This is a genomic window from Brachybacterium sp. YJGR34 (assembly GCF_003347015.1).
In the GTDB taxonomy this organism is placed as follows: domain Bacteria; phylum Actinomycetota; class Actinomycetes; order Actinomycetales; family Dermabacteraceae; genus Brachybacterium.
On sequence record NZ_PNFB01000011.1, the window covers coordinates 1 to 57526 of the forward strand.

General features: G+C 72.9%; 46 protein-coding genes, 1 tRNA gene and 1 pseudogene (1 of these 48 cut by a window edge). 31 read left to right on the plus strand and 17 right to left on the minus strand.

The annotated features are described in order from the left end of the window. From CXH06_RS10750 to CXH06_RS10760, 3 genes and pseudogenes are all read left to right on the plus strand, one after another. Positions 1 to 3156, plus strand: a pseudogene (locus tag CXH06_RS10750) (DUF11 domain-containing protein); the annotation flags it as partial. A gap of 476 nt (positions 3157 to 3632) precedes the next feature. Next, positions 3633 to 5084 carry a trigger factor gene (gene tig, locus CXH06_RS10755; protein ID WP_114855191.1) on the plus strand — a complete coding sequence of 484 codons (1452 nt, stop codon included), beginning with the start codon at positions 3633 to 3635 and terminating at the stop codon, positions 5082 to 5084. Between the two features lie 129 nt (positions 5085 to 5213). After that, entirely contained in the window at positions 5214 to 5846 is a 633-nt protein-coding gene (locus CXH06_RS10760; protein WP_114855192.1) for a dihydrofolate reductase family protein, read from the plus strand. A 165-nt stretch (positions 5847 to 6011) separates the two neighbouring features. Here the strand turns inward: CXH06_RS10760 and CXH06_RS10765 are convergent, their stop codons facing one another. Then, positions 6012 to 6836, minus strand: a complete 825-nt coding sequence (locus CXH06_RS10765) for a C40 family peptidase (protein ID WP_114855193.1) — start codon at positions 6834 to 6836, stop codon at positions 6012 to 6014. Between the two features lie 426 nt (positions 6837 to 7262). On the opposite strand from CXH06_RS10765, the gene CXH06_RS10770 reads away from it, so the two are divergent. The 8 genes from CXH06_RS10770 (at position 7263) to nrfD (ending at position 16911) form a co-directional block, all read left to right on the plus strand. After that, on the plus strand, positions 7263 to 7838 hold the full coding sequence (locus CXH06_RS10770; protein ID WP_114855287.1) for an ATP-dependent Clp protease proteolytic subunit: 576 nt from the start codon (positions 7263 to 7265) through the stop codon (positions 7836 to 7838). Between the two features lie 76 nt (positions 7839 to 7914). Beyond that, entirely contained in the window at positions 7915 to 8598 is a 684-nt protein-coding gene (locus CXH06_RS10775; protein ID WP_157975705.1) for an ATP-dependent Clp protease proteolytic subunit, read from the plus strand. A 248-nt stretch (positions 8599 to 8846) separates the two neighbouring features. Beyond that, positions 8847 to 10196 carry an ATP-dependent Clp protease ATP-binding subunit ClpX gene (gene clpX / locus CXH06_RS10780; RefSeq protein ID WP_114855195.1) on the plus strand — a complete coding sequence of 450 codons (1350 nt, stop codon included), beginning with the start codon at positions 8847 to 8849 and terminating at the stop codon, positions 10194 to 10196. After that, positions 10193 to 10522 carry a chorismate mutase gene (locus CXH06_RS10785; RefSeq protein ID WP_114855196.1) on the plus strand — a complete coding sequence of 110 codons (330 nt, stop codon included), beginning with the start codon at positions 10193 to 10195 and terminating at the stop codon, positions 10520 to 10522. Before clpX ends, CXH06_RS10785 begins: the two co-directional genes overlap by 4 nt. A 135-nt stretch (positions 10523 to 10657) precedes the next feature. Beyond that, positions 10658 to 11431: a WXG100 family type VII secretion target gene (locus CXH06_RS10790; protein ID WP_114855197.1), complete on the plus strand. Its 774-nt coding sequence runs from the start codon at positions 10658 to 10660 to the stop codon at positions 11429 to 11431. 76 nt (positions 11432 to 11507) lie between these two features. Next, positions 11508 to 14804: a formate dehydrogenase-N subunit alpha gene (gene fdnG / locus CXH06_RS10800; RefSeq protein ID WP_232820308.1), complete on the plus strand. Its 3297-nt coding sequence runs from the start codon at positions 11508 to 11510 to the stop codon at positions 14802 to 14804. Next, the gene (locus CXH06_RS10805; protein ID WP_114855200.1) at positions 14801 to 15802 is read left to right on the plus strand and encodes a 4Fe-4S dicluster domain-containing protein; all 1002 of its coding nucleotides are present in this window, start codon (positions 14801 to 14803) and stop codon (positions 15800 to 15802) included. The genes fdnG and CXH06_RS10805 overlap by 4 nt, the downstream gene beginning before the upstream one ends. Further along, a complete protein-coding gene (gene nrfD, locus CXH06_RS10810; protein ID WP_114855201.1) occupies positions 15799 to 16911 on the plus strand; it encodes an NrfD/PsrC family molybdoenzyme membrane anchor subunit in 1113 nt (370 codons plus the stop codon). Before CXH06_RS10805 ends, nrfD begins: the two co-directional genes overlap by 4 nt. 12 nt (positions 16912 to 16923) lie before the next feature. Here the strand turns inward: nrfD and selD are convergent, their stop codons facing one another. Then, positions 16924 to 17925, minus strand: a complete 1002-nt coding sequence (gene selD / locus CXH06_RS10815) for a selenide, water dikinase SelD (protein WP_114855202.1) — start codon at positions 17923 to 17925, stop codon at positions 16924 to 16926. 97 nt (positions 17926 to 18022) lie between these two features. Here selD and CXH06_RS10820 point away from each other — a divergent pair. From CXH06_RS10820 to CXH06_RS10835, 4 genes are all read left to right on the plus strand, one after another. Then, a tRNA-Sec gene (locus tag CXH06_RS10820) sits at positions 18023 to 18117 on the plus strand. A 24-nt stretch (positions 18118 to 18141) separates the two neighbouring features. Continuing rightward, on the plus strand, positions 18142 to 19467 hold the full coding sequence (gene selA, locus CXH06_RS10825; protein WP_114855203.1) for an L-seryl-tRNA(Sec) selenium transferase: 1326 nt from the start codon (positions 18142 to 18144) through the stop codon (positions 19465 to 19467). Next, on the plus strand, positions 19464 to 21254 hold the full coding sequence (locus tag CXH06_RS10830) for a SelB C-terminal domain-containing protein (RefSeq protein WP_114855204.1): 1791 nt from the start codon (positions 19464 to 19466) through the stop codon (positions 21252 to 21254). The genes selA and CXH06_RS10830 overlap by 4 nt, the downstream gene beginning before the upstream one ends. A 120-nt stretch (positions 21255 to 21374) precedes the next feature. Next, the gene (locus tag CXH06_RS10835) at positions 21375 to 22658 is read left to right on the plus strand and encodes a hypothetical protein (protein ID WP_114855205.1); all 1284 of its coding nucleotides are present in this window, start codon (positions 21375 to 21377) and stop codon (positions 22656 to 22658) included. Between the two features lie 75 nt (positions 22659 to 22733). Here the strand turns inward: CXH06_RS10835 and CXH06_RS10840 are convergent, their stop codons facing one another. Then, positions 22734 to 23216 carry a hypothetical protein gene (locus CXH06_RS10840; protein ID WP_157975701.1) on the minus strand — a complete coding sequence of 161 codons (483 nt, stop codon included), beginning with the start codon at positions 23214 to 23216 and terminating at the stop codon, positions 22734 to 22736. A gap of 9 nt (positions 23217 to 23225) precedes the next feature. Beyond that, complete coding sequence (gene valS / locus CXH06_RS10845; protein ID WP_114855207.1) at positions 23226 to 25898, minus strand: valine--tRNA ligase; 2673 nt, start codon at positions 25896 to 25898, stop codon at positions 23226 to 23228. Positions 25899 to 25992: 94 nt separating this feature from the next. On the opposite strand from valS, the gene CXH06_RS10850 reads away from it, so the two are divergent. Further along, on the plus strand, positions 25993 to 26757 hold the full coding sequence (locus CXH06_RS10850) for a metallophosphoesterase (protein WP_114855208.1): 765 nt from the start codon (positions 25993 to 25995) through the stop codon (positions 26755 to 26757). Positions 26758 to 26760: 3 nt separating this feature from the next. On the opposite strand, the gene CXH06_RS10855 is transcribed toward CXH06_RS10850, so the two are convergent. The 5 genes from CXH06_RS10855 to CXH06_RS10875 all read right to left on the minus strand — a co-directional run bounded on the left by CXH06_RS10855 (position 26761) and on the right by CXH06_RS10875 (position 32171). Continuing rightward, on the minus strand, positions 26761 to 27858 hold the full coding sequence (locus CXH06_RS10855) for a lipoate--protein ligase family protein (RefSeq protein ID WP_114855209.1): 1098 nt from the start codon (positions 27856 to 27858) through the stop codon (positions 26761 to 26763). 71 nt (positions 27859 to 27929) lie between these two features. Next, positions 27930 to 29288: a hypothetical protein gene (locus tag CXH06_RS10860; protein WP_114855210.1), complete on the minus strand. Its 1359-nt coding sequence runs from the start codon at positions 29286 to 29288 to the stop codon at positions 27930 to 27932. A 216-nt stretch (positions 29289 to 29504) separates the two neighbouring features. Then, positions 29505 to 30530, minus strand: coding sequence for an ATP-binding cassette domain-containing protein (locus tag CXH06_RS10865; RefSeq protein ID WP_114855211.1), 1026 nt, complete (start codon positions 30528 to 30530; stop codon positions 29505 to 29507). Beyond that, a complete protein-coding gene (locus tag CXH06_RS10870) occupies positions 30527 to 31312 on the minus strand; it encodes an ABC-2 family transporter protein (protein WP_114855288.1) in 786 nt (261 codons plus the stop codon). The genes CXH06_RS10865 and CXH06_RS10870 overlap by 4 nt, the downstream gene beginning before the upstream one ends. 64 nt (positions 31313 to 31376) lie before the next feature. Then, entirely contained in the window at positions 31377 to 32171 is a 795-nt protein-coding gene (locus CXH06_RS10875; protein WP_114855212.1) for an ABC-2 family transporter protein, read from the minus strand. 97 nt (positions 32172 to 32268) lie between these two features. Here CXH06_RS10875 and CXH06_RS10880 point away from each other — a divergent pair, with 97 nt between their 5' ends. The 5 genes from CXH06_RS10880 (at position 32269) to CXH06_RS10900 (ending at position 36647) form a co-directional block, all read left to right on the plus strand. Continuing rightward, complete coding sequence (locus CXH06_RS10880; protein WP_114855213.1) at positions 32269 to 32655, plus strand: helix-turn-helix transcriptional regulator; 387 nt, start codon at positions 32269 to 32271, stop codon at positions 32653 to 32655. Next, positions 32652 to 33572 carry a cation diffusion facilitator family transporter gene (locus CXH06_RS10885; protein WP_114855214.1) on the plus strand — a complete coding sequence of 307 codons (921 nt, stop codon included), beginning with the start codon at positions 32652 to 32654 and terminating at the stop codon, positions 33570 to 33572. Before CXH06_RS10880 ends, CXH06_RS10885 begins: the two co-directional genes overlap by 4 nt. A gap of 31 nt (positions 33573 to 33603) precedes the next feature. Beyond that, complete coding sequence (locus tag CXH06_RS10890) at positions 33604 to 34404, plus strand: SDR family oxidoreductase (RefSeq protein WP_114855215.1); 801 nt, start codon at positions 33604 to 33606, stop codon at positions 34402 to 34404. Then, entirely contained in the window at positions 34404 to 36260 is a 1857-nt protein-coding gene (locus CXH06_RS10895; RefSeq protein ID WP_232820310.1) for an ABC transporter ATP-binding protein, read from the plus strand. Before CXH06_RS10890 ends, CXH06_RS10895 begins: the two co-directional genes overlap by 1 nt. A gap of 162 nt (positions 36261 to 36422) precedes the next feature. Further along, entirely contained in the window at positions 36423 to 36647 is a 225-nt protein-coding gene (locus CXH06_RS10900) for a hypothetical protein (RefSeq protein WP_114855290.1), read from the plus strand. A 10-nt stretch (positions 36648 to 36657) separates the two neighbouring features. On the opposite strand, the gene CXH06_RS10905 is transcribed toward CXH06_RS10900, so the two are convergent. Together CXH06_RS10905 and CXH06_RS10910 are read right to left on the minus strand one after the other, a co-directional pair. After that, positions 36658 to 36930 carry a 2Fe-2S iron-sulfur cluster binding domain-containing protein gene (locus CXH06_RS10905; protein ID WP_114855216.1) on the minus strand — a complete coding sequence of 91 codons (273 nt, stop codon included), beginning with the start codon at positions 36928 to 36930 and terminating at the stop codon, positions 36658 to 36660. 276 nt (positions 36931 to 37206) lie between these two features. Beyond that, entirely contained in the window at positions 37207 to 37416 is a 210-nt protein-coding gene (locus CXH06_RS10910; RefSeq protein ID WP_114855217.1) for a hypothetical protein, read from the minus strand. 442 nt (positions 37417 to 37858) lie between these two features. On the opposite strand from CXH06_RS10910, the gene ileS reads away from it, so the two are divergent. Continuing rightward, a complete protein-coding gene (gene ileS, locus CXH06_RS10915) occupies positions 37859 to 41155 on the plus strand; it encodes an isoleucine--tRNA ligase (protein WP_114855218.1) in 3297 nt (1098 codons plus the stop codon). Between the two features lie 174 nt (positions 41156 to 41329). Here the strand turns inward: ileS and CXH06_RS10920 are convergent, their stop codons facing one another. Together CXH06_RS10920 and CXH06_RS10925 are read right to left on the minus strand one after the other, a co-directional pair. Beyond that, positions 41330 to 42904, minus strand: coding sequence for a hypothetical protein (locus CXH06_RS10920; RefSeq protein ID WP_114855291.1), 1575 nt, complete (start codon positions 42902 to 42904; stop codon positions 41330 to 41332). Beyond that, on the minus strand, positions 42901 to 43671 hold the full coding sequence (locus tag CXH06_RS10925) for a hypothetical protein (protein ID WP_114855219.1): 771 nt from the start codon (positions 43669 to 43671) through the stop codon (positions 42901 to 42903). The genes CXH06_RS10920 and CXH06_RS10925 overlap by 4 nt, the downstream gene beginning before the upstream one ends. Positions 43672 to 43897: 226 nt before the next feature. Here CXH06_RS10925 and CXH06_RS10930 point away from each other — a divergent pair, with 226 nt between their 5' ends. The 5 genes from CXH06_RS10930 (at position 43898) to ftsY (ending at position 48006) form a co-directional block, all read left to right on the plus strand. Continuing rightward, positions 43898 to 45247 carry a folylpolyglutamate synthase/dihydrofolate synthase family protein gene (locus tag CXH06_RS10930; RefSeq protein ID WP_157975702.1) on the plus strand — a complete coding sequence of 450 codons (1350 nt, stop codon included), beginning with the start codon at positions 43898 to 43900 and terminating at the stop codon, positions 45245 to 45247. Positions 45248 to 45249: 2 nt separating this feature from the next. Beyond that, on the plus strand, positions 45250 to 45669 hold the full coding sequence (locus tag CXH06_RS10935) for a DUF4233 domain-containing protein (RefSeq protein ID WP_114855221.1): 420 nt from the start codon (positions 45250 to 45252) through the stop codon (positions 45667 to 45669). Between the two features lie 56 nt (positions 45670 to 45725). Beyond that, positions 45726 to 46151: a nucleoside-diphosphate kinase gene (gene ndk / locus CXH06_RS10940; protein WP_114855222.1), complete on the plus strand. Its 426-nt coding sequence runs from the start codon at positions 45726 to 45728 to the stop codon at positions 46149 to 46151. Between the two features lie 97 nt (positions 46152 to 46248). Then, positions 46249 to 46410 (plus strand): hypothetical protein, encoded by a 162-nt coding sequence (locus CXH06_RS18340; RefSeq protein WP_157975703.1) that lies wholly within the window; start codon positions 46249 to 46251, stop codon positions 46408 to 46410. Between the two features lie 99 nt (positions 46411 to 46509). After that, positions 46510 to 48006 carry a signal recognition particle-docking protein FtsY gene (ftsY, locus tag CXH06_RS10945; RefSeq protein WP_114855223.1) on the plus strand — a complete coding sequence of 499 codons (1497 nt, stop codon included), beginning with the start codon at positions 46510 to 46512 and terminating at the stop codon, positions 48004 to 48006. 59 nt (positions 48007 to 48065) lie between these two features. Here ftsY and CXH06_RS10950 read toward each other — a convergent pair whose 3' ends face one another. Continuing rightward, positions 48066 to 49433 (minus strand): acetamidase/formamidase family protein, encoded by a 1368-nt coding sequence (locus CXH06_RS10950; RefSeq protein ID WP_114855224.1) that lies wholly within the window; start codon positions 49431 to 49433, stop codon positions 48066 to 48068. Positions 49434 to 49726: 293 nt separating this feature from the next. Here CXH06_RS10950 and CXH06_RS10955 point away from each other — a divergent pair, with 293 nt between their 5' ends. The 4 genes from CXH06_RS10955 (at position 49727) to ffh (ending at position 55475) form a co-directional block, all read left to right on the plus strand. Beyond that, the gene (locus CXH06_RS10955; protein WP_114855225.1) at positions 49727 to 51100 is read left to right on the plus strand and encodes an ammonium transporter; all 1374 of its coding nucleotides are present in this window, start codon (positions 49727 to 49729) and stop codon (positions 51098 to 51100) included. Continuing rightward, on the plus strand, positions 51097 to 51435 hold the full coding sequence (locus tag CXH06_RS10960) for a P-II family nitrogen regulator (protein WP_114855226.1): 339 nt from the start codon (positions 51097 to 51099) through the stop codon (positions 51433 to 51435). Before CXH06_RS10955 ends, CXH06_RS10960 begins: the two co-directional genes overlap by 4 nt. Beyond that, on the plus strand, positions 51425 to 53779 hold the full coding sequence (locus CXH06_RS10965) for an HD domain-containing protein (protein ID WP_114855227.1): 2355 nt from the start codon (positions 51425 to 51427) through the stop codon (positions 53777 to 53779). Before CXH06_RS10960 ends, CXH06_RS10965 begins: the two co-directional genes overlap by 11 nt. 106 nt (positions 53780 to 53885) lie before the next feature. Then, entirely contained in the window at positions 53886 to 55475 is a 1590-nt protein-coding gene (ffh, locus tag CXH06_RS10970) for a signal recognition particle protein (protein WP_114855228.1), read from the plus strand. Positions 55476 to 55541: 66 nt separating this feature from the next. Here ffh and CXH06_RS10975 read toward each other — a convergent pair whose 3' ends face one another. The 3 genes in view from CXH06_RS10975 to CXH06_RS10985 are tightly spaced (each overlapping or abutting the next) and all read right to left on the minus strand, a layout consistent with a single transcriptional unit that may run on beyond the window. Beyond that, the gene (locus CXH06_RS10975) at positions 55542 to 56285 is read right to left on the minus strand and encodes a hypothetical protein (protein ID WP_114855229.1); all 744 of its coding nucleotides are present in this window, start codon (positions 56283 to 56285) and stop codon (positions 55542 to 55544) included. Next, positions 56282 to 57223 carry an ABC transporter ATP-binding protein gene (locus tag CXH06_RS10980; RefSeq protein ID WP_114855230.1) on the minus strand — a complete coding sequence of 314 codons (942 nt, stop codon included), beginning with the start codon at positions 57221 to 57223 and terminating at the stop codon, positions 56282 to 56284. Before CXH06_RS10980 ends, CXH06_RS10975 begins: the two co-directional genes overlap by 4 nt. After that, positions 57220 to 57526: the 3' portion of a GntR family transcriptional regulator gene (locus CXH06_RS10985; RefSeq protein ID WP_114855231.1), read on the minus strand. The gene runs 92 nt beyond the window's last position; 307 of the gene's 399 nt are visible here — the last part of the coding sequence; its start codon lies beyond the right edge, outside the window — the gene reads right to left on this strand; the stop codon is at positions 57220 to 57222. The genes CXH06_RS10980 and CXH06_RS10985 overlap by 4 nt, the downstream gene beginning before the upstream one ends.

Sequence of the window (57526 nt, forward strand, 5' to 3'; positions counted from 1 at the left end):
CCGACCACCGGTGACGGCGACATGCTGAACGTGGTCGTCGGGCCGGAGGAGTCCAACTGCACCGACCCGGGCAGCACGGACCCCGACTGCATCGAGCCCGACCCGATCCGCGAGCTCGCGATCGCGAAGACCTCGGACGCCGAGGGCGAGGTGCAGCCCGGCGACACCGTGAACTACACGGTCAGCGTGGAGAACACCGGCACCGTCGCCTACACGGCGGAGGAGCCCGCGACCTTCACGGACGACATGTCCGGCGTGCTGGACGACGCGGTCTACGACGAGGACGGCGCCGCCGACATCGGCGAGGTCTCCTACGCGGAGCCGGAGCTGTCCTGGTCCGGTGCGCTCGCGCCGGGCGAGGTCGCCACGGTCACCTACTCGGTGACGGTGAACGATCCGGTCACCGGTGACGGCCTGCTCGACAACGCGGTGATGGGCCCGGACGAGTCCAACTGCGATGACGGCACCGAGGAGGACTGCCACGTCCCGGATCCGATCCAGGCCCTCGCGATCGCGAAGACCTCGGACGCGGACGGTGAGGTGCTGCCCGGAGACGTCGTCACCTACGAGGTGACGGTGACCAACACCGGAGCTGTCGCGTACACGGCGGCGGACCCGGCGACCTTCGCGGACGACATGTCCGGCGTGCTGGACGACGCGACCTACAACGACGACGCGTCGGCCACCATCGGCGAGGCGTCCTACGCCCGCGAGCTCCTCTCCTGGGAGGGTCCGCTCGAGCCCGGCGAGTCGGCGGTCATCACCTACTCGGTGACGGTCAACGATCCGGTCTCCGGCGACGGTCTGCTCGACAACGCCGTGGTCGGTCCCCAGGAGTCGAACTGCGATGACGGCACCGAGGAGGACTGCCACGTCCCGGACCCGGTCCGGGCCCTGGACATCGAGAAGTCCTCGGACGGCGAGCAGGGCGCGGACCCGGGTGACGTGGTCACCTACTCCGTGACCGTGACGAACACCGGCCAGGTGGCCTACACCGAGGAGGCCCCGGCGAGCATCACCGACGACCTCTCGCAGGTCCTCGACGACGCCGCCTACAACGGGGACGCCGCTGCGGATTCAGGCAGCGTCTCCTACGAGGAGCCGAACCTCTCGTGGAGCGGTGCACTGGAGCCCGGTCAGTCCGCGGTCATCACCTACTCGGTGACGGTCAACGATCCGACCACCGGTGACGGCGACATGCTGAACGTGGTCGTCGGGCCGGAGGAGTCCAACTGCACCGACCCGGGCAGCACGGACCCCGACTGCATCGAGCCCGACCCGATCCGCGAGCTCGCGATCGCGAAGACCTCGGAGCACGAGGGTGAGGTCAACCCCGGAGACACGGTGACCTACACGGTCACGGTGGAGAACACCGGCGGCGTCGCCTACACGGACGAGGAGCCGGCCACGTTCACGGACTCCCTGAGCGGGGTCCTGGACGATGCGACCTTCAACGAGGACGCGGCGGCCAGCACCGGCGAGGTCTCCTACAGCGAGCCGACCCTCTCCTGGTCCGGGGCGCTCGAGCCCGGTGAGTCCGCCACCGTCACCTACACGGTGACGGTGAACGACCCGCTGAGCGGTGACGGCACGCTGACCAACGCGGTCGTCGGCCCCGGCGAGTCCACCTGTGACGAGGGGACCGAGGAGGACTGCTCCACCGTCGACCCGATCCAGGCTCTGGACATCGAGAAGACCTCCGAGCAGGCAGCCGTGGTGCCGGGCGAATCGGTGGCCTACGAGGTGACCGTGACCAACACCGGGCAGGTCGCCTACACCGACGAGGCCCCGGCCGCGATCACCGATGACCTCACCGAGGTCCTCGACGATGCGACCTTCAACGAGGACGCGGCGGCCAGCACCGGCGAGGTCTCCTACAGCGAGCCGAACCTCTCCTGGTCCGGAGCGCTCGAGCCCGGCGAGTCCGCGACCATCACCTACTCGGTGACGGTCAACGACCCGATGACCGGAGACGAGAACCTCCGCAACGTCGTCGTCGGACCCGAGGAGTCCAACTGCACCGATCCGGCCTCCACCGACGAGGACTGCATCGAGCAGGACCTGGTGCGCTCCCTGGAGATCGCCAAGACCTCCGACGCGGACCAGGCCGTGGACGCCGGTGACGCGATCACGTACACCGTGACCGTGCAGAACAACGGGACCGACGACTACACGGCCGAGGCTCCGGCGGCGATCACGGACGTCATGGACGGCGTGCTCGACGACGCGACCTACAACGAGGACGTCACGGCCTCCACGGGCGAGGCGACCTTCGCGGACGGCGAGATCGCGTGGAGCGGCCCGCTGGCCGCCGGCGAGACGGCGACCATCACCTACTCGGTGACGGTCAACGACCCGATGACCGGTGACGGTCAGGTGGACAACGTGGTCTTCGGACCCGAGGAGTCCAACTGTGCTGCTCCGGCCGACGGGGACGACGTCGCGGCCGGCGATCTGCCCGCCGACTGCCAGGTCGACGTCCTGGTCCGTTCCTACGAGGTGTCCAAGGTCGTCGATACGACCGAGGCCGCCCCGGGCGACGAGGTGAGCTACACGGTGAGCGTCGACTCCGTCGGCACCGCGCCGTACACCGAGGAGCACCCGGCGGGCTTCACCGATGACCTCACCGAGGTCCTCGATGACGCGAGCTTCGACGGGGAGGCCACGGCCTCGTCCGGATCCACCTCGTACGAGGAGCCCACCCTCACCTGGTCCGGCCCCCTCGCGGTGGACGGCACGGTGACCGTGGACTACACGGTGACGGTGAACGATCCGATCTCCGGCGACGGATCGCTCACCAACGTGGTGTCGCCGGCGGAGGACTCGGCCGGGCACTGCACCACGGCCGAGGACTGCACGACGAACACGATCGTGACGCCCCCGGAGGACCCGACGCCGCCGCCGAACCCGTCGCCGACGCCGGACCCGTCGCCGACGCCGGACCCGTCGCCCTCGCCGGACCCGGAGCCGAGCGAGGACCCGGAGCCGAGTGAAGGCCCGGAGCCGAGCGACGACTCGTCCCCGACCCCCGAGCCCGAGTCGGACGAGGATCTGGCCCGGACCGGCACCGATGTGCTCCGCTGGGCGCTCCCCACGGCACTGCTGCTGATGCTGGGAGGCGGAACCCTCCTGGGGGTGCGGCACCGGAAGGAGTGAGCACCGGGCATTGAGGATCGGCGCCGTCCACGGCGGTGCAGGAACACCACCTGCATCCCGAGGGCGGCGCCGATCTCCGTCTGCTGGCTCTGCGTCGGCCGGATCCTGCGGCGGCCCCGGCGGTCCCGGACCCGACCACGCAGCGCGGCCCGCCCGCGGGGGGAGCCGGAATGTGACCTGTCACGGCGCCGCCGGGAGCACGCAGGCGGGCAGGGTGCCCAGTGCTAGGCTGTTTGCTTAGCCACGGAGTGGCGGGGGCCCCGTGGGCCAGCACGACTCGAGATGTCCGTCCCACCGACGTGACATGCCGTCGGGCCGACGATCGCATCGCGCGCAGCGGTGCGGCCGCCCGGACATGCCGGTGAGGGACGTCCGCCCCGCCGCCCCCGTCCCGCCTCGGGGACGCTTCTGTGCGCGAGCTCCGAGGCAGCACGTGACCTGACCATAGACCGACCATCCACAGGGAGACCTGACCAGTGAAGACCGAGTCCGAGAAGCTCAGCCCCACCCGGGTGAAGCTCACCGTCGAGGTGCCTTTCGACGAGCTCCAGCCCGCCGTCGAGGCGGCCACGAAGAAGATCGCCGATCAGGTGCAGATCCCCGGCTTCCGCAAGGGCAAGGTCCCCTCCAAGCTCGTCGAGCAGCGCTTCGGTCGCCCTGCGATCATGCAGGAGGCCGTGAACGACGCCCTGCCGGACTTCTACCAGCAGGCCGCGGCCGAGGTGGAGCTCAAGCCCGTCGGTCGTCCCGAGGTCGAGGTGACCGAGGTCCCCGGCCTGGACGGCTCCGAGGACGGCGCGCTGCACTTCACCGTCGAGCAGGACGTCCGCCCCGAGATCGACCTGCCCGACTTCTCGACCGTCGAGGTCGAGATCGAGGAGCCGAGCGTCGACGAGGACGCCGTCGAGGTGCGTCTGACCGAGCTGCGTGAGCGCTTCGGCACCCTCGTGGGCGTCGACCGGCCCGCCGCGGACGGCGACTTCGTCTCGCTCGACATGGTGGCGACCATCGACGACGAGGAGATCGAGACCGTCGAGGGCGTGTCCTACCAGATCGGCGAGGGCAACATGCTCGAGGGCCTGGACGAGGCGCTCATCGGCCTCTCCGCCGAGGAGACCACCACCTTCGTCTCGAAGCTCGCCGGCGGCGACCGCGCGGGCGAGGAGGCGCAGGTCAAGGTCGTCGCGCAGTCCGTCAAGGTGCGCGAGCTGCCCGAGGCCGACGACGAGTTCGCGGAGATGGCGTCGGAGTTCGACACCATCGAGGAGCTCAAGGAGGATCTGCGCGCGCAGGCCGCGGCCGATGCCGAGGGCAACCGCGTGGCGCTGGCCCGCAACGCCCTGCTCGAGAAGCTCCTGGAGGAGCTCGAGATCCCGGTGCCCGACCAGCTGGTGGAGGACGAGATCGCCTCCCACCTGGAGAACGAGGGCAAGGAGGCCGGCGACCCGCACGGCGAGGAGATCCGCGAGGACACTGCCAAGGCCGTCCGCGCCCAGTTCCTGCTCGACGAGCTCAACGCCACCCGTGAGGTGAACGTCGACCAGAACGACCTCATGGCGTACATGAGCCAGCTCTCGGCCCAGTACGGCGTGGAGCAGAACCAGCTGCTGCAGATGCTCGCCCAGTCGGGCCAGCTCGAGCAGATCTTCAGCGAGGTCCAGCGCTCCAAGGCGCTCGACGTGGTCCTCGCCGACATCACGGTCAAGAACGCCGCGGGCGAGGTCCTCGACCTCGGCCTCGCGGTCGAGGAGTCCGAGTCGGACGAGTCGGAGGAGGCCGAGGAGGCCGAGGAGGCCGCCCCCGCCGCGGAGACCGAGGAGGCGCCCGCCGCCGAGGAGGCCCCCGCGAAGAAGGCTCCGGCGAAGAAGGCCGCTGCCAAGAAGGCTCCGGCGAAGAAGGCCGCCGACGAGGCGTCCGAGACCGAGTGATCCTCCGCCTCTGCTGAGGGGCGTGGCACGACGGGCCGTCACCCACCGGGTGGCGGCCCGTCGTCGTCGGTGGAAGACTGGGAGCTCCCGCGGCGCCGAAGTCGGGGCCGCTCGAGCGAGAGGCGAACGATGTCCGGCAGCACCGCACCCGCCCCCGTCAGCAAGGTCACCTGGGGCTTCACGGCGTCCCTGGACGGCTTCATCACGGGCCCCGACCACGACATGGCCTGGATCGAGGCCGCCCCGCCGATGGACGAGGCCGTCACGACCCGTCTCGCCGAGGCCGTCGGCGTCATCATCTCCGGGCGTCGCGGCTACGACGCCGCCCGGGCCCAGGCCGAGGAGCGCGATCTCACCGCGGAGGCCTACGGGGGGGCATGGTCCGGCACCGAGATCATCCTGACCCACCGGCCGGAGGAGCTCGCCGACGACCCGAGCGTCCTCGCCCTCGACGTGGACGTCGTCGAGGCGGTGCGGAGGGCGCAGGAGCTCGCCGTCGACGGTAGGGACGTGCAGATCATCAGCGCGGACATCGCCCGCCAGGCCCTGGAGCACGACCTCATCGACGAGCTGCAGGTCTTCTCCGCCCCGGTCTTCCTCGGCGACGGGACGCGCATCTTCGACGTCCCCGGTGGGCGCCTGGTCGAGTGGGAGCTCCTCGGCCCGATCTCCGGAGCGGAAGCCGCCTTCGGGAGGATCTACCGGCCCCGGCGCCCTTCGACCCGCCCCACGGGAGCCGGGTCGGATTCTGCCCCGCGCTGAGGCGGGCGTGCTCCGACCCGGGTGTCGATGTGGAGAGCTGGGTCGGGTTCTGCCCCGTTGTGAGGGCCCTCTTCCGGCCCGGCCGCGCCAGAACGACTCCGACGATGCACGACGGCCCGGCTCCCGCGAGGGGAGCCGGGCCGTGGAATGCTCGGGAGCCGAGGATCAGCGGTAGGTCACGAAGCCGATCGGGTTGCCCCAGATGCTGCGCTCGACGACGCGCTGCTTGGAGCCGGAGGCGTCGATGATCTGACCGTTGCCGGCGTAGATCGCGACGTGGCCGTTCCAGGCCACGATGTCGCCCGGCTGCGCCTCGGACTGGGAGATCCAGCGACCGCCGTTGGCGATCTGGCTCGAGGTGCGGGGGATGTCGATGCCCGCGGCCTCGTAGGCGTAGTTCACCAGGCCGGAGCAGTCCATGCCGCCGAGCGAGGCGCCGCCCCAGCTGTAGGGGGTGCCGAGCGCGGAGCGCGCGGCGTCCACGATCGAGCTGCTGCTCGAGGAGGAGCTGCTGGCGGGCGCGGACGAGCCGCCGGTGGAGACGCCGGCGCTGCCGTTCAGCGAGCCGCGGGTCTCGGGGCCGACGACGCCATCGACCTGGAGGCCGTTGGAGGACTGGTAGCTCTTGACCGCGGCGTGGGTGCGCGGGCCGAAGACGCCGTCGACGGCCAGGCTCGCACCGTGGTCGTTGAGCGCGGACTGCAGGTCCGAGACGGCGCCGCTGCGGGAGCCCCAGCGGAGCTTCTCGGAGGAGTCGAGCACGGCGGCCGGCGCGGTGGTGGTCGGCGCGGCCGGCGCGGTCTGCGTGGAGGGCGCGGCCGGAGCGGCGGGGGTGGTGGGAGCGGCCTGGGCGGCGCCGCCCACGAAGGCGGAGCCGAGCACGACGCCGCCGAGCACGGCGGCACCGCCGAGCCCGCGGGCAGCAGTGGTGGCGTGGCGGGTCGGGAGCTGGGCGCGGCCGGGAGTGCGGTGCGAGTTGTGCAGAGCCATGGTGTGGGGTTCGTTCCTTCCGATCCCGGCGGGGCCGGGGGTGTACAGCGGGGCGTCGTGGGCCTCGGAGCACGAGGCGATGGAGCCACCGTAGGAGGGCGGCGGGCCTCGCCCGCAGGGGCTTGGCAGAGCTCGACCGTCGACTTGGCACGGTTTTTACGGAGTTCTGGGGGGACGTGACCCGCTCTCGCCCCGACTTGACGATCGAACGTGACGGCGGTCACACGACCTGCGGCGGCACGCTCCAGCCCGGGCAGTGCGCCTGCGGCGAACAGGGACGTGCGGCCCCCGCCGGGCGCCTAGAGTCGACTCATCGACGAATCCTGCTATCAAGGAGAACCAGTGACGTCCACGACGCCCGCTTCGCCCGCGACCTCGCAGAGCACGCAGACCGTCCCGCCCCGCGGTGCGGCCGGGGACACCCCCATGGGACTGGACGACAACGTCTACCAGCGCCTGCTGCGCGAGCGCATCGTCTGGCTCGGATCCGAGGTCCGCGACGACAACGCCAATGCGATCTGCGCGAAGATCCTGCTGCTCGCCGCAGAGGATCCCGAGAAGGACATCTACCTCTACATCAACAGCCCCGGCGGTTCGATCACCGCGGGCATGGCCATCTACGACACCATGCAGTTCGTGCAGCCGGACGTGGTCACCGTGGGCATGGGCATGGCGGCCTCGATGGGGCAGTTCCTGCTGTCCTCGGGCGCCAAGGGCAAGCGGTACGCGACGCCCCACACGCGGGTGCTCATGCATCAGCCGCTCGGCGGCCTCGGCGGCACCGCGACCGACATCCGCATCCAGGCCGACCTCATCCTCTCGATGAAGCGTCAGCTGGCGGAGCTGATCGCCGAGCAGACCGACAAGACGGTCGAGCAGATCACCGCGGACTCCGACCGCGACCACTGGTTCACGGCGGAGGAGGCCCTGGAGTACGGCTTCATCGACAAGATCGTCACCGGCTCGGGTGACGTCACGGGCGGCGGCGGCACCGACGACTGACCGCCCCCTCCGGCACCCCTCGACACCTCTGACGCAAGGAGACCCCGTGACCTTCGATCCCCGCACCCTCGGCGCGATGCCGTCCCTCGCCGCCGGCCCGGTCGGCACCGCCGGCTACGGCCAGGCAGCCCCGATGCCCACCTCGCGCTACGTGCTCCCGCAGTACGAGGAGCGCACCGCCTACGGCATGAAGCGCCAGGACCCGTACACCAAGCTGTTCGAGGACCGCATCATCTTCCTCGGCGTGCAGGTGGACGACGCCTCGGCCGACGACGTCATGGCGCAGCTGCTGGTCCTGGAGTCCCAGGACCCGGACCGCGACATCACGCTGTACATCAACAGCCCCGGCGGCTCGTTCACCGCGCTGACCGCCATCTACGACACGATGCAGTACATCAAGCCGGACATCACCACGGTGTGCCTGGGCCAGGCGGCCTCCGCGGCCGCGGTGCTGCTGGCGGCGGGCTCCCCGGGCAAGCGCCTCGCGCTCCCGAACGCCCGCATCCTCATCCACCAGCCCGCGATGGGCGGTCAGGGCGGCGGCCAGGCCTCCGACCTCGAGATCCAGGCGAACGAGATCATGCGCATGCGCGAGTGGCTCGAGGAGACCCTGGCCTTCCACTCCGGTCGCACCACGGAGCAGGTCAGCACCGACATCGAGCGCGACAAGATCCTCACCGCCCAGGCGGCGCTCGAGTACGGCCTGGTCGACCAGGTCCTGGCCTCCCGCAAGGAGCCCCGCGGCCAGATCTCCGGCTGAGGGCGGTCCGCGGGCGCCCGGCTCCTCGAGGTGCCGCCCGCCCGCGGCCTCGGGCGTCCCTCGGCCCCCGGCGCGCCATCCGGCGCCCGCGGGGGCCGAGCGTCGTCCCCGGCGCGCTCGCCCGGCGCGCCGCCTCCCGTGTCCTCGGAGGTGGGCACGGTACCGTGGTGGGGGTCCGCCGATCCCGGGCCGTGATCCGGCAGGACACGATGAACGCATTCCGGACGGTCTGAGGAAAGGACGGGGACATGGCGCGCACGAGCGATGGGGCCGACGTGTTCAAGTGCTCCTTCTGCGGCAAGTCGCAGAAGCAGGTCGAGCGCCTGATCTCCGGTCCCGGGGTGTACATCTGCGAAGAGTGCATCGAGCTGTGCAACGAGATCATCGCCGAGGAGATCCAGGCCGCGCAGCCCGCGGCGGAGGAGTCGGCGCCGCTGCCCACCCCGCGCGAGATCTACGACTTCCTCGAGGAGTACGTCGTCGGTCAGGACCCGGCCAAGCGCGCCCTCTCGGTGGCCGTCTACAACCACTACAAGCGAGTGCGGGCGCAGGACGCCGAGCAGACCGTGTCCTCCGCCCGGAGCGCCGCGGCGAGCCTCGCCGAGGAGGCGGACGCCCCGCCGTCGGACGAGATCGAGGTCGCCAAGTCCAACGTGATGCTGGTGGGCCCCACCGGCTGCGGCAAGACCTATCTGGCCCAGACCCTCGCCCGCATGCTCGACGTCCCCTTCGCGATGGCGGACGCGACCGCGCTCACCGAGGCCGGCTATGTCGGCGAGGACGTCGAGAACATCCTGCTCAAGCTGCTGCAGGCCGCGGACTACGACGTCAAGAAGGCCGAGCGCGGCATCATCTACATCGACGAGGTGGACAAGATCGGCCGGAAGGCCGAGAACCCCTCGATCACCCGTGACGTCTCCGGAGAGGGCGTGCAGCAGGCGCTGCTGAAGATCCTCGAGGGGACGGTCGCGGCCGTGCCCCCGCAGGGCGGGCGCAAGCACCCCCATCAGGAGTTCATCCAGATCGACACCACGAACGTGCTGTTCATCGTGGCGGGGGCCTTCGCCGGCATCGAGGACATCATCGGCTCGCGGATCGGCAAGCGGGGCATCGGCTTCGGCGCCGAGCTGCACACGCCGCTCGAGCAGGAGCAGCTGTACGGCCAGCTGCTGCCGGAGGATCTGCTGAAGTTCGGCCTGATCCCCGAGTTCATCGGCCGCCTGCCGGTGATCACGAGCGTGTCGAACCTGGACCGCGATGCCCTCATCACGATCCTCACCGAGCCCCGCAACGCCCTGGTCAAGCAGTTCCAGAAGATGTTCGCCCTCGACGGGGTGGAGATCGACTTCGAGCGCAGCGCGCTCGAGGCCATCGCGGACAAGGCGATCGAGCGGGAGACCGGAGCACGCGGACTGCGGGCCATCCTCGAGGAGTCGCTGCAGCCGGTCATGTTCGAGGTGCCCTCCCGCGACGACATCACCAAGGTGATCATCACCGAGGGCGTCGTCACCGAGGGGCGGGCCCCGTTGATGCTCACGGGCAAGGACGTCGATCAGGGCGGCACGGGGGAGCAGGACCACCAGGAGCGCAGCGCATGAGCGCGACCACCGGCGCGGATGACGTCGCGCGGGCCCGTGAGCTGCTGCTCGAGGAACGGCGCAGCATCGACAACATCGACGCGGCCCTGGTGCACCTGCTCGCCGAGAGGTTCTCCCACACCCAGCGCGTGGGGGTCCTGAAGGCGGAGCACGGCCTGCCGCCCGCCGATCCGGCGCGCGAGCAGGAGCAGATCGGGCGCCTGCGCGAGCTCGCGGACCGGGCCGGTCTGGACCCGACCTTCGCCGAGGCCTTCATGCGCTTCATCGTCACCGAGGTGATCCGCCACCACGAGCGCATCCGCGGTGCGGGGGCCGACGAGGCGTAGCGCCGTCGGTGACGACCTGCCCCGGGCGGGTTGGGGCGCGGCTCGATGCCCCGCGATGGGGAGTGCTCCCCATCGACGTGGACCGCCCCGCGCCGTAGGTTCGTCCCCGAGAACAGGACGACGGGGGAGAGCACGATGAGCGGATTCTGGGGCGCCGACACCGAGGGGGTGCGCCGGGAGTCCTCGGCCTGCGGTGCGGCGGCGGGGGAGATCGAGGCCCTGCTCGCCGCCTGTGCGACGGTGGTCGCGGGCGTGGACTGGGTGGGTCCCGACGCCGAGGCCTTCCGCGAGCGATGGGGCGGGGGCGTGCGTCCTCGCATCGAGCGCGCCATCGCCGAGCTGCACACCCGCGCCGACGAGCTCGAGCGCCACGCCGAGGAGCAGGACGAGGTCTCCGCCGGCGGAGAGGCAGGAGGCCTCGGCCAGGGCCTCCGCTCCCTGCCTGGGCTCCCGGGTGTCCCGTCGCTGCCGAGCCTCCCGGGCATCCCCTCGCTGCCGGGGCTCCCCGGGCTCCCCGGCCTGCCCAGCATCCCGAGCCTGCCCGCGCTGCCGGGCCTGCCCGACGGCCCGCTGCTCCCGGCGCCGAGCTTCCCGGAGCCGCCCGCCATCCCGAGCCTGCCCGAGATCCTCGGGCCCCTCCGGCCCACGTTCCCGGACCACCCGCTCATCAGCTGCTTCCCGCCGCTCCGGACGCTGCCGGCATACTTCCCGCCCTCCATCGGTGACAGCTGGCCGCTGCCGGATCCGGTCCCGATGCCGGTGCCCGAGGTGTCGCCGCTGCCGGAGCTGGCCCCGATGCCCCTGCCGGAGCCCTGGCCGCTGCCGCAGCCGCTCCCGGCACCTCTGCCGCTGCCGGAGAGCTTCCCCTTCCCGCAGCCGATGCCTCGCCCGGGCGTCATCGCCCTCTGAGCGCACGTCGTGCGGAGCGCGCGCGGGATGCGCGTTCTCCCCTCCGCGGCCGGTGGGCGCTGATAGCATCGCCGCCATGGCTCGCAGAACGTTCCTGGACTGGCCGGTGATCCGGCAGCTCCGCGGGGCGGACCCGACGGGCCGCGGCACCGCGGTCACGTCGGAGAGGACACGGCGGACCGCGCCGCGCACCGCCGCCGCCGACGGAGTGACGGACAGCGTCTGCCCGTACTGCGCCGTCGGCTGCGCCCAGCGCGTGGCCCACCAGGACGGTCGCGTGATCCAGATCGAGGGCAGCCCGGACTCCCCGATCTCCCGCGGACGCCTGTGTCCCAAGGGCGCGGCGAGCGAGCAGCTGGTGAGCTTCTCCCGGCGCGAGACCACGGTGCGGTACCGCCGAGCCCACGGGACGGAGTGGGAGGACCTCGACCTCGACACCGCGATGGACATGATCGCCGATCGCTTCATCGCCGCGCGGCGCCGTTCCTGGCAGGACGAGGACGAGCACGGGCGCCCCCTCAAGCGCACGATGGGCATCGCGAGCCTCGGCGGCGCGACCATCGACAACGAGGAGAACTATCTGATCAAGAAGTTCTTCACCGCCGCGGGCGCCATCCAGATCGAGAACCAGGCCCGCATATGACACTCCGCCACGGTTCCCGGTCTGGGAGCCTCGTTCGGACGCGGCGGCGCCACGCAGCCGGTGCAGGACTTCGCCAACGCTGATCTCATCGTCATCGAGGGATCCAACATGGCCGAGGCGCATCCCGTCGCCTTCCAGTGGGTCATCGAGGCGAAGAAGCGCGGGGCGCGCGTGCTCCACATCGACCCGCGCTTCACGCGCACCTCCGCCAATGCTGATCGGCACATCCCGATCCGCGCCGGCACGGACATCGTGCTGCTGGGCGGCGTGATCCGCCACCTGCTCGAGAACGAGCTGTACTTCGCCGAGTACGTGCGCGCCTACACCAACGCCTCGACGCTGATCTCCGAGGAGTACGGCGATCCGGAGGACCTGGACGGCCTGTTCTCGGGCTACGACCCCGCCACGTCCACCTACGACACCGCGCACTGGGCCTACGCCGGGGACACGGAGCAGGTGGCCCGGGGCCTGCCCGAGCGGGACGAGACCCTGCAGCATCCCCGCTGCGTGCTCCAGATCCTGAGGCGCCACTACGCCCGGTACACCCCGGAGATGGTCCAGAACACCTGCGGCATCTCCCCGGAGGACTTCGAGCACCTGGCCACCGCCCTGGTGGAGAACTCGGGCCGGGAACGGACCGCGGTCTTCGCCTACGCGCTGGGCTGGACCCAGCACCAGGGCGGCGCGCAGATGATCCGCACGGCGGCCGTGCTGCAGCTGCTGCTGGGGAACATGGGCCGGCCCGGCGGCGGCGTGATGGCGCTGCGGGGACACGCCACCATCCAGGGCTCCACCGACATCCCGACCCTCTTCCACATCCTCCCCGGCTACCTGCCGATGCCGACGGTCGGCGAGGACGACTTCGCCGCGTACACCCGGAAGATCGGCATGAAGGAGCAGAAGGGCTTCTGGGCGGATGCCGACGTCTACGCGATCAACCTGCTCAAGGCCTGGTGGGGCGAGCACGCGACGGCCGAGAACGACTGGGGCTACCACCACCTGCCCAAGCTGACCGGGGCCCACGGCACCTATCAGACAGTCATGCGGATGCTCGAGGACGGTGTCGACGGGTACTTCCTGTTCGGCCAGAACCCGGCGGTCGGCTCGGCCAACGGGCGCCTGCAGCGCCTGGGGATGGCGCACCTGCGCTGGATGGTGGTGCGCGACTTCTCCCTCATCGAGTCCGCGACCTTCTGGAAGGACAGCCCGGAGATCGAGTCCGGCGAGCTGCGCACCGAGGACATCGGCACCGAGGTGTTCTTCCTGCCCGCGGCGAACCACACCGAGAAGGCCGGCTCCTTCACCCAGACCCAGCGTCTGGTGCAGTGGCGGGACCAGGCCGTCCGGCCACCGGGCGAGGCGAGGAGCGATCTCGAGTTCATGGTCGACCTGGGCACCCGCATCCGCGAGAAGCTCCGCGACTCCACCGACCCGCGAGACCGCGCGATCCTGGACCTGACCTGGGACTACCCCCGGGACGCCCACGGGGAGCCGGACGCGGAGGCCGTGCTCGCAGAGATCAACGGCCGCCATCTGACCGGGGAGCGCGCCGGCGAGCCGCTCGCGAGCTTCGGCGAGATGGCGGACGACGGGTCGACCATGGGCGGCTGCTGGATCTACGCCGGGGTCTTCGCGGACGGCGTGAACCAGGCCCGTCGGCGCACCCCCGGCGCCGAGCAGGAGGAGATCGCCCCCGCCTGGGGCTGGGCCTGGCCCGCGAACCGCCGGGTGCTGTACAACCGGGCGTCGGCCGATCCGGCGGGCAGGCCGTGGAGCGAGCGGAAGAAGCTCGTGTGGTGGGACGAGGAGGCCGGGTGCTGGACCGGCCACGACGTCCCCGACTTCCCGCTCACCAAGCGTCCCGACGATCCGGGCGATCCCGCGCAGGGCGGCGCCGCGGCGCTGGCCGGCACCGACGCCTTCACCATGCAGGCCGATGGTCGCGGCTGGCTGTTCGCGCCCACCGGCCTGGTCGACGGCCCGCTGCCGACCCACTACGAGTCCCCGGAGTCGACCGTCCCCAACCCGCTGTACACCCAGCAGTCCAATCCCACGCGCGTCACCTTCCGCAGCGAGGACAACCTCAGCTCCCCGGGGGCCTCGGCACCCGGCGGTGCGGTCTACCCCTACATCTTCACCACCTACCGGATCACGGAGCATCACACCGCCGGCGGCATGAGCCGCTCCCTGCCCTACCTCGCGGAGCTCCAGCCGGAGATGTACTGCGAGGTCTCCCCGCAGCTCGCCGAGGAGGTGGGCCTGGAGCCCTACGGCTGGGCGACGCTCATCTCCGCCCGCAGCGCCATCGAGGCGAAGGTGCTGGTCACCGAGAGGATGACGCCGCTGACGATCGGGGAGCGCACCATCCACCAGATCGGGCTGCCCTTCCACTGGGGCCGTGGGGGAACGGCGATGATCCAGGGGGACGGCGCGAACGACCTGATCGGCATGAACCTCGATGCGAACACGCAGATCCAGAACAGCAAGATCAACTCCTGCACGATCATCCCGGGGCGCCGTCCGCAGGGCGCGGAGCGCGGGGAGCTGGTCCGGGAGTACCGTCGACGCGCCGGGCTGGTCGATCTGGAGCACCTGGAGGTCGACGGCGCCGCGGGCGCTCCCGGCGCCGGCCCGGACCAGACCGGCGCCGTGCACACCGTGCGCGGCCCCGAGGAGGCCGCCGCCGTGCCCACCGAGGAGTCCACGACGAAGGAGATGAGGAACCGATGAGCCTGCTCGCCGGACCCGACGGCCCCGCCGCGAGCTCCGGATGGAGCGCGGAGGGCCCGCGCAAGGGCTTCTTCACCGACACCTCGATCTGCATCGGCTGCAAGGCCTGCGAGGTGGCGTGCAAGGAGTGGAACCACAACCCGGTCGACGGGCCGATGGAGATCCTCGGCTCCAGCTACGACAACACCGGCGAGCTCGGCGCGAACACCTGGCGCCACGTCGCCTTCGTCGAGCAGGGCCGGGAGCGCATCGAGGAGGCCCGGGAGTCGGGCCGGCGCCTGGTGAGCCTGGGCATGCCGGGGATCGGCCCGAAGCCCTCGGGCCCGCGCGGCGCCGTGCCCGCGGGAGACCTCTCGAGCACGGACCGCACCCCGCCGGACACCCCCGAGTTCCGCTGGCTGATGTCCTCCGACGTCTGCAAGCACTGCACCAACGCCGGCTGCCTGGACGTCTGCCCGACCGGGGCGATCTTCCGCTCCGAGTTCGGCTCCGTGGTGGTCCAGGAGGACGTCTGCAACGGCTGCGGCACCTGCGTGAGCGCCTGCCCCTTCGGCGTCATCCAGCGTCGCGACGACGGCACCGTCTCACCGCATGACGAGCGGGAGGCGCCCGACGAGCGCCGCGGCACGGCGAGCAAGTGCACGCTGTGCTACGACCGCCTGGTCGACGGCGAGCAGCCCGCCTGCTCCGCGACCTGCCCCACCCAGTCGATCACCTTCGGCGAGACCGAGGAGCTCGTCGAGGACGCCCGGGAGCGCGTCGCGGACCTCCACCGGCGCGGGATGACCGAGGCCAGGCTGTACGGCGCGAACCCGCGCGACGGCGTGGGCGGCACCGGATCGGTGTTCCTGCTGCTGGACGAGCCGGAGGTCTACGGTCTGCCCCCGGACCCGCAGGTCCCCACGAAAGCCCTGCCGCAGCTCTACCTGCGCACCGGTCTCGCCGCCGCCGGGATGGCGGCGGTGGCCGCGCTCTCCTTCCTGGGAGCGCGCCGATGAGCCTGTCGGCCTTCGACGCCGCCCGCCCGCCGGAGGGGCCCCGGCGACGGGGCGGCCGCCGGCGGGGCCGCCGGACCCTGGGCGAGGTCGGCATGGGGGACGGCTCGCGCGAGGGGGCCGTCGTCGAGGACGTCGAGATCGCCCCCGGCGACGACCACGGCTCCTACTATGGCCGGCCCGTCGTCAAGGCGCCGCCGTGGGAGGAGCCGATCGCGATCTACCTGTTCCTGGGCGGCCTCGCGGGCGGGTCCGGGCTGCTGGCCTTCGGCGCCCGGTGCACCGGCCGCGAGGTCCTGCGCCGCAGCAGCCGCCTCACCGCGCTCGGCGCCGCCGGACTGGGCACCATCGCGCTGATCGAGGATCTGGGCCGGCCCGAGCGCTTCGCGAACATGATGCGGGTGGTGAAGGTCAGCTCCCCGATGAGCCTGGGCACCTACGTCCTGGCCTCGTTCTCCACCGTCTCCGGCGTGCTGGCCGTGCTCGAGGTCGACGAGATGACCGGGCGCAGGATCCCGCTCGGGCCGCTGCGGGCGCTGCTGCGGCTGCTCGAGGGCCCCTCGGCGCTGGTCCAGGTGGTCACCGCCCCGCTGCTCGCCTCCTACACCGGCGCCCTGCTGGGCAACACCGTGGTGCCGACCTGGGAGGCCGGCCGCGCCCATCTGCCCGCCCTGTTCGCCTCCTCGGCGAGCCTGGCGTCCGGGGGTGCGGCGATGCTGACCAGCCCGGTGGCCGAGGCCGGGCCCGCCCGGGCGCTCGCGGTCGCCGGGGTGGCCGGGGAGGTGGCGAGCATGCACCGGATGAAGCACGCGATGCACCCGCTCGAGGCCGAGCCGCTGGAGATCGGCCGGGCGGGCACCCTGCTGCGATGGTCGGAACGGCTGGCGATCGCCGGCGGCGTCGGCGCTCTCCTCGGCGGCCGGAACCGGGTGATCGCCGCCGCGAGCGGGGCGGCGCTGCTCGCCTCCTCCGCCCTCACCCGCTTCGGGGTGCTCTACGCGGGGCTGGAGTCCGTGAAGGACCCGCGTCGCGTCGTCGTGCCGCAGAAGGCCCGGCTGGCCGCACGACGGGCCGCCGGCACCACCGACGACGCGATCACCACCGCCGACTGACGGCTCCGCGCGTCAGCGCACCGCGATGCCCGCACCCTCCACGATCTCACCGATCACGGGATGGCCGGGCACCTCGCCGACCACGAGCAGACCTCCCGAGGTCTGGGCATCGGCCAGGAACAGGAGGTCCTCCTCGGTGATGGTGCCCGCGGCACGCACCTGGTCCCGGACCCAGTCGAGGTTGCGCCGGGTGCCGCCGGAGACGTACCCGGCCCGCAGCGCGTCGAGAGCGCCGTCGACCGCCGGCACCGCGGCCCGGTCGAGCACCGCCCCCACCCCGGAGGCGCGCACCATCTTGTGCAGGTGCCCCAGCAGGCCGAAGCCGGTCACATCGGTCGCCGCCCGGGCACCGGCCGCCAGCGCCGCCCGGGCGGCCTCCCGATTCAGGGCGGTCATGGTCTCCACCGCCGCCGCGGAGACCTCCCCGGTGGCCTTCAGCCGATTGTTCAGGAACCCGACCCCGATCGGCTTGGTGAGGGTGAGCGGGAGGCCGGGCCGCGCCGCGTCGTTGCGCAGCAGGGCGTCCGGATCCGCGGTGCCGGTGACGGCCATGCCGTACTTCGGCTCGGGATCGTCCACGGAGTGCCCGCCCAGGACGGGGACCCCGGCCTCCTCCGCGACCGCGAGCCCGCCGGCGAGCACCTCGCGCAGGAGGTCGTAGGGAAGGGTCTCGCGCGGCCATCCCACGAGGTTGATGGCCACCACCGGCTCGCCGCCCATCGCGTAGATGTCCGAGAGCGCGTTCGCGGCGGCGATCCGCCCCCAGTCGAAGGGATCGTCGACCACGGGGGTGAAGAAATCGGCGGTCGAGAGCACGGCGGTGTCCCAGCCGATGCGCACCGCGGCGGCGTCGTCGCCGTCCTCCAGGCCCACCAGCACCCGGCCGTCCTGCTGGCCGGAGAGCGAGGCGACCACCTCCTCGAGCTCGCCCGGCGGGATCTTGCACGCGCATCCGCCGCCGTGCGCCATCGTCGTGAGCCGGGGGTGGGGACCAGGGGCTGCGTCGGCCGTCATGGTGCCGAGTCTACGGACCTCCCGCGCCGCGGTGCGCGCGAGCGGTGTCGCCGCGTTCGCCAGCTCGCAGCGGCGCGCGGTAGCCTCGGGCGAGCGAGGAGGCGTCCGTGTCCTGGTGGGCACCCCGGTCTTCAAAACCGGTGAGGGCGAGCATCTCGCCCTGGCGGGTTCGATTCCCGTCCGCCTCCGCCATCATCGGCCGTGAAGGAGGGGACCGTGCGCGAGGACCGGCAGGACGTCCGCGAGGTCGACGATCCACGACGCCGCATCCCGCGCACGGACCACCTGCTCGCCCTCCCCGCGGTGGCGCGGGCCCGGGCGGCGCTGGGGGAGCACGTGGTCCGCGGCGTGGTCCGCGCCGCCCAGGACCGGGCGCGCTCCGGCGCCATCGCGCCGGAGGGCGTCGCCGACGAGGTGCTGCGCGCCCTCGGGGACCGGCCGGCGGCCTCCCTGCGACCGGTGCTGAACGCGACCGGCGTGCTCGTCCACACCAACCTCGGCCGCGCCCCGCTCTCCGAGCCGGCGCGGCAGGCGCTGCTCGAGGCGGCCGGCTACACCGACGTCGAGTTCGATCTCGACACCGGATCCCGGTCCCGCCGCGGCGCCGGGGTGCGCTCCGCGCTCCTCGAGGCGTGCCCGGACGCGGAGGACGCCCTCGTCGTCAACAACGGGGCCGCCGCGCTGTCGCTGGCCACCACCGCCCTCGGCCCCGGCGAGGTGATCGTCAGCCGCGGGGAGCTGATCGAGATCGGCGCCGGGTTCCGCCTGCCCGACCTCATCACCGCCACCGGGCCGAGCCTGCGCGAGGTCGGCACCACCAACCGCACCCACCTCGCCGACTACGCCGAGGCGATCACCCCCGCCACCGCATGCGCGCTGCGCATCCACACCAGCAACTACCGCATCAGCGGGTTCACCAGCACCGTCCCGATCGCCGAGCTCGCCCCGCTCTGCCGGCGCACGGGCGTCCCCCTGGTCGCCGACCTCGGCAGCGGGCTGCTGGCCCCGGAGCCGCTCCTGCCCGAGGAGCCCGACGTCTCCTCCGCCCTCCGCGACGGCGCCGACCTGGTGATCATCAGCGGCGACAAGCTGCTGGGCGGCCCGCAGGCAGGGATCCTGCTGGGCCGGGCCGAGGTCGTCGCCCGTCTCGCCCGCCATCCCCTGGCCCGCGCCGTCCGCGCGGACAAGCTCGCACTCGCCGCGCTCGAGGCGACGCTCACCGGCCCGGTCCCGCCGGTGCTCGCGGCGCTGCGTCGCGACCCCGAGGAGCTCCGCGAGCGCACCGCGCGCCTCGCCGAGCGCCTCGATGCCCGGCTGGTCCCGCACGAGGGCCGGGTCGGCGGCGGGGGAGGGGCCGAGGTGCCGCTGCCCGGCTGGGCCGTCGCCCTCGAGCCCGCGCTCGCCGCGCCGCTGCGCCGCGGGGACCCCGCGGTCGTGACGACCGTGCACGAGGGGGAGTGCCTGTTGGATCTGCGGTGCGTCCCGGAGACCGAGGACGAGCGCCTGGCCGAGGCGGTCCGCGCAGCCCGCACCGCGCGATGAGACAGGTCGTCGCCACCGCCGGGCACGTCGACCACGGCAAGTCCACCCTCATCCGTGCCCTGACCGGCACCGACCCCGACCGGCTGGAGGCGGAGAAGCGCCGCGGGCTGACCATCGAGCTGGGCTTCGCCTGGACTGCTCTGCCCTCGGGCCGCGAGGTCTCCTTCGTCGACGTGCCCGGGCACGAGCGCTTCCTGGGCACCATGCTGACCGGACTCGGCCCCGCGCCCGTCGTGTGCTTCGTGGTCGCGGCGGACGAGGGATGGAAGGAGCAGTCCAGCGATCACCGCGACGCGATCGCCGCCCTCGGGATCGACCAGGGGGTGCTGGTCGTCTCCCGCACCGACCTGGCGCCCGAGCGGGTGGACGCGGTGATCGCCCAGGCGCGCACCGAGCTCGCCGGCACGGGTCTGGACCAGGCGCCGGCCGTCGCCGTCTCGGCCCGCACCGGCAGCGGACTCGACGCGCTGCGCGTGCTGCTCGACGAGGTGGTGGGGGCGGCCCGGGAGCCGTCCGAGCACGAGCGGGTGCGACTGTGGGTGGACCGCTCCTTCACCATCGCCGGGGCCGGCACCGTGGTCACCGGAACGCTCGGCGCGGGCACGATCGCGACGGGGGACCGCCTGGAGCTGTGCGGCGCGGAGCGCGGGGAGGCCGTGACGGTGCGCGGGGTGCAGACCCGCGGCGGTCCGGTGGACCGGATCGGCCCGGTGAGCCGCGCCGCGGTGAATCTGCGCGGCATCGCCCCCGAGGAGATCGGCCGCGGGGACGCTCTCCTCACGCCCGGAGCATGGCAGGTGACCGGCACGGTCGAGGTGCGGCGCATGACCGGCGAGAGCTTCGCCGACGCTCCGGCCCAGCACGTGGCGCACGTCGGGACCGCCGCGGTCCCGGCCCGGGTGCGGCCGCTCGGGGAGGACCACGCCCGCCTCACCCTCGCGCGCGCCCTGCCGCTGCGCGTCGGGGACCGCCTGGTGCTGCGGGGCAGCGGGAGCCGGTGGGTCCGCACCGGCGCGCACGTGCTGGACGTGGACCCGCCGTCGCTGCGACGGCGCGGGGAGGGTGCCCGGCGCCGCGAGCAGCTCGAGGCCCTGCCGCTGAGCGGGGACGCCGCGGCCGAGGTCGCCCGCCGTGGCGCGATGACCGCCGCCGCGCTGAGGCGCCGCGGCATCACCCCGCCTCCGGACCCGGCCCCGGGCCTGCGGCACCGGGGGGACTGGGTGATCGATGCCGACGCCCTGGCCGCGTGGTCGGTGCGGCTGCGCGAGACGGTCCGGGCGGACGGCGCCGCCGATGCGCTCTCGGCGGGACTGCCCCGCAAGGCCGCGGTCGATGCCCTCGCCCTGCCCGATCCCTCTCTGCTCGACGCAGTGGTGGCCGCCGCCGGGCTGCGCCAGGACGGGGGTCGGATCCGGGAGGCCGGGGAGCCGGCCGGTCTCGGCGACGCCGAGGAGCCCGTGAGGACCCTCGAAGCGCGGCTGGCCGCGGAGCCCTTCGCCGCCCCCGAGGCCGAGGAGCTGCAGGCCCTGGGTCTGGGAGCGCGCGCCCTCGCCGCCGCCGCGCACCGGGGACGGCTGCTGCGCCTCGAGGGCGGGGTGATCCTCCTGCCCACCGCGCCGGCCCTGGCCATGCGCGAGCTCGCGGCCCTCCCGCAGCCCTTCACCGCCTCGCAGGCACGTCGGTCGCTCGCCACCACCCGCCGCGTCGCGATCCCGCTGCTCGAGCACCTCGATCGACGCGGCTGGACGCGCCGGCTGGACGCCGGGCACCGCGAAGTGGTGCGCTGACCCCGCTCATGGGTACTCCTCCCCATGGCGGAGCGAGCACGGGGTGCATAGCGTGGAGCCCAGGTCGCATCCGGCGGCCCCACGGACGCGCGTCGCGCGCACCCCGACGGAGGAGAGACGATGAGCGGCTTCCAGGGTGGCGACACCGAGCAGATGCGGCAGCATGCCGAGGTGTGCACGACGGGCACCCGGCGTCTGCTCGAGCTGATCACCGCGGCGAGCTCCGCCGTCGACTCCGTCACCTGGGCGGGTCCCGACGCCGACTCCTTCCGGGAGCGCTGGCACGTCGAGGCCGCGGGCCGCACCCACGAGGCCTCCGCGACCCTCGAGCGTCTCGCCCGCGAGCTCTCCCAGCACGCCGAGGAGCAGGACGCGGCCTCCGCCGCGGACGGCGGCGGCCTGTTCTCCGGACCGCTCCTGCCCCTGCCGATCCCCGGCCTCCCGCTGGGGCCCGGCACCATCGGAGACCTCCTCGACGGGCTCGGCGACTGGTTCTCCGGCGGCGGCGCCACCGGACCGCAGGAGTTCTACGGGGGCCCGGGCTACGGCGGCAGCGGGAACATCTACGGGGAGGACCGCCCCGTCGGCGAGCAGTTCACCTTCCAGGGGGACCTGCTCGAGGGCCGCGAGATCGAGAACGAGGCCGGCTACGTCGACGTGCACGCCGGAGCGGACTACAGCGCGGGCATGAACGGGAGCACGGACCCCTACGGCAACATGACCGGGACCATCGGAGCGCGCGGCAGCCTCGAGGCCGGGATCGACGAGCGCCTGAACCTCCCGGGAGGCTTCGGCGTCGACGCCTCGGCGCGCGTGGGCATGGAAGCCTACGCGGAGGCCGGCGGGACCGTCGGCCCCGACGGGTTCAGCGCCGGGGCCCGCGCCGGATCGTCGCTCTACGGCGAGCAGAGCGTCGCCCTCACCCACGACTCCGGAGCCTCGGTGGGCATGTCCCAGAGCGCCCGCGTCGGCGTCGAGGCGCACGCCGACGCCCACAGCCACCTCACCCGCAACGAGGACGGGCAGGTCAACGGGTTCTCGCAGGGCTTCGACGTCGGGGCGTACGCCGGCGGGGAGGTCAAGCAGACCTTCTCCGGGACGGCGCCGGGCGGCTGGTTCTCGGGCTCGGCGTCCCTCAGCGAGAAGGTCGGAGCCGAGGCCGGGGCCTCCGCCGGGTACGTCGTCTCCACCGACGAGGTCGGCGTCGCGGTCGGCGGGGACCTCGCGGCGAAGATCGGCCTGGGCGGCGATCTGAGCGTCTCCGTCCACCCCAACCAGATCGTCGACACCTTCACCCCCGGCGACTACAACCTCGACGACGCGATCGGCGACGCGAAGGGCGCCTGGGACGGTGCCACGGACCTCGCCGGGGACGCGGTCAGCGCCATCAACCCCTTCGACTGACGCCGGCGCTCCGTGCGCGCCCGGGCGAGGAGACGGTGAGGGCGCGCTCACCGGCCCCTGCCACGGGACGGATCCTCACCGACGACCGTGCTGGGCGAGCCACTGCTGGTGCGCGGCGATCACGGCCGAACCCGCCGTCCGGTACCAGACATGCGCGCGGGTCGACTCCGCCGACTGCGTCTTCCGCAGCGCCGCGACCGGGACCACGGACCCGTCCCAGCGCCGCAGCAGCACCGCGTCCCCGGGCTCGGACATCTCCGGCACGATCACCTGCTGGACCTGCTCCCAGGGGACGAAGCCCCGCGCGCCGAGCATCGTGCACCAGCTGACGCCGCGGGCATCGACCCGGGCCACGGCGCGGCGCGCGAGCAGGAACAGCACCGCCCCGACCGCGACCACCGCCAGCCCCAGCACCGCCACGATCACCGCGCCGAGCCAGGCTCCCTGCACCACGAGCGCCAGGGCGTAGAGCGCCGTGAACGCGCCGAACACCGCGATCAGCGCCCCGCACCACAGGAGCACCGAGCTCGAGCTCGACCTCAGCTGCGTGGAGCTCACGGCGCCGCGTCAGCCCTGGTTCCGCGGCTTCTTGACCGGCGGCTCGCCGAGCTCGACGTCCTCCGTGGTGATCCCCTCGCCGTCGCCGGCGACCAGCTCGAGCCGCTCGATCCTGCCCAGCGCCGTGAGGTCCGCGACCGCGGCCTCGAGGTGCGCCAGCACGCTCTGCGGAGCGAGCACCCGCACCGAGAGGATCGGGGTCTTCTGCGAGACCTTCGCGTCGGACTTGATGCGGCGCACGGTGATCGCGGCCTGCGCCACGGAGTCCACCAGCGCGGCGTCCTGCCCGGCGGCCGCCTCGCGCAGCGGAGCGGCCTCGGGCCAGGGCTGGGTGTGGACGCTGCCGTCCCGCCACCAGGACCAGACCTCCTCGGTGGCGAACACGATCACGGGCGCGAACAGGCGCAGCTGGACCTCCAGCGCGATCGCCAGCGCCGCCCGGGCGGAGGCGGCGCCGGCCTCGCCGCTGGGGGAGTTGCCGTGGGCGCGCTCCTTGACCAGCTCGATGTAGTCGTCGCAGAACGCCCAGAAGAAGGGCTCGGCCACCTCGAGGCTGCGGGCGTAGTCCATGTCGTCGAAGGCGGCGGTGGCCTGCTCGACCACGTCGCCGAGCCGGGCCAGGAGGGCGCGATCCAGCGGATCGGTGACCACCGCCGGGTCCGCGGCGAGCCGGCCCGCGGGATCGGCCGGGGCCGGGCCGAAGCCGAGCGCGAACTTCGAGGCGTTGAGGATCTTGATCGCCAGGCGCCGGCCGATCTTCATCTGACCCTCGTCGAAGGTGGTGTCCACGCCCTGACGCGCCCGGCCCGCCCAGTAGCGCACGCCGTCGGAGCCGTGCTGCTGCAGCAGCCCCAGGGGAGTGATCACGTTGCCCTTGGACTTCGACATCTTCTTGCGGTCCGGGTCCAGGATCCAGCCGTTGATCGAGGCGTGCTTCCACGGGAGCGCGTCCTGCTGGAGGTGGGAGCGCACGATGGTGGAGAACAGCCAGGTGCGGATGATGTCGTGGCCCTGGGGGCGCAGGTCCATCGGGTAGACCGTCTCGAACAGGCCGGTGTCGTCCGCGGCGTTCCAGCCGCCGGCGAGCTGCGGGGTCAGCGAGGAGGTGGCCCAGGTGTCGAGGATGTCCGGATCGGCGACGAAGCCGCCCGGCTCGCCCCGCTGCGCCTCGGTGAAGCCGGCGGGCACGTCGATCGTCGGATCGATGGGGAGGTCCTCCACGGCCGGGGCGATCACGGAGTCGTGGTCGACCTCGCCGTCCGCGCCCACCGCGTACCAGATCGGGAAGGGCACGCCGTAGAAGCGCTGACGGGAGATCAGCCAGTCGCCGGCCAGCCCCTCCACCCAGTTGCGGTAGCGGGACTCCATGTACGGGGGGTGCCAGGTCAGCTCGGCGCCGCGGGCGATGAGCTCGTCCCGCAGCCCGTCCTGCGAGGAGTCCCGCCCGCCGTTGGTGAGGTACCACTGCCGGGAGGTCACGTACTCCAGCGGCTTGTCGCCGTTCTCGTAGAACTTCACCGGGTGCGTGATCCTCGTCGGCTCGCCCACCAGGTCCCCGGAGGCGGTCACCATCTCCACCACGCGCTTCTGCGCGCTGAAGACGGTCAGGCCCGCCAGCTCGGCGTAGGCGGCCTGCCCCTCCTCGGTGGCGATCCACGGCGCCTCGGGCTGGAAGCGGCCGTCGCGACCGATCACGGAGCGGGTGGGCAGCGAGAGCTCGCGCCACCAGGTGACGTCGTTGGCGTCGCCGAAGGTGCAGATCATGGCGATGCCGGCGCCCTTGTCGGGCTGGGCGAGGGGATGGGCCATCACCGGCACCTCGACGCCGAACAGGGGGGAGACGACGGCGGTGCCGAACAGGTCCTGGTAGCGCTCGTCGTCAGGGTGGGCGACCAGCGCCACGCAGGCCGGCAGCAGCTCGGGACGGGTGGTCTCGATGTAGACCTTCTCGCCGGTGCCGTCGGCACGGGTGAAGCCGATCCGGTGATAGGCGCCCTCGCGCTCGCGGTCCTCCTGCTCCGCCTGCGCCACCGCGGTGCGGTAGGTGACGTCCCACATGGTGGGTGCCTCGGACTGGTAGGCCTGGCCCTGCTGCAGGTTCTCGAGGAAGGCGCGCTGGCTGGCGGCGCGGGAGGCCGCGTCGATGGTCTGGTAGCTGTGGTCCCAGTCCACCGAGAGCCCGAGGGTGCGGAACAGCTCCTCGAAGGACCTCTCGTCCATCGCGGTGAGCTTCTCGCACAGCTCGATGAAGTTGCGGCGCGAGATGGGCAGCTGGTTGGCGGCCTTCGAGGACTTGTTGGAGCCGCCCTCCTGCGGGGGCGTGAAGTCCGGGTCGTAGGGCAGGGTGGGGTCGCAGCGCACCCCGTAGTAGTTCTGGGCGCGGCGCTCGGTGGGCAGGCCGTTGTCGTCCCAGCCCAGCGGGTAGAAGCAGTTCTTGCCGCGCATGCGCTGGTAGCGCACGATCATGTCCGCCTGCGAGTAGCCGAAGACGTGGCCGACGTGCAGCGAGCCCGAGGCCGTGGGCGGCGGGGTGTCGACGCTGAAGACCTGGTCACGAGTGGTGTCCGGATCGAAGGCGTAGAGCTGCTGCGCGCTCCATACGCCGTCCCACTTCTCCTCGAGACCCTCCAGGGAGGGGCGGTCGGGGAGGGCGGTGTCAGGGCGCGGTGCGGTATCGGTCATGGGCGTCATTGTTCCAGGTCTGTCCCGCGGCGCAACGCAGAGTCCGGCAGTGTGAGCGCCTTCGCGTCCGCCGTCGCGCGCGTACGGTGGGCGCATGCCCCTCGAGCGCCTCGCCCTGGTCTCCGACGTGCACGGCAACCTCACCGCCTACGAGGCGGTGCTCGCCGATATCGCCGCGCGCGGCATCACGCGTGTCCTCAACCTCGGCGACGTGGTCGGGAAGGGGCCGCGGGGTGCGGCCTGCACCGCCCTGACCCGCGAGCGCTGCGAGGAGACGGTCCGCGGCAACTGGGAGGTGTTCCTCGCCGGCGACGCGGAGCCCTTCGGCGACGCCCAGGCCTGGTGGCGCGCAGAGCTCTCGGAGGAGGACCGCCGGTGGTTGATCAGCCGGCCCGGCTGCCTCGATCTGCAGCTCTCGGGCCGGCGCGTGCGACTGGTCCACGCCTCCCCGGTCGACGAGTTCACGAGGGTCTTCCGCGAGCCGGAGGAGGAGGTCTTCGCCATGATGTTCGAGCCGACCCCCTTCACCGGGGACGTGGGCCGTGCCGATGTCCTCGTCTACGGGGACATCCACGACGCCTTCCTCTCGGCGGCACCGGGGGCGACGTTGGTCAACGTGGGCAGCGTCGGGAACCCGCTGGACGAGCCGACGCCCTGCTACGTGATCCTCGAGGGTGAACCCCGGGGCGAGGCGAGTGCACCCTTCGGGATCCAGTTCGTCCGCGTCCCCTATGACGTCGAGGCGGAGATCGCGGCGGCGCACGCGGTGGGCATGCCGACGGCGGAGGCCTGGGCGATCGAGCTGCGCACCGGGATCCACCGCGGTGCGCACGCCGAGCGCGGGCTCACCGCCGGCTGAGCCTCAGGGCACCCGGGCGGTCCACTCCGGGGTCGAGAACTTCGTCGCCACCAGCTCGCGGGCCCGCTCCAGCTCCGCCGCGGTGTACGCCGAGTCCGCGGTGTCGTAGCGGGAGCGGAAGTGGTCCAGGAAGCCGGCGATGATCTGGTCGCGGGCCAGGCCGGTCTGCGAGCGCATCGGGTCCACGCGCTTGTTCGCGCTGCGCGTGCCCTTGTCGGAGAGCTTCTCGCGACCGATCCGCAGCACCTCGCCCATGACGTCGGCGTCGATGTCGTAGGCCATGGTCACATGGTGGAGCAGGACCCCGCCGGCGAAGCGGCGCTGGGCGGCGCCGCCGATCTTCCCCTGTTCGGAGGCGATGTCGTTCAGCGGCACGTAGCGGGCCCGCACCCCGATCTCCGCGAGCGCCCCCATCACCCAGTCGTCGAGATAGGCGTAGGCCTGCTCGAAGCTGAGCCCCTCCACCAGGGAGGTGGGGACCACGAGGGAGTAGGTGATGCAGTTGCCCGGCTCCATGAACATCGCGCCGCCGCCGGTGATCCGGCGCACCACGCCGATGCCGTGGCGGGCGGCGCCGTCGGCGTCGATCTCGTTGCGCAGCGACTGGTAGGAGCCGATCACCACCAGCGAGGAGTCCCAGTCCCAGATCCGGAAGGTGGGGCCCCGGCGCCCGGCGGCCATCTCCCGCGGCAGCACCTCGTCCAGGGCCACGTGCATCACGGGCGGCAGCACCTCCGGGCCGATCACCTCGAAGGTCAGGTCCTCCCAGCTGCTGGCGTGGCCCAGGGCACGGCGGGCGGCGATCGCGACCGCCTCGGCGTCGAAGCCGATCAGCTGCACCTCGTCGTCGCGCGCGGCGAGACGGGCGGTGATCGCCTCGGCCAGCTCGGCGGTGGAGGAGCTCGCGTCCCGGCCCACGAGCCCGGCGGAGAGATCCTCGAGCGCGTCGTCGGGCTCGAGGAAGAAGTCGCCGAACACGTGGGCGCGGACGATGCGCTCGTCCTCGACGTCGAGGCTCACCGAGACGAGCTTCCCGCCGCGCACCTTGTACTGGCCGGTGCGGGTGGCGGGGGAGTGCGGGGAGTCAGCGGGGGTGCTCATGGGTCCATCCTCGCCCAGACCGGCGGCGGCGACGGCGCCTGATCGCTCACAGCGTCGCGCGGCGGCCGCCCTCAGAAGGTCAGCGAGCGCAGGGCCTTGTGGACCTCCCACACGAAGTCGCTCGTGGACTGCCCCTTGCGGGGAGCGACCGCGTAGGTCTCCTCCTCGCTCCCCGCGGCGGCCTCGCGGGTCACCCGCGGGATGAGGGTGTCCCAGCGGCGCCGACCGCCCACCCACAGCCGGTACAGCGTGCCGGAGTCGTCCCCGCGCTGCACGAGGCGCATCGCGAGGGTGGTGTCGGTGAGAGTGGGCTGCCGCCGGGCGGGGGCGAGGTCGAAGCCGCGATCGTGCAGCAGGGCCGGGTTGAACACCGCCCACAGCAGCAGCCGCGCGCCCTCCACCTCCGGGGCGGCGGGGGTGCCGATCAGCTCCTCCGCGGTCGGCAGGTCCCCGTCCTCGGTGCGCCAGGCGGTGCGGCGGGCGAGGGCGGCGAGCGCCTCCTCGGCCGCGGCATGGTCCGCGGAGCTCTCGGGGAGGCCGATGCCGAGCGGCGCGGATGCGCCGTCGGCGCGCAGGACGTGGATCGGGGTGCCGTGGTCGACCTCCCCGAAGGCGAGCCCCGTGCGTCGCCGCGACCTCCCGGCCTGCAGACGCGCCTCGTCCTGCCCGCGGCGCGTCGAGAAGCGGGGGCTGGTTCCCAGCAGGGTGCGGCTCGCCCGTCGGAACAGGTCGAGATGGGCGCGCATCTCGCGGGCCGTGTCCCGGTCCGAGAGCAGCCGGCGCGCGTTGAGCGGGTACTGCACGACCGGGGCGCCCGCGTTCTCGCCGATCTCCCCGATGGTCTCCCACAGATGGGCGTGACCGGGATCGGCCTTCGCCATCCGTCGACCGATGCGGTTCCAGGTGGTGACCACCAGCTCCGGGCCGTCGGTGCCGGCCGGCTCGGCGGCCTCGCCGTGCGGCGGCACCGGGCGGACCGCGGGATCGACCTGGTCCACGGCCCGCATCTGCTGGTCGGACTCGGCCTTGCGCACCACCAGCAGCAGCACGTGGTGGCCGGCCTCGCCGAGGGCCGCGCGCACCCGCGCCACCTGTCCGGCCGAGCAGGAGCGCCCCACACGCAGCGTCACGCCCAGCCGGGCCGGCTCGTCCCCGGCGGAGGAGGGCAGGATCTCCGCGACCAGGTCCGGGGCGGAGCGGTGCGGGCGGGGCTCGGCGACGATCGATCCCGTCGGCCGCTCGTCGCGCACGATGGTGCGCATGAAGGCCTCCCGGCTGCGCGGCGCCATCAGCACGAACTCGAGCATATGGCGCAGCAGCAGTTCCACGTTCCCGTCCCGGCCCTGATGCAGCGGGATGTCCGGCGAGGACACCGAGCGATCCACGGCATAGGTCATCATCTGGCCGACGGTGGCGTACGAGCGGGCCATGGTCCTCCTCGGGTCAGGTGCGGCGGGCCGTTCCCGTGTGAGCCGGACGCGGCGGCGGGAACAGGGGATGGACCATCATCCCACCGGTCGGGACGGAGGGGCGGCAGTGGCGGCGCGGCGGCGTGTCGAGCGCCGACCCGGCGCCCATGAGCTGGGGTGCCGCCGAGGTCACGTCCCGGTCACGGACGCTCCGGAGGCTGTCGGGACCCGGTGGCGTCAGCCCAGCCCGCCGCGGGCGTAGATCTGCCGCACCAGGTCCTCGATCGCGGGCTCGGTGAGCGCGAGGTCGCGCACCTCGGCCTGGGTGCCGATCGCGGAGAGCAGCGACGGGACCGTGAGCTCGGCGCCGGAGAAGGCGATGCGGTGGCGGATGCCGCCCGCCTCGACGGCGAGGCTGCGGGCGGCGGCGGGCAGCGCCAGGGCGTCGGCGGGCTCGGCGAGATCCACGATCAGCTCGCGCGGCGCCCCGAGCCGCTCGCGGAAGCTCTCGAGCGGTCCGTCGTATGCGACCGTCCCCGTGTTCACCACCACGATGCGCTCGCACAGGCGCTCCACGTCGCCCATGTCATGGGTGGTGAGGAAGAGCGTGGTGCCGCGCTCGGCGCGGTCCTCGCGCAGGAAGCGGCGCAGGCCCTCCTTGGAGACCATGTCCAGGCCGATGGTCGGCTCGTCGAGCACCACCAGGGCGGGGGAGTGCAGCAGCGCGGCGGCGACCTCGCCGCGCATGCGCTGACCCAGGGAGAGCTGGCGCACGGGCCGGTCCAGGAAGTCGCTCAGGTCCAGCCCGTCCACGAGGCGTTCGAGCCGTCCCTCGCGCTCGCGATCGGTGAGGCGATGCATGGCGCCGAGGATCCGGTAGCTGTCCCGCAGCGGCAGGTCCCACCACAGCTGGGAACGCTGCCCGAAGACCACCCCGATCTCCCTCGCGAGCTGGCGGCGCTCGGGGACGGGGGTGCGGCCCAGCACCCGCACCGTGCCGTCGCTGGGCTGCAGGATCCCGGTCATCATCTTGATGGTGGTGGACTTGCCGGCGCCGTTCGCGCCCACGAAGCCCACCGCCTCCCCGCGCTCGATGCGCAGGCTGATCTCGTCCACCGCGCGCACCAGCTGGCGGGTGCGCCGGCGCGCGCCGGACAGGCGGGCGCGCACGGTGAAGTCGCGGCGCAGGCCGGTGAGCTCGACGGCAGGGCCCGTCGCGTTCTGTGCGGCGCGCGAGGGGATGGGGACATCGGTCGGGTTCATCCGCCGGCTCCTGTGTATCTGCGGATCCCCGCCCGCCAGAGCAGCGCCGCGAGGATCCAGGCGAGGACCGCGGCGGGCGCGCCCAGCCAGCCGGCCCCGGTGGGGATCAGCGCGGGCCCGGGCAGCTCCAGCAGGGCGAGGGTGGGGGCGTAGGCGATCAGCGTCGCCGGGATGACGAAGGTGAAGAAGGCGCGCATCGGCAGGGCGAAGACGGCGCCGGGGGTGGTGGCCACGTAGTTGCCGCCGTAGGTGAAGGCGTTGGCGAACTCGCGGCCGTCGACGAGCCAGAACTGCATCGCGCCGGCGAGGGTGAACAGGGCGCCGAAGATCGCCGCCCCCGCCAGCGGGGCGATGACCGCGAGCACGAGCGTGGCCGCGGTGGGGTCGAAGCCCGCGATGCCGAGCGCCACCACGTACATCGCCAGCCCCACCACGATCCGGCCGATCCGTCGCAGCGACAGGTCCAGGCTCGAGATCTGCAGCAGCATCGGCACCGGACGGATCAGGAGGGTCTCGAGCGTGCCGGACTTGATGGTGGCCGAGAGCCCGTCGATCTCCCCGAAGAACAGGTCCCCGATCCCGAAGGCCAGCGCGCCCAGCCCGTAGACCACCGCGACCTGGGGCAGGGTCATCCCGCCCAGGGTGGAGACCTGCGAGAGGATCACCCACAGCTCGAGGAACTCGGTGCCCACGATGAGCACCTGGCCCAGCACGTCGGCGAGGAAGCTGGTGCGGAAGGAGGCCTGGGAGCGCAGCCGGGAGCCGTAGAGCGTCGCGACCATCCGGGCGGTGGAGACGGGACGGTCGGGGTCGGGGTCGGGGGCGCGCCGGGCGCGGGACGGGGTCTCAGCCACCCTGCACCTCCACGCTCCGCACGCCCGCGGTCAGCACCAGGTGCGCGGCGAGCGCGAGCGCCGCGACCCATCCCACCTGGACCGCCACCAGACCCAGCGCCTCCGCCGGCGCGATCCGTCCGGAGAGGGTGTCGATGGGGGTCTGGATCATCGAGGGGAACGGGGTGGCCCGGGCGATCGCCAGCAGCCAGTCGGGGAACCACACGATGGGGATGAGGAAGCCCGAGAGCAGGTTCATCACCGCGGTGTAGACGACGGTCAGGCCGCGGGTCTCCAGCAGCCAGAAGGCGGCGAGGTTGACCAGCATGTCCGCGAGGAACGCCAGCGTGATCGCCAGCAGCAGAGACAGCGTCCCCAGGAGGTAGGAGCGGGGGTCCGTGGGCAGCGCGAGGCCGGTCACGATCGCCCCGACCGCCAGCGGGGGCACCCCGCGCCCCAGCAGCAGGAAGCTCGAGCGGCCCAGCTTCTGGGCGTAGTACAGGCCCAGGAAGGGCGTGGGGCGCAGGAGGTCGATCGCGATGTCCCCCTGGTGGACGCGCTGGGAGACCTCCCGCGTGCCGAAGGCCTCGATGGGGGCCAGCAGCGCCTGGCCCAGCCACACGTAGGTCGCGGCCTGGGCGATCGTGTATCCGCTGAGCTCGCCGCCGGCGCTGGTGATGGCCGCGAACATGATCGAGGCGCGGATGAACCCGAAGATCGTGTTGGTGAAGACCCCGGCGGCGGTCGCCATGCGGTAGGTCGAGTACTGGCGGAAGGACGCCGAGGCGATCGACCAGTACGGAGGCACTCGCGCGAGCTTAGTGCGCCGTGACGGCCGCCACAAGGTCCTGTCGGCCGCGAGCGGAGGGGTGGCTGCGACGCGCTTTCTCTGCGACCATGAACAGATGAATGGATATTCATATGAACCGAGTCGCCTCGAGATCCTGCGGGGCGCGGTCCCGGCGGAGGCCGAGGTCGATGACCTCGCCGACGTGTTCTCCCTGCTCGGCGACCCCGGACGGCTGCGCCTGCTGCTCGTGCTGCGCGAGGGGGAGGTGAGCGTCGGCGAGCTGGCGGAAGTCACCGGCCGCTCGGAGTCCGGGGTCTCCCACGCCCTGCAGCTGCTGCGGGCCCATCGCATCGTCGCGGTGCGCCGCGCGGGCCGTCGGGCGTTCTACCGGCTCGACGATCCGCACGTGCGGATGCTCCTGGACCTCGCTCTCAGCCACACCGAGCACAGCGAGATGGAGCACCCGGAGCTCCATGCCGGACCTCGGGACGGGGGATCATGAGCCACTCCCACGGTTCCCGCGCCCAGCCGGGCGCCACCGGTCATGCCGGAGCCGCCCACCGCGGCCGCCTGGCGGTCGCCCTGGTGCTCATCGCCTCGTTCTTCGTGGTCGAGCTCGTCGCCGGGGTGCTCTCCGGCTCGCTCGCGCTGCTCTCCGACGCCGGGCACATGGCGGCCGACGTCGTCACCCTCACCGCCGCGCTCGCGGCGACGATCCTCGCCGCGCGGCCCGCGCGGGAGGGCCGGCGCACCTTCGGCAACTACCGCCTCGAGGTCTTCGCCGCCCTGCTGGCCGTGCTGATCATGCTCGGCGTCGCCGTCGCGATCGGGCTCGGCGGCATCTCCCGGCTGGGCCGCGAGGTCGAGGTGGACACCGGCCCCATGCTCGTCGTCGGCACGCTGGGCCTGGCGGTGAACCTCGTGGTGCTGCGGATGCTCAGCGGCGGCGCGGGGGAGAGCCTCAACGTCAAGGGCGCCTACCTCGAGGTGCTCGCGGACACCCTGGGCTCGGTCGCCGTGATCGTCGCCGCGGTGCTGATCCGCCTCACCGGCGCGAGCGTGATCGACACCGTGGTCGCGCTCGCCGTGGGCGCCTTCATCGCCGTGCGCGCCGTGATGCTCGCACGGGAGGTGCTCGCCGTCCTCGGCCAGGCCGCCCCGGCGGGGATCGACCCCGAGCAGGTGCGCGGCGAGCTCGCCGCGCTCGAGGGAGTCGCCGACGTGCACGACCTGCACCTGTGGACCCTGACCTCCGGGATGGAGGTGGCCACGGTGCACCTGGTGATCCGCCCGGACGTCGATCCCCACCCGGTGCTCGACGCCGCCCAGGAGCTGCTCAGCACCCGGCATGGCATCGCGCACGCGACCGTCCAGACCGAGCCGACGGACCACCACGGCTGCCTCGAGATCGGCTGGTGAGCACCCGGGTCGTGCGGCGTACGCTGAGGCGATGACCACTGCGAACACCACCGACGCCCGTCCCGAGAACCCCGTCCCCGGCCTCACCGCCGTCGTCACCGGCGCCTCCTCCGGCATCGGCCGGGCCACCGCGCAGCGCCTGGTCGCCGACGGCTGGCAGGTCCTCGCCGTCGCCCGCCGCGAGGAGCGGCTGGCCGAGCTCGCCGCGGAGACCGGCTGCCAGGTCATGGCCGTCGACATCACCGACCAGGACTCCGTGGACGCGCTCGCCGAGCGCGCCCAGGAGCTGTTCGGCCCCACCCTCAACGCGATCGTCCACGTGGCCGGCGGCGCCCTCGGCGTCGAGCCGGTGGCCGAGGCGGACGTGGAGAAGTGGCAGGCGATGTACGAGCGCAACGTGCTGGGCACCCTCCGCGTCACCCGCGCCCTGCTGCCCGCCGTGCGCCGCAGCGGTCGCGGCGACGTGCTGCTGGTGACCTCCGTGGCCGCCCACGAGGCCTACCCCGGCGGCTCCGGCTACAACGCGGCCAAGGCCGGGGAGCACATGCTCGCCCGCACCCTGCGCCTCGAGCTGAACGGCGAGAAGGTCCGCGTCATCGAGATCGCGCCCGGCATGGTGCGCACCGAGGAGTTCTCCCTCGTGCGGCTCGGTGACCAGGGGGCGGCCGACGCCGTCTACGACGGGGTCGAGCAGCCCCTCACGGCCGAGGACTGCGCCGACGTCATCTCCTATGCCCTCGGCGCCCCGCACCACGTGAACCTCGACCTGGTGACCGTGCGCCCCCTGGCCCAGGCCGCGGCCCATCGCGTGGCCCGCCACCAGGGAGTCTGATGGCCTTCCTCGGCGCCGGCATGGGCGCCGCCGGCGGGATGGGCGCCGCCGGTCCCCATGGCGGCATGGGCGGCGGGGGCCGGGGCGCGGAGCGCGCGGAGGGGGCCAGGCCCGATCCGCGCCGTGTGCTCGGGCTGTTCCGCCCCTACCGCGGGACGCTCCTCGTGGTGCTGCTGCTGATCGTGCTCGGCGCCGCGATCGGCGTGGTCTCCCCGTTCCTGGTCCGGGAGATCGTCGACGTCGCCCTGCCGGACCAGCGCTCCGACGTCCTGGCCGCGGCGGTGGGCGGGCTGCTCGCCGTCACCGTGATCGCCAACGTCCTCGGGGTCACCCAGGCCATGCTCTCCACGAGGGTGGGCCAGTCCGTCATGCACGACCTGCGGGTCGCGGTGTACTCCCACCTGCAGCGCATGGGGCTGAGCTTCTACACCCGCACCCGCACCGGCGAGATCCAGTCCCGCATCTTCTCCGACATCGGCTCGATGCAGGCCGTGGTCACGAGCGTGATGACGCAGATCGTCTCCGCCGGTGCCGGGGTGGCGATGGCGCTGGTCGCGATGGTGGTCCTGGACTGGCGCCTGACGCTGTTCTCCCTCGTCGCGCTGCCCTTCGCGGTGTGGATGAACCGGCGGGTGGGCCGGCGCCGTCGCCGCATCGTCCGCACCCGCCAGGAGAAGGCGGCGGACCTCTCCGCCGGCATCCAGGAGTCGCTGTCCGTCTCCGGGATCCTGCTGGGCGTGACCATGGGGCGCACCCGTGCGCTCACCGAGGCCTTCGCGGACGACTCCCGGGAGCTGGCGGACCTCGAGGTCCGCTCCGAGATGGCCGGCCGCTGGCAGATGGCGGTCTTCACGACCGCGATGGCCCTGTTCCCGGCGCTGACCTACCTCCTGGGCGGTCACCTGCTGTTCTCCGGCGCCGGGGTCACCATCGGCACCCTCGTCGCCTTCATCGCCCTGCAGTCCACCCTGTTCCCGCAGATCAACGGGCTGCTGCGGGTCGCCACCCAGGTCAACGCCTCGCTCGCGCTGTTCACCCGGGTCTTCGAGTACCTCGACGCGCCGATCGAGATCCAGGACGCGCCCGACGCCCTCGCGCTGGACCCCGCCGCCGTGCGCGGCGAGATCCGCTTCGAGGGCGTGAGCTTCACCTACCCCGGGGCCGACGCCCCCGCCCTGGACGCGGTGGATCTGACGGTCCCGGCCGGGAAGCACACCGCCCTGGTGGGCTCCACCGGCTCCGGCAAGACCACCACCGGCTACCTCATGGCCCATCTGTACGAGCCCACCGCCGGGCGGATCACCCTCGACGGCCACGACCTGCGCACGCTCTCGCTGGAGTCCCTCGCCGCGAGCCTCGGCATGGTCACCCAGGAGACCTACCTGCTGCACGCGACCATCGCGGAGAACCTGCGCTTCGCCGGCCCCGGGGCGAGCGACGAGGACCTCGAGCGGGCATGCCGGATCGCTCAGATCCACGAGCACATCGTCGCCCTGCCCGCGGGCTACGACACCGTGGTGGGCGAGCGCGGCTACCGCTTCTCCGGCGGGGAGAAGCAGCGCCTGGCGCTCGCACGGACGATCCTGCGCGATCCTCCCGTGCTGCTGCTGGACGAGGCGACCTCCGCTCTCGACGTCGCCACCGAGCGCGCCATGTCCGGGGCGCTCGAGGCGGTCGCCCGCGGGCGCACCACGGTCTCCATCGCGCATCGGCTCTCGACGATCCGCCGCGCCGACCAGATCGTCGTGCTGGCCGCGGGGCGCGTCGTGGAGCGCGGCACCTACGCCGAGCTGCTGGCGCGCGGCGGGGCCTTCGCGGAGCTCGCCGCCCAGGACGCCGCGGGCACGGGCTCCTGAGCACCGCCCGGGGCAGCGGCCGGCCCCGCGGGACTACGACCAAAGGAGGAGGAGCACATCCTCCCGGGGCGGGATGTGCCCGCGCGGGCCGCGGGGGAGGATCGGGTCATCGCCCGGCAGCGGCCGGGCGGCCCGCCGATTCCGCGCGAAGGGGACCACGCCATGGTGACGATGCCTCCCGAGGCTCCGTCCGACCGGGTCACGAGCGGCAGGCCCGCCGGCGGCCGGCCGGTGCTGTTCACCGTGCTGCTCGCCGTCGCCGCGCTGGGCGTGCTCGCCCTGCTGGTGGCGGGGCCGGCGCTCGCGCCGTCCCTCGCGGTGGTCTCCGCCGCGGGTCTGATCTCCCTGATGGGGATCGCGTGGGCGGTGGCCGGACCGCGCCTGTGAGCCGGTCGGCTCAGACGTCGATCTCGATCTCGCCCTCGCCGCGGGAGACGCACGTGATCATCTGATCGGCCTTCTCGTCGTCCATGAGGAACTCGTCCATGTGCTCGACCTCGCCGGAGACCAGGGGCACCACGCAGGTGCCGCACACCCCGCCCTCGCACGAGTAGTCCATGGGGATGTCGTGATCGAGCAGCGCCTGCAGGAGGGATTGGCCCTCCGCGACCTCGACCGTGATCCCGGACTTGAGGCACTTGGCGGTGAAGGGCTCTCCGAACAGCGACATCCTCGCTCCTTCTGCATCGACCGCCCCGGAGTCGAGGCGCGTTCCTGAAGGCACCAGTGTTCCACGACCCCGTGCCGGGGACGAGGTGAGGCACGCCTCATCCAGGGCCGCCACCGGACCCGGGGCGGGCCGAGGCCGGGCCCGGGGGCGGGGTGGGTCGGAGGGGCAGAGGAGCCAGTATTCGGCCAGATAGGTCTCTACAGCGCCTATCGGGCTGAACAGTGGCGCCTTCCTGCCCGACCCGCTCCTGTCCATCCCGCGCACCCATCACCGGGCTCAGGTCTCGTCGGCGCGCGGCGTGGTGCTGACGCTGCCGGTGCCCGCCTCGAGCGGGGCCTCCCAGGCCTGCTCGCCCTGCCCCGGGGCGGCCTCCGCGGAGGGGGTGAGCGCGAGCGCGGCCGGACCGAAGCTCAGCACCAGCATCGCCGCGGCGCCCAGTGCCGCGACGCCGGTCGTGGTGCGTCGTCGGGGATGGTCCTCGTCCATGGGGTGTCCTCCTTCGAGGTGATCGTCCGTGGAGCGATGTCCCCATCCCAGGGCCTTCACCTGTGCCGGGGCTGTGCGCGCGGGCCCGGATGCCTGGGAGCTCGGCCCGCGGGACGCACCGGGCGCCCCGGCCGGGTGGGGTCGGCCGCAGGTGTTCTCCGTGTCTCCTCCGCTCGATGGGGAGTGACCGCCCCCGGCTCGGCGCGTACACTGGCCGCCATCGGCACCGACCCGGCCATCACCGGAGAGCCGCGGGAAGAACGGCCGGCGTCCCCCGAGGGGGCGCACGCCCAGTAGAACCCGCCGGGACCAGCCCGTCACAGCTGAGGAACAAGGGGGCACCTGGCCCGCGGCCCGTCCGCGTGCGAGGCGCCAACCGGGGTGGTACCGCGCCGCAGGGCGTCCTCGGGACAGCACCGTCCACGCCGCCCCGGAGGTCCCCATGGTGTATCCGCGCAACGGATCCCCCCTCGTCCCCTCGCCGACCCTGCCCGAGCTCGAGAACCGCATCCAGGAGTTCTGGCGCACCGACGACACCTTCCGGGCCTCGATCGCGCAGCGCGAGGGAGCCGAGGAGTTCGTCTTCTACGACGGCCCGCCCTTCGCCAACGGCCTGCCGCACTACGGCCACCTGCTCACCGGCTTCGTCAAGGACGTGGTGCCCCGCTTCCGCACCATGTGCGGGAACAGGGTGGATCGCCGCTTCGGCTGGGACACCCACGGACTGCCCGCCGAGCTCGAGGCCATGCGGGAGCTGGGCATGACCGAGAAGGCGGAGATCGAGGCGATGGGCGTGGAGCAGTTCAACGCCGCCGCCCGCGCCTCGGTGCTGAAGTACACCAAGGAGTGGGAGGAGTACGTCACCCGCCAGGCGCGCTGGGTCGACTTCGAGAACGACTACAAGACCCTCGACCCCACCTTCATGGAGTCGGTGCTGTGGGCCTTCAAGACCCTCTACGACAAGGGCCGCGCCTACGAGGGCTACTCCGTCATGCCCTACTGCTGGAAGGACGAGACCGTCCTGTCCAGCCACGAGCTGCGCATGGACGACGACGTCTACCAGGACCGCCAGGACCCCTCCGTGGTGATCACCTTCCCCCTGCGCGGGGAGCGGGCCGCGCAGCTGGGGCTGGACGGGGTCAAGGCCCTGGCCTGGACGACCACGCCGTGGACGCTGCCCACGAACTTCTCCCTCGCCGTCGGCCCCGAGATCACCTACGTCACCGTCCCGGCCGGCCCCCTCGGCGCGGCGGACGGCACCGCGGAGGGCGAGGGCGCCTTCCTGCTGGCCGAGGACCTGCTGGGCTCCTTCGTGAGCGAGCTCGGCTACGAGGATCTCGAGTCCGCGCAGGCCGCGCTCGCCGAGCGCCGCTTCGCCGGGGCCGAGCTCGAGCACATCTCCTACGAGGTGCTGTGGGACGTGTACTCCGCCGACCGCGAGCGGTGGGGCACGCACAACGCCTGGATCATCACCGTCGCGGACTACGTCTCCACCGCCGACGGCACCGGCATCGTCCACCAGGCCACGGCCTACGGCGAGGAGGACCAGAAGGTCAACGCCGCCTACGGGATCCCCGTGATCGTCTCGGTCGACGACGGCGCCGTCTTCCTGGACCACTTCCGCGGCACCGCCCTCGAGGAGATCGCGGGCCTGCAGGTGTTCGACGCGAACCGGCCCATCATCCGCAACCTCCAGCGGATGAGCCGGCTGTTCAAGGAGACCAGCTATGTGCACTCCTACCCGCACTGCTGGCGCTGCCGGAACCCGCTGATCTACAAGGCGGTGGGCTCCTGGTTCGTGAAGGTCGCCGATCAGCGCGAGCGCATGCTCGAGCTCAACGAGCAGATCGAGTGGGTGCCCGGCAACGTCAAGCACGGCCAGTTCGGCACCTGGCTCGAGGGCGCCCGGGACTGGGCGATCTCCCGCAACCGCTACTTCGGCACGCCCATCCCGGTGTGGACCTCGGACGACCCGAACCATCCGCGGATCGACGTCTACGGCTCGCTCGCGGAGATGGAGCGGGACTTCGGCCGCGTGCCCACCGACGAGCTGGGCGAGGTCAACCTCCACCGCCCCTACATCGACCACCTCACCCGCCCGAACCCGGACGACCCGACGGGGCGGTCCACCATGCGCCGCGTCACCGACGTGTTCGACGTCTGGTTCGACTCCGGCTCGATGCCCTTCGCACAGGTGCACTACCCCTTCGAGAACACCGACTGGTTCGAGTCCCACAACCCGGCGGACTTCATCGTCGAGTACGTCGGGCAGACCCGCGGCTGGTTCTACGTCATGCACGTGCTCTCCACGGCGCTGTTCGACCGTCCCGCGTTCTCGAGCGTGATCTGCCACGGCATCGTGCTCGGCGAGGACGGGCAGAAGATGTCCAAGTCGCTGCGGAACTACCCCGACGTGCGCGAGATGTTCGACGCCTACGGGGCCGACGCGATGCGCTGGTTCCTCATGTCCTCGCCGATCCTGCGCGGCGGCAACTTGATCGTCGACGAGCCGCGGATCCGCGACGCCGTGCGGCAGACGGTGCTGCCGCTGTGGAGCGTGTGGTACTTCCTGGCGCTGTACGCGAACGCCGCGGGGGAGAAGGACGCGGACGGACGGCCGACGGGCTACACCGGGACACCCCGCCACACCTCCACCGACGTGATGGACCGCTACCTGCTGGCCCGCACCGGCGACCTGGTGCGCACCGTCAGGGAGCGGATGACGGCGCTGTCGATCGCCGATGCCGCCGAAGCGATCCAGGACTACCTGGACATGCTCACCAACTGGTACGTGCGCCGCTCCCGCGACCGCTTCTGGGAGGGCGACGAACAGGCCATCGACGTGCTCTCCACCTGCCTGGAGACGCTGTGCCGGGTGGCGGCGCCGCTGCTGCCCATGGTCACCGAGGAGATCTGGCAGCAGCTGACGGGCGGCCGCTCCGTGCACCTGACCGACTGGCCGGACGACTCCCTCTTCCCGCGGGACGAGGAGCTGGTGGCGCGGATGGACGACGTCCGCCGCGTCGCGGGCGTCGGCAACTCGCTGCGCAAGAAGGAGCAGCTGCGGGCCCGCCTGCCCCTCGCCGAGCTCACCGTGGTCCACCACGATCCCTCCTCCCTCGAGGACTTCTCCGCGATCATCGCCGACGAGCTCAACGTCAAGGCCGTGCGGCTGCTGGACGTGGCGAGCGAGGAGGCGCAGGGCATGGGCGTCGAGCAGCGACTGAGCGTCAACGCGCGCGCCGCCGGACCGCGCCTGGGCAAGCAGGTGCAGACCGTGATCAAGGGCTCCAAGTCCGGCGACTGGTCGGTGGACGAGGCCGGGACCGTCACCGCGGGCGGCATCGCCCTGGAGGAGGGGGAGTACTCCCTGGACCTGGTCGCCGGGCAGAGCGCCGCGCTCGAGGGCCGGGCCGTGGGAGTGCTCGCCGGTGGCGACTTCCTCGCCCTGGACACCCGCCTCACCCTGGAGCTCGAGTCCGAGGGCACCGCCCGGGACGTGGTGCGCGCGATCCAGTCCGCGCGCCGCGGGGCCGGCTTCGAGGTCTCCGACCGCATCCGCCTGACCGTCGACGGTGACGAACCGGTGGTGGCGGCGGTCGCCGCGCACCGGGACCTGGTCGCCGGCGAGGTGCTCGCCCTCGAGGTGGGCGTCCCGGCCGCCCCGGCCGCCGGCGCCCACGCGGCGACGGAGAAGGTCTCCGGCGGCGCCGTGACGGTGTCCGTCACCCGGGCCTGAGGAGCGGCGGGATCCCGCGCACGCGGCCGTCGGCCCCCCGGGGGAGTCGGCGGCCGCACCTCTGCCGCCCGTCCACCGGCAGGCCGCTGCCCCCGGCCGGCCGGGGGCATGGCGTGCTCCGGGGCGGGTGCGGCGGCGGAGGGCGGACGGGACCGGACACCGGCCGCGGTCCGCTCACGGTGCGCCCCGACCCACGGTCACCACGTGGGACCGTGCCACGACGGTGCCGTCCCCGAGGTACACGCCGGTGAGGTCGTCCTGCAGCGCGGAGAGTGTCGGGTCGCTCGCCGTGGCTCGGCCGACGCTGCCCGAGTAGCCGGCGTCGGCATCGCCGTCCGGACCCACCGAGTCGTGATTCGACGCGAGGACCTCCACGAGGTCGATCGAAGGCACCGGATAGCCCGGCAGCGAGACCTCGTGCCGGTTCGGCGCCCCCAGCGTGCCCCCGTCGACCTGCAGGCCGCCGAGGTCGAGTCCCGGGATCAGGTCTCCGCTGATCCCCTCGGGACCGATCCCGCCCGCATGGTGCACGCTCACCGACTGCGTCGACCCCTGGGCCGGGACGGACGTCTGCACCGGCGAGCCCACCGCGACGGTGTGCGTGACGTGGTAGGTGCCCGACTGGCCGGAGGAGCTGTTGAAGGTGGGGTCCGCCGAGAGCCGGTTCGCCACGATGCCGCCCTGGGAATGGCCGACGATCAACACCTGCGCGCCCGGCGGGACCTCTGCGGACGCCATCGCGGCCCGCACGTCGTCCATCGCGGCGGGGTGCTGCCCGGCGATCAGCCGCAGGTTCGAGCTCCAGTCCCGGGAGTTCCCCTGTCCGCCGTAGGCGCCGGGGACGTCGGTGAGGTCCGCACCCTCCGTGGGAGGGATCTGGACGATGTATGCGGGCTCCCCGCCATCGGCGCGGTGCACCTCCTGGATGCCGATCCGGCCGTTCTCGAGCGGGCCGCCGGGGGTGTCCAGGCGCAGTGCGTCGTTCTGCGCGATCAGGTCCTGCAGGGTCTGCGGGCTCGGCGTCGGGATCGACTCCGTGCGCACCGATTCGACGATGCCTCCGGGACGGTCGTCGAACAGGGCCGTGTCCTCTCCGGTGACCGCCTCGTACGCCCCGACCCCCGCGGATCCGGTGGTCAGCAGCCCCGCCGCGCCGAGCTCGGCGATGGTCGGGACGCGCTCGCCGGTGGCCCAGTCCTCGAGGACGCCGCCGAGGTGGTCCGCGTCCCGCTGGAGCTGCGCGATCCCGTGGGTGTTCGCCCCGAGCAGCCCCAGGCCGCCCTCGAGCAGATCGATCCCCGTGTCGACGCCCCACCCGATGCCGTCGGAGACCCACCCCGCCAGGTCCGAGAGCGCTCCTTCCGCCGGGTCCTCGAACTCGGCAGGGATCCCGGGACGGTCCGCGCGGAGAGGCCCCCGAGAGGACGGCGAGGCCTCCACGGGCGGGATCGTGCCGCCGCTCGTGCCCGTGGGGGAGCCGTCAGCCGCCGAGGCGACGTCCTGCTGATCCGCCTGACCGAGTCCGTCCTCGCCCCGGGCCCGCAGCTCCGCGACCATCGAGACCAACTGCCGGGAGGCCAGCGCGGACCAGCGGCCGCGGAACGCCTCCGCATCGGCGCCCGTCCACCGGACGCCGTGGACCGCGGCCCCCAGGCGCGCGGCGAGCTCCTCGACCTCGCCGGAGGCCGTGCACAGGCGCTCGGCGTGGTCGCGCACCTGCGCGGTGTCCATCCCCCAGAACTCGGTCACTGCGCACTGCCCGAGGCGGCGCACGCGGCCGCGAATCGCAGGCCCTGCTCGAGGACCGGCAGCACCGTGCCCAGGACGTCCCCGCCGTTCACCGCATGGACCCCCGGACCGGGCCTCGTGGGCCGGTCCGTCCGGTACAGGCCCCTCTGCCCGCTCACCCAGAGGCAGGACCAGGTCACCGGCTCCTCCGTCACCCTCCGCCGCGGATCGTGGAGGGTCAGGGCGAGGGAGAGGCGAGGCCCTCCGGCCGTCAGGGCGTCCCGCAGGGACTCATCGAGGTCGGGGACCTCGGCGACGGCCTGCTCGGGGGAGAGCCCGCGCCCGAGGGCGGCGGAGACGGTGCGGTGCTGCGACGGCGTGAACCGCCGGGCATCGGTGTCGCGCCGGATGCTCAGCCGCGGCGGCGCGAGATCCATCCCGGCCTCCTCGAGCAGCTCGGTGATCCTCGCCGGGACGTCCTGCACGTCGATCGAGGACCACTGCGAGAGTTCCTCGCCGTCGGACCGCTCGAGGGTCGCGGACCCAGGGGTCAGACCGCATCGGAGACGCCGTGTGCGCGGACCGTCGGTCACCGCCGCGACCAGCAGGGCCGGGGCGGTCAGCTGACGGAGGACGAGGTCGAGGACGGCAGGGTCGGGAGGCGACGTGACGGGCGGTCCCGGGTCCGCGGCCAGAGAGCGATAGACGGGGTTCCACGTCCGGGTGCCCGCGGCGGCCTCGGCCGCCCATCGTGCCGCTTCGTCCAGGGCGGCGATCACCTGGGGCATCGTGCACCTCCTCCTCGGGGCCGGTCCCGAGCGGTGCCGGCACGATCCCGACCCTATGAGCGAGCTCACGCCGTGACGATGGGCAGAAGTCCCCGTGTGCACGGCGGCGTCGTGGGGAGGAGCGGTCCCGCCCCCTGCCTCGTACACTGAACGGCGCCCCTCCGCCTCTCTCCCCTCAGGAGCCGCTGTGCCCTCTCCCTCCCGTCCGGGTCCCTCACGTCGGGTCATGTCGCCCGAGCTGCGCGAGGTCTACGCGGAGCTGCTCCAGCGCGCCCCCGAGAACCGGATCGAGCCGGACCTCTCGCGCATCACGCGGGTGATGGAGCTGATGGGGGACCCGCAGCAGTCCTACCGGTCGATCCGCATCGCCGGCACCAACGGCAAGACCACCACCGCGCGGATCCTCGAACGGATCCTGCGGGAGGCCGGGCTGCGCACGGGGCGGACCACCAGCCCGCACCTCCACTCGCCGGTGGAGCGCATCGCGATCGACGGCCATCCGATCGACGAGGAGGGCTTCCTGCAGGCCTATCGCGACGTCGAGCCCTTCGCCGCGATCGTCGACGCCGAGTCCGAGGCCGCCGGCGGGGTGCGCCTGACCTACTTCGAGTACCTCACCGCGATGGCCTTCCAGGCCTTCGCCTCCGCCCCGGTGGACGTGGCGGTGGTGGAGACCGGGCTGGGCGGCACCTGGGATGCCACGGGCGCCGTCGATCCCGACGTCGCCGTCGTGACCCCCATCTCCCTGGATCACCAGGACTACCTCGGGGACACGATCGCCCAGATCGCCGGGGAGAAGGCCGGGATCCTCACCGCCCGCGCCACGGCGATCATCGCCAACCAGCCGTACCAGGACGCCGGTGACGTGCTGCGTGATCGCATCGCCGAGCTCGGGGCCGAGGCCGCGATCGAGGATCAGCAGATCGGTGTCCTGGCCCGTACCCCCGGGGTCGGCGGGCAGATGCTGTCCCTGCAGGGCATCGCCGGTCGCTACGACGAGGTGTTCCTCTCCCTGCTGGGCGAGCACCAGGCCCGCAACGCCCTGCTCGCCGTCGCCGCCGCGGAGGCCCTGCTGGGCGACGGCAGCACGGCGCTGGACGGGGAGCTGCTCCACGCGGCGCTCTCCACCAGCACCTCGCCGGGCCGTTCCGAGGTGGTGCGGCAGGCGCCGACGGTCCTCCTGGACGCCGCGCACAATCCTGCCGGTGCCCTCACCCTGGTCGAGACGGTCCGGGAGAACTTCCGCTTCACCCGGACCGTCGGCCTGGTGGGCATCCTCGAGGAGAAGGACGCCGAGGAGATCCTCTCCGTGCTCGAGTCGCTGCTGGACCAGGTCGTGATCACCCAGTCCTCCTCGCCGCGCGCGATCCCCGCGGACCGCCTGGCGGATCTCGCCCGCGACGTCTTCGAGGACGAGGACCGGGTGAGCGAGCAGGCGAGCCTGCCCGATGCGATCCAGATCGCCGTCGACCTCGCCGAGAGCGAGGGCGACCAGTTCGGCGGCGTGGTCGTGGCGGGTTCGGTGACCCTCGCCGCCGAGGTCCGGGACCTGCTCGGCGTCCCCGACGAGGAGTGACCGTGGCGCTGGACCTCACTCCCTCCGGCCGCGCCCACGGGGCGCAGCGCATGTTCTCGGCCACCACGCTGGTGCTCGAGGCCCTGGTCGTCTTCTTCGCGGTGCTCGTCGCCCATCAGCTGGTGCCCGAGGAGCGGGTGCTGACCTGGACCTGGGGGCTGCTCACCGCGGCCGGCCTGCTGCTGTGCGGCGGGCTGCTGAAGCGCGGAGCATGGCCCTACTGGCTGGGTCTGGCGCTGCAGGTGCCGGTGGTCCTGCTGGGCCTGCAGGTCTCCGCGATGTGGGTGATCGGGATCTTCTTCGCCGGCCTGTACGGCTTCGGTGTCGTCAAGGGGCAGCAGCTGGACCGGGAGAAGGACGCCGTGGACGCCGCGGTGCGGGCGGCCGAGGGGCGGGACCCCGCCGCGGGCGCCGGCTCCTGAGCAGCGGCCGGGCTCCGATGCAGGGCCCGGCGGATCGCATGGGTACCCTGTTGGCCATGACCGCACAGCGCACCCTCGTCCTGCTCAAGCCCGACGCCGTCCAGCGCGGCCTGCGCGGGGAGATCATCCGCCGCATCGAGGCGAAGGGCTACGACATCGTCGCCCTCGCCCAGCGCACCGCCACCGCCGAGGAGCTCGCCGCCCACTATGCCGAGCACGAGGGCAAGCCCTTCTACCCCGGGCTCGTCGAGTACATGGGCGCCTCCCCGCTGGTGGCGATCGTCGCCGAGGGCGTGAACGTGATCCCCGGCTTCCGCTCGCTCGCCGGCGCCACCAACCCCACCGAGGCCGCGCCCGGCACGATCCGCGGCGACCTCGCCTGCGAGGCGGACCTCCCCGTCATCCAGAACCTCGTGCACGGCTCGGACTCCGAGGAGTCCTCCGCGCGCGAGATCGGGATCTGGTTCCCCGAGCTCGGCTGACCTCCCTGCCGCCGTCGGCGGCCCGACGCGCCGCGATGAGGTGCGTCGCACTCGTGTCGCACCCCGCGATCCGCGGTCGGTGTGCAGAATGTGGGATATGGAACTGCCCTTCGTCGTCATCGCCTTCCTGGTCCTCGCCCTGCTGGTCGCGGTCGGGGTCATGGTCGGCGTCGCCATGCCGCACCTGCGGTCCTCCGACGGCGAGGACGAGGGGCGCGCGGAGACTGTGCGCCGTCACCGCTCGCGCACCGGGCGCTGACCCTCGGGACGAACCCTGGGGGTGGGCCGTCGGGCGGTCCGCCTAGACTGGCCGCTGACCTCGCCGCATCGTCGGCTTCCCCGACCTCGGAGGTGACCCGTGGATCCCGATGCCCTCATAGCTCTCCTCGCCGGTGGAGGCAGCGCGGTTCTCGTGCTCGGCGCCGGCGCCTGGGCCTACGTGCGCTCCCGCGGGAGGACGTCGTCGACCGACGACTCCGCGGGGACGACGAGCTCCGACGGCACCGGTGAGAGCGGCGGCAGCGATGCCGAGAGCTCGACCACCGCGACCGCCGTCAAGGAGCGCCCCGCGGCACCCAGCTGGGCGGACACCCTCTCGGCCCCGACCACGGCGCCGCCCGCCGGGGAGCCCTCGCCGGCCCCCGCCGAGGAACCGGCCGCAGAGGGCGAGCCGGCCGGGGCCGCCTCCTCGAGCACCCTCGAGGAGCGGCCGGCCGATGAGGAGGCCTCGTCGGCGCCGGACGCGGAGACGTCGGGTCCCGCCCCCGTCGAGGAGCCGGCCGACGAGTCGGCGACCGTCGAGCACCCCGGCACCGGTGCGCCCGTCACGGCACCGGAGCCCGAGGACACCGAGGTCGCCCCCGCGCCGGAGCCCGAGGCGGCGGCCGCTCCCGCGATCGAGACCCCCGAGGCGCCCGAGAGCCGGATGGTGCGCCTGCGCGCGCGGCTCGCGCGCTCGGGCTCCCTGGGACGCGGCATCCTCACCCTCCTGACCCGCGGCAGCATCGACGAGAGCACCTGGGACGAGATCGAGGAGACGCTGCTGCTCGCCGATCTCGGCCCGGACGCCACCGACGAGATGCTCGAGAACCTCCGGCGTCGGATCCAGGTGCTGGGCACGGACGATCCCCAGGCCGTGCGCGAGGTGCTGCGCGAGGAGCTCCTGTCTCTCATCGATCCGGCGCTGGACCGCCGTCTCGCGGCGAGCCGCCGCACGGCCCCCGACGGCACCGAGCTCCCCTCGGTGCTGCTCATGGTCGGGGTCAACGGCACCGGCAAGACCACCACGGTCGGCAAGCTCGCCCGGGTCCTGGTCGCCGCGGATCGCACGGTGGTTCTCGGCGCGGCCGACACCTTCCGCGCCGCCGCCGCCGAGCAGCTGGCCACGTGGGGCGATCGCGTGGGCGTGGACACCGTCCGCTCCGACCGCGACGGCGCGGACCCCGCGGCCGTCGCCTTCGACGCCGTGAAGGAGGGCATCGAGCAGGAGGTCGACGTCGTCATCGTCGACACCGCCGGGCGCCTGCAGAACAAGAAGGGCCTGATGGACGAGCTCGGCAAGGTGCGCCGTGTGGCCGAGAAGGGCCTGCACGGCGACGAGGTCGCCGAGGTGCTCCTGGTCATCGACGCCACCACCGGGCAGAACGGCATGCAGCAGGCCCGGGTGTTCTCCGAGGCCGTGAACATCACCGGCATCGTCCTGACCAAGCTCGACGGCACCGCCAAGGGCGGCATCGTCGTCAACGTCCAGCGCGAGCTCGGCGTCCCGGTGAAGATGGTCGGGCTCGGCGAGGGCATGGACGATCTCACGCCCTTCGACCCCCACGGCTTCGTCGACGCCCTGCTCGAGGGCTGACCCGGACCCGGACCGGCACCACGACGGCCTCCCCGCATCGCGGGGAGGCCGTCCGCGGTTCAGGAGAAGTGCGCCTTCGGGATCACGCCGTGCACCCCGACCGTGCGGTCCACCACCTGCGAGATGGTGAAGTCCGCGGCGGCGGAGAGATAGGCGTAGGCGGTGGGGCGGTCCATGCCCCGGTCCTGCTCGAGGAAGTCGAGGGCGTTGACCACCGCCGTCCGCATCGCGACGTCGAGGTCGCCGACCTGGCCGTCCACGCTGCCGTCGGGGTCGGAGAGGCCGATCGGGATCCAGGCGTCCGCGGTCTCCGCGAAGGGGTACCGATGGGCGAGGGAGGGGGCATCGCCCGCGCCGGCCTTGCACACCGTGAGCCGGAAGGTGCCGCGCAGGGAGCCCTCCATCGCGGTGAGCGCGACCTCCCCGTCGCCCATCGCGTGGTGGGGATCGCCCACGTAGAACAGGGCGCCCTCGGCCTGCACGGGCAGGTAGAAGGTCGATCCCTCGCCGAGCAGCCGGATGTCGATGTTCCCGCCGCCCAGGGTCGGCGGGACGGAGTGGGCGGAGGGATCGGTGGGATCGGTCGCCGTCGAGTGCGCCACGCCCATCATCCCCATGAACGGACGCAGCGGGAAGCGGACCTCCCCGGCGCCGGCGCCGAAGGACATCACGCCCGCGCCGTCCTCGATGGAGGTGAAGGTCGAGACGTTGCCCCAGGCCGTCGGATCGGTGTCCTGCCGGGCATCGGTCGCCACCGGCGGCATCACCTGGTCGATGGTGATCCCGGCCGGGGCGGCGCCGTCCGCGGTGGCGGCCAGGGATCCCTTCCCGTGCCGGCTCGAGACCACGCCGTAGGGCACGCGCGGGGTCGCCTCCAGGGTCTCGATCCTCAGCACGTCCCCCGGCTCGGCGGACTCCACGAAGATCGGGCCGGTGACGACGTGGGGGCCGTCGAGGGCGAAGTCCCGGGGCGTGCGGTCGTACTCGGCGGCGACGGCGACGGCGTCCTCGAGCACGGCGGACGCCTCGACGCCGTGCTCGCCGAAGTAGGCCAGCGGGTCCCGTCCCTGGTCCTCGAGGATCCCCTCGTGGGAGACGGTGTCGATCGTGACCGTCTCGCCCGAGGCGACCTGCAGCACGGGCGTGGTGTGCACGGTGGGGACGTAACCCCACAGGACGTCACCGGGCTCCGAGGGCAGGTAGTGATCGCCGGTGATCTCCCCGGTCCCGGGCTGCAGGATCTCCGGGGCGGCGGCCGAGGTGGGCTGATCGGCCGGGGCGGGGGAGGACGTGCAGGCGGACAGCAGCCCCGCCCCGGCTCCCAGGGCGGCGGTGGCGCGGAGCAGCCCGCGGCGGCCGACCCCTCGTTCCACCAGCGTCGCGGCGTGCGCGGCGAAGGTGTCGGTCAGCGGGGATCTCGTGGTCATCGGTGGTGCCTCCTGCACGGGACGGCCCGGGAGCCCCGGGCCGGTGATCTCCGGCCGCTGCGCTGGGACCGTCTGGGAACCTCCCAGGTCCCCGACGGTAGGAGCGGCGGACCGCGCCGGTCCTCCCGCGTCCCGCGGAGCGGCCGCTTCGGTCACGGTCAGGTCACGGCGGGCTCCGAGGGTGGGCGATCACCGCGCTCCCGCCCACCATGTGGGGCACGGCCTGCCAGGCCGCACGGGTCCGGGACGGCAGCAGCCCTTCCGGAGCCGGCCCTCCTCCACCAGGAGCCGACATGGACTTCACCCTCGACACGGGGGCGACCGCCTGGATCCTCATCAGCGCGTCGCTCGTGCTGCTCATGACCCCCGCTCTCGCCCTCTTCTACGGCGGCATGGTGCGCGCACGCACCGTCCTGAACATGATGCTGATGTCCTTCAGCGCCATCGCCGTGGTCGCCGTCGCGTGGACCGTCTTCGGGTACTCGATCGCCTTCGGGACCGATATCGGCGGGATCCTCGGCAACCCGCTGGACCATGTCGGACTGGCCGGCACGGACGACCAGTCCCTGCTGGGCGACAGCGGCGTGCCGTTCCTGGTCGCCGCCGGCTTCCAGATGACCTTCGCGATCATCTCCACCGCGATCATCTCCGGCGCCATCGCGGACCGTGTCAAGCTCGGCACCTGGCTGGTCTTCGCCGTCGTGTGGGTGCTCGTGGTCTACTCGCCGCTCGCGCACATGGTCTGGGGCGGCGGCCTCCTCGGCGGCGACGGGCCCTTCGCCGCGATCGCCGAGCCGGTCGACTTCGCCGGCGGCACCGTGGTCCACATCAACGCCGGTGTCGCCGGCCTCGTGCTCGCGATCGTCGTCGGCGCCCGCAAGGGCTTCGGCAGGGAGCCGATGAAGCCGCACAACCTGCCGCTGGTCATGCTCGGCGCCGCGCTGCTGTGGTTCGGCTGGTTCGGCTTCAACGCCGGCTCCGCCGGCACGGCCGACGGCACCGCGGGCCTGGCCTGGGTCAACACCACCGTGGCGACCGCCGGCGCGATGCTCGGCTGGGCGCTCGTGGAGAAGATCCGCGACCAGCACGTCACCTCCCTCGGCGCCGCCTCCGGCGTCGTCGCGGGCCTGGTCGCGATCACCCCGGCCGCGGCCGCGCTGACCCCGCTCACCGCGATCGTGCTGGGCCTGGCCGCCGGCGCGGCTTGCGCCCTGGCCGTCGGCCTCAAGTACCGCTTCGGCATCGACGACTCCCTCGACGTGGTCGGCGTCCACCTGGTCGGCGGTCTCGTCGGCACGATCGGCATCGGCGTCCTCGCCGCCGAGGGCGGCCTGCTCCTGGGCGGCGGAGCGAACCTGCTGCTGGTCCAGATCCTCGTCGCCCTGGTCGCGATGGTCTTCTCCGCGGTGCTCACCGCTGTGATCGCCCTCGCGCTCAAGGCCCTCATGGGCTGGAGGATCCCCGAGGCCGACGAGCGCGCCGGCATCGACATCACCCAGCACGCGGAGTCCGGATACGATCTCGTCGGTGCCCTGGCCTCCCGCCGGGACCGGGGGAGCGCGCCCACCGTCCACCCGACCCCGGACCCCGGGGACGTGGGGGAGCCGCGCAACGCCGCCCCCGCCTCGGTCACCGCCGGCACGTCCACCTCAGGAGAGACCCGATGAAGCTCGTCACCGCGATCATCCAGCCCCATGCCCTGCAGGCGGTGACCGATGCGCTGCGCGAGTACGGGGTCTCCGGGATCACCGTCACCGAGGTCGCCGGCTACGGACGCCAGGGCGGGCACACCGAGGTCTACCGCGGTGCCGAGTACACCATCGACACCATCCCCAAGATCCGGGTCGAGGTGCTCGCCGAGGAGATCGACGAGAGCGCGATCATCGATCTGATCCTCGCCGCCTCCCGCACCGGTCGCATCGGGGACGGCAAGATCTGGACCGTCGACGTCGGCACCGTGGTGCGGGTCCGCACCGGGGAACGGGGGGCGGATGCCCTCTGAGGCGCTCTCCTCCCGTCGGATCACCCAGGTGCTCCACGAGGGATTCGCCGACGCCGCCGCCGGTCCCTCCCGCCGCCTCGCCCAGTCCGACCTCGTCGACGACTGGCTCCGGGGACTGTGGGAGCGGGCCGGCGCCCCGGCATCCGAGGGATCCGGAGCGGCGCTGGCCGCGATCGGCTCCCTGGGAAGGCGCTCCCTCGGCCCCGGCAGCGACCTCGACCTGGTGCTGCTGCTGGACCCGGTGCGGGTCTCCGCGGAGGAGTCCGCGCGCCTCGCCAGCGCGCTGTGGTACCCGATCTGGGACTCCGGCACCTCCCTGGACCATGCCGTGCGCAGCCCCGAGGAGTGCGAGAGCGTCGCCGCCGCGGACCTGCGCGCCGCGATCTCCCTGCTGGATCTCCGCGTGGTCGCGGGGGACGCGCAGCTGGTCGCGGACACCTCGGCGCGGGTGCGCGCCCAGTGGCGGCGCGAGGCCCGCCGACGGGTGGGGGAGCTGGTCGACCTCGCCACCGACCGCGGTCGCCACCACGGCTCCCTCGCCCATTCCACCGAGCCGAACCTCAAGTCCGACCGCGGCGGGCTGAGGGACATCACCGTCATCCGGGCGCTCGCCGAGAGCTGGCTGGCCGACCACGACCACGCGGTCGTCGACGACGCCTCCCGCGTCCTGCGCGATGCGCGCGATGCGCTGCAGGCCGTGACCGGCTCCTCCGGCACCCGCCTGGGCCGCGCCGACCAGGACGCCGTCGCGGCCCTCACCGGCCACGCCACGGCCGATGACCACCATGCCGTCCTCGCCGAGGCGGCCCGTGCCGTCACCTGGGAGCTGCATCGCGCCGTGCGGGCCGCGGAGGCGGCGATCGCCCCCGGCGGCGCCGGCACCCGCGGCCTGGGCACGGACCGTCGTCCCGCGCTGACCCGCGTGGGCCACGGCGTGCTCGTGCAGAGCGGGGAGGTGTCCGTCGACCCCGCCGGCCGCGACCTGCTGCGGGACGTGGCCGCGGTCCGTCACGCCGCCACCTCGGGGCTCCCGCTCGCCGATGCGACGCTCGAGCGCCTCGCCCGCGCTCCCGTCGGCCCCTTCCTGCCCGCCCAGCGGGACGTGCTGGTCGACGCCCTGGCGGGGGAGCATCTGGCCGACACCTACGAGGCCCTCGACGTCAAGGGGATCTTCGCCCGCTGGGTGCCCGGCTGGGCGGAGATCCGCAATCGCCCCCAGCGCTCGGCGGTGCACCGCTTCACCGTGGATCGTCACCAGGTGGAGACCGTGATCGAGGCGCAGCGCTTCCTGCCGCGCGTGGGACGCCCGGACCTGCTGCTGGTCACCGCGCTGCTGCACGACATCGGCAAGCGGCCCGACGCCCGGGACCACGCGATCGAGGGGGCGCCGCTGGCGGAGGCCGCCGCGCGCCATCTCGGCTTCGACCAGGCCGACGTCCGCACCATCGGGATCCTCGTGCGCGAGCATCTGACGCTGGTGAGCCTGGCCACCGGTCGCGATCTCGCCGACCCGGCGACCCTGCGCGAGCTGCTGACGGCCGTCGACGAGGATCCCGAGACCCTCGAGCTGCTGCGAGCCCTCACCGAGGCCGATGCGGTCGCCGCCGGTCCCGCCGCCTGGTCCACCTGGCGAGCGGATCTCGTCGACCACCTCACCGACCTGGCGCGCGATGCGCTCAGCGGCACGGTCTCCGCTCCGCGCACCCTGCTGACCCCGCAGCGCTCGGTGCAGGACGCGGTGCTCGCGGCCGTCCGGCGCAGCGGCAGCGCCCAGGTGCTGTATCCCGCGCACCTGGACGCCGAGCCCATCTCCCAGATCTGCGTGGGCGCTCCCGACGGCGACGGGGTGTTCGCCGCCATGGCCCGCGTGCTGGTCCGGCTCCGCCTGGACGTGCACTCCGCCGTGGTGGTGACCATGGAGGGGATCGCGGTGAACACCTGGTGGGTGGCCGGGGCGCCCTCGGACCTCCCGCACCCCTCGGTGCTGCGCTCCGCGCTGGACCGGGAGCTCGCGCACCGCGACCGTCCCGACGCCCGGGTGCTCGAGCTGCCGCCGGCCCCGCCGCCGCGCACCACCGAGGACACCCCGGTGGTGACGCTGCTGCCCGGCGCCTCCCGCGAGGCGACCGTCGTGCAGGTCAACGCCCGCAACCGCCCCAGCCTGCTGGCGGACGTCGCCGAGGTGATCACCGTGCACCGGCTCCAGGTGCGCAGCGCCCACGTGATGACGCTCGGCCGGCGTGCGGTCGACGTGCTGTACCTGACCGATCAGCACGGCCGGGCCCTGGACCCGCCGACCGTGGGCCGGATCGTCGCCGCGCTGATGGACGCCGCCGCCACCTGAGCGGCGCCGTGGCGGGTCTCTCCTGTGGCGCGGACCGCGCTTCGTGGGGTGACGCCGCCCGGCCCACTACACTGATGCGGTCCATACGACCAAGGGGAAGCGCTTCGTGTTCAACAACCTCTCCGATCGCATCACAGCGTCGCTGAAGGGTCTGCGCGGCCACGGCCGCCTCACCGAAGCGGACGTCGACAAGACGATCCGCGAGATCCGCCGAGCCCTGCTCGACGCCGACGTCGCCGTCTCGGTGGTGCGCGACTTCACCGGTCGCGTCCGCGAGCGAGCCCTCGGCGAGGAGGTCTCCAAGGCCCTCAACCCCGCCCAGCAGGTCGTCAAGATCGTCAACGACGAGCTGGTCGAGGTGCTCGGCGGCGCCACCGGCGAGCTGCAGTGGGCGAAGAACCCGCCCACGGTCATCATGCTGGCCGGCCTCCAGGGCGCCGGCAAGACCACCCTCGCGGGCAAGCTCGCGCAGTGGATGCGGTCCGAGGGGCACACGCCGCTGCTGGTCGCCTCCGACCTCCAGCGCCCGAACGCGGTGAACCAGCTGCAGATCGTCGGCGAGCGCGCCGGGGTGCCGGTCTACGCGCCGGAGCCGGGCAACGGCGTGGGCGATCCGGTGAAGGTGGCGCTGAACGGCGTCTCCACCGCGCAGTTCCAGCAGCACGACGTGGTCATCGTCGACACCGCCGGGCGCCTCGGCATCGACGAGGAGATGATGCAGCAGGCGCGGGACATCCGCGATGCCGTGAATCCCCACGAGACCCTGTTCGTGGTCGACGCGATGATCGGCCAGGACGCCGCGCGCGTGGCCGAGGCCTTCCGCGACGGGGTGGGCTTCACCGGCGTGGTGCTCTCCAAGCTCGACGGCGACGCCCGCGGCGGCGCCGCGCTCTCGATCACCGGTGTCACCCAGCGCCCCATCCTCTTCGCCTCCACCGGCGAGGCGCTCGAGGACTTCGAGCGCTTCCACCCGGACCGCATGGCCAACCGCATCCTCGACATGGGCGATGTGCTCACCCTCATCGAGCAGGCGGAGAAGGCCTTCGATCAGGAGGAGGCCGAGAAGGCCGCCGCCAAGCTGGCCTCCGGCGAGGACTTCACCCTCGACGACTTCCTCAACCAGATGCAGCAGCTCAAGAACATGGGCAGCATCAAGAAGATGCTCGGCATGCTGCCGAACATGGGGCAGTACCGCGAGGCGCTCGACAACTTCGACGAGTCCGAGATCAATCGCATCGAGGCGATCATCCGCTCGATGACTCCCGAGGAGCGCAGCACCCCCAAGATCATCAACGGCTCGCGCCGCAGCCGCATCGCCAAGGGGTCCGGCACCACCGTCCAGCAGATCAACCAGCTGCTCGAGCGGTTCAAGCAGGCCCAGCAGATGATGAAGACCATGGGTCGCGGCATGGCCGACGGCGGGGGAGGGATGCCGGGCATGCCCGGTGGTCCCGGCATGGGCATGGGCAAGAAGTCCCGCGGCAAGCAGGCGCCGAAGAAGCAGGTCAAGAAGTCGAAGTCGAAGAATCCGGCGAAGGCCGCGCGCGAGCAGGCCGAGGCCGCCCGCAAGGCCGCCGCCGGCGAGGGCGGCGGCTCGGCCTTCGGCGGGGGCGGCACGACCTCGACCGGCGACCTCGCCGACATCGACCCCTCGCAGCTCCCGCCCGAGATGCAGAAGCTCCTCGGCGGCAAGTGATCGGCACGGAGCGGCCGCCGGGACGTCGCCGTCCCCGCGGCCGCTCCGTGCCGTCGGCGTCCTGGGTCAGACCGACATGCGGCGCAGGGTGAGAGAGGAGCCGACGGCGAGCACGGCGGCCAGAAGCAGCCCGCACACGGAGACGCCGACCGGGCCGGCCTCGACGAACCACCGGGCGACGGCACCCCATGCCTGCGCCGCGGTGACGAGGGCGATCAGACCCACCCCGATCAGCGCGACGCCGATCGCGACGGCTGCGGCGACCATCGGGCCGAAGCGCCGCACCACCGTCATGAACCAGAAGCCGATGACGAAGAAGAGCATCGTCAGGGTGAAGTACGCCAGGCCCGCGCCCAGCGTCCCCTGCGTCCAGAGCGCGGGCAGGTAGGCGAAGTAGCCGTCCATCCCGTACCCGTCGGTCGCCCGCTCGAGGAGCCCCAGCGCCACGAAGACCGCGGTGAGGCCGAGGGCGCTGACGGCGGCCGCCGCCAGGGTGCCGACGAAGAACTCCCGCCGCGTCAGACTCATGGCCTGGGAGAACGGGAAGGTCAGCGTCATCGCCTGCCCGCCGATCACGGCGAAGTACCACACCGGCGCCTGGGACGCGCCCGAGTACATCGGGCCCGAGCCTCCGTTCGCGGCCACGATGAGGTAGACGAGGAGATTGAGCAGCCACGCGCCGAGGAGCACGATCAGCGGGATCCAGAGGAAGGTCTGGCGGTTGATGAACTGCAGGCGGACCACGTCGAGGGTGCGCCGGGCGGTGGAGGGGGAGGGCCCGGCCCACCGGGTGGGGGAGGCGGTGGTCATCGGATCGTCCTTTCGACGGCGGCGTCGGGGCGGGGGCTCGCAGCGGATCCCGCCCTCCCGGCGCCGGGGGAGGAATGCTGGGTCAGGCGCACCACGAGCTGCTGCAGGGAGACCGGGGAGAGATCCAGTCCGGCCTCGGCGACCTGTCGGCGTTCGCGGTCATCGAGAGTGCCCAGGACGGTCACCGCGGTGACGCGCCCGAGGCTCTCGCGGTGGATGACCTCGCGCCCGCCGATCAGCGGCTCGACGGCGGCGGCATCGCCCACGATGCCGGTGGCCAGGCCGCGGGCCTCGTCCGTCGTGGCATCGAGGAGGATCGACCCCTCCTCGATGACCAGCACGCGTTCGACGAGGTCGGAGATCTCGTCGATGAGATGGCTCGAGAGCAGGACGGTGCGGGGATGCTCGGCGTAGTCGGCGAGCAGGTGGTCGTAGAACAGCTGCCGGGCCACGGCGTCCAGGCCGAGATAGGGCTCGTCGAAGACCGTGACCTCCGCCCGGGAGGCGAGGCCGATGATCACCCCGACGGCGGAGAGCTGGCCGCGCGAGAGCTTCTTGACGGTCCGCCGCAGAGGCAGGCGGAAGTCCTCGACCAGACGATCGGCGAGCGCCTGGTCCCAGCGGGGGAAGAACAGGCGCGCGGCGCGGAGGGCGTGGCGCGCGGTGGCGTCGTCGGGGTACTTCTGGTTCTCCCGGACGAAGCACAGGCGACTGAGCACCCGGGCGTTCTCGAAGGGATCCTCGCCGAACACCCGGACCGTGCCCGAGGTGGGAAGGCTCTGCGCGGTCAGGAGGGACATGGCGGTGGTCTTCCCGGCGCCGTTGCGGCCCAGGATCCCGTAGATGGTGTCGGCCTCGATGTCGAAGCTGACGGCATCCAGCGCGGTGGTGCGCCGATAGCGCTTGGTCAGCTCGCGGGCCTCGATCACGGCGGTCATGGTGACTCCTCGGGGAGACGACGGGTGGGCGGCTCGGCGCCGGCGGCGCGCTCGCGGACCAGGAGGGCGACGTCCTCGCCGTCCAGGTCGAGGCGGCGGGCCTCGGCCAGGAGGGGGTCGACGAAGTGCTCGGCGAGGGCGGTCCGCCGCTCCTGGCGCAGCTGCTCGCGCGCGCCGGGAGAGACGAACATGCCCAGGCCGCGCCGCTTGTGCAGCACGCCCCGGTCCACGAGACGCCCCAGGCCCTTCGCGGCGGTCGCCGGGTTGATGCGGTAGAAGGCGGAGAGCTCGTTGGAGGACGGC

Excerpts from the sequence above, each read along its gene's own strand:
- CXH06_RS10760 (WP_114855192.1), top strand. The coding sequence starts at position 5,214 with ATGTCCGGCAGCACCGCACCCGCCCCCGTCAGCAAGGTCACCTGGGGC.
- CXH06_RS10765 (WP_114855193.1), bottom strand. The coding sequence starts at position 6,836 with ATGGCTCTGCACAACTCGCACCGCACTCCCGGCCGCGCCCAGCTCCCG.
- CXH06_RS10770 (WP_114855287.1), top strand. The coding sequence starts at position 7,263 with ATGGGACTGGACGACAACGTCTACCAGCGCCTGCTGCGCGAGCGCATC.
- CXH06_RS10775 (WP_157975705.1), top strand. The coding sequence starts at position 7,915 with ATGCCGTCCCTCGCCGCCGGCCCGGTCGGCACCGCCGGCTACGGCCAG.
- clpX (WP_114855195.1), top strand. The coding sequence starts at position 8,847 with ATGGCGCGCACGAGCGATGGGGCCGACGTGTTCAAGTGCTCCTTCTGC.
- CXH06_RS10785 (WP_114855196.1), top strand. The coding sequence starts at position 10,193 with ATGAGCGCGACCACCGGCGCGGATGACGTCGCGCGGGCCCGTGAGCTG.
- CXH06_RS10790 (WP_114855197.1), top strand. The coding sequence starts at position 10,658 with ATGAGCGGATTCTGGGGCGCCGACACCGAGGGGGTGCGCCGGGAGTCC.
- CXH06_RS10805 (WP_114855200.1), top strand. The coding sequence starts at position 14,801 with ATGAGCCTGCTCGCCGGACCCGACGGCCCCGCCGCGAGCTCCGGATGG.
- nrfD (WP_114855201.1), top strand. The coding sequence starts at position 15,799 with ATGAGCCTGTCGGCCTTCGACGCCGCCCGCCCGCCGGAGGGGCCCCGG.
- selD (WP_114855202.1), bottom strand. The coding sequence starts at position 17,925 with ATGACGGCCGACGCAGCCCCTGGTCCCCACCCCCGGCTCACGACGATG.
- CXH06_RS10830 (WP_114855204.1), top strand. The coding sequence starts at position 19,464 with ATGAGACAGGTCGTCGCCACCGCCGGGCACGTCGACCACGGCAAGTCC.
- CXH06_RS10835 (WP_114855205.1), top strand. The coding sequence starts at position 21,375 with ATGAGCGGCTTCCAGGGTGGCGACACCGAGCAGATGCGGCAGCATGCC.
- valS (WP_114855207.1), bottom strand. The coding sequence starts at position 25,898 with ATGACCGATACCGCACCGCGCCCTGACACCGCCCTCCCCGACCGCCCC.
- CXH06_RS10850 (WP_114855208.1), top strand. The coding sequence starts at position 25,993 with ATGCCCCTCGAGCGCCTCGCCCTGGTCTCCGACGTGCACGGCAACCTC.
- CXH06_RS10855 (WP_114855209.1), bottom strand. The coding sequence starts at position 27,858 with ATGAGCACCCCCGCTGACTCCCCGCACTCCCCCGCCACCCGCACCGGC.
- CXH06_RS10860 (WP_114855210.1), bottom strand. The coding sequence starts at position 29,288 with ATGGCCCGCTCGTACGCCACCGTCGGCCAGATGATGACCTATGCCGTG.
- CXH06_RS10865 (WP_114855211.1), bottom strand. The coding sequence starts at position 30,530 with ATGAACCCGACCGATGTCCCCATCCCCTCGCGCGCCGCACAGAACGCG.
- CXH06_RS10870 (WP_114855288.1), bottom strand. The coding sequence starts at position 31,312 with ATGGTCGCGACGCTCTACGGCTCCCGGCTGCGCTCCCAGGCCTCCTTC.
- CXH06_RS10880 (WP_114855213.1), top strand. The coding sequence starts at position 32,269 with ATGAATGGATATTCATATGAACCGAGTCGCCTCGAGATCCTGCGGGGC.
- CXH06_RS10885 (WP_114855214.1), top strand. The coding sequence starts at position 32,652 with ATGAGCCACTCCCACGGTTCCCGCGCCCAGCCGGGCGCCACCGGTCAT.
- CXH06_RS10890 (WP_114855215.1), top strand. The coding sequence starts at position 33,604 with ATGACCACTGCGAACACCACCGACGCCCGTCCCGAGAACCCCGTCCCC.
- CXH06_RS10895 (WP_232820310.1), top strand. The coding sequence starts at position 34,404 with ATGGCCTTCCTCGGCGCCGGCATGGGCGCCGCCGGCGGGATGGGCGCC.
- CXH06_RS10900 (WP_114855290.1), top strand. The coding sequence starts at position 36,423 with ATGGTGACGATGCCTCCCGAGGCTCCGTCCGACCGGGTCACGAGCGGC.
- CXH06_RS10905 (WP_114855216.1), bottom strand. The coding sequence starts at position 36,930 with ATGTCGCTGTTCGGAGAGCCCTTCACCGCCAAGTGCCTCAAGTCCGGG.
- CXH06_RS10910 (WP_114855217.1), bottom strand. The coding sequence starts at position 37,416 with ATGGACGAGGACCATCCCCGACGACGCACCACGACCGGCGTCGCGGCA.
- ileS (WP_114855218.1), top strand. The coding sequence starts at position 37,859 with ATGGTGTATCCGCGCAACGGATCCCCCCTCGTCCCCTCGCCGACCCTG.
- CXH06_RS10925 (WP_114855219.1), bottom strand. The coding sequence starts at position 43,671 with ATGCCCCAGGTGATCGCCGCCCTGGACGAAGCGGCACGATGGGCGGCC.
- CXH06_RS10930 (WP_157975702.1), top strand. The coding sequence starts at position 43,898 with ATGTCGCCCGAGCTGCGCGAGGTCTACGCGGAGCTGCTCCAGCGCGCC.
- ndk (WP_114855222.1), top strand. The coding sequence starts at position 45,726 with ATGACCGCACAGCGCACCCTCGTCCTGCTCAAGCCCGACGCCGTCCAG.
- CXH06_RS18340 (WP_157975703.1), top strand. The coding sequence starts at position 46,249 with ATGGAACTGCCCTTCGTCGTCATCGCCTTCCTGGTCCTCGCCCTGCTG.
- CXH06_RS10950 (WP_114855224.1), bottom strand. The coding sequence starts at position 49,433 with ATGACCACGAGATCCCCGCTGACCGACACCTTCGCCGCGCACGCCGCG.
- CXH06_RS10955 (WP_114855225.1), top strand. The coding sequence starts at position 49,727 with ATGGACTTCACCCTCGACACGGGGGCGACCGCCTGGATCCTCATCAGC.
- CXH06_RS10960 (WP_114855226.1), top strand. The coding sequence starts at position 51,097 with ATGAAGCTCGTCACCGCGATCATCCAGCCCCATGCCCTGCAGGCGGTG.
- CXH06_RS10965 (WP_114855227.1), top strand. The coding sequence starts at position 51,425 with ATGCCCTCTGAGGCGCTCTCCTCCCGTCGGATCACCCAGGTGCTCCAC.
- CXH06_RS10975 (WP_114855229.1), bottom strand. The coding sequence starts at position 56,285 with ATGACCACCGCCTCCCCCACCCGGTGGGCCGGGCCCTCCCCCTCCACC.
- CXH06_RS10980 (WP_114855230.1), bottom strand. The coding sequence starts at position 57,223 with ATGACCGCCGTGATCGAGGCCCGCGAGCTGACCAAGCGCTATCGGCGC.